The sequence below is a fragment of the Microbacterium sp. 1S1 genome (assembly GCF_008271365.1).
GTDB lineage: Bacteria > Actinomycetota > Actinomycetes > Actinomycetales > Microbacteriaceae > Microbacterium.
Genome location: NZ_CP043430.1, coordinates 280572 through 335255 on the forward strand (window position 1 = coordinate 280572; position 54684 = coordinate 335255).

62 protein-coding genes and 1 pseudogene (2 of these 63 running past the window's edge) are annotated in these 54684 nt (G+C 71.0%); 38 read left to right on the forward strand and 25 right to left on the reverse strand.

What is annotated here, in order from left to right; all coding sequences use genetic code 11:
- From FY549_RS01470 to FY549_RS01500, 7 genes are all read left to right on the forward strand, one after another.
- Positions 1-1179: the 3' portion of an ABC-F family ATP-binding cassette domain-containing protein gene (locus tag FY549_RS01470; RefSeq protein WP_149083507.1), read on the forward strand. It extends 504 nt beyond the left edge of the window; only the last 1179 of its 1683 coding nucleotides appear in the window; the start codon falls outside the window, past its left edge; the stop codon is at positions 1177-1179.
- A 162-nt stretch (positions 1180-1341) separates the two neighbouring features.
- On the forward strand, positions 1342-5925 hold the full coding sequence (locus FY549_RS01475) for an ATP-dependent helicase (protein WP_149083508.1): 4584 nt from the start codon (positions 1342-1344) through the stop codon (positions 5923-5925).
- Between the two features lie 47 nt (positions 5926-5972).
- A complete protein-coding gene (locus tag FY549_RS01480) occupies positions 5973-6221 on the forward strand; it encodes a type II toxin-antitoxin system Phd/YefM family antitoxin (RefSeq protein WP_149083509.1) in 249 nt (82 codons plus the stop codon).
- Positions 6218-6484 carry a Txe/YoeB family addiction module toxin gene (locus FY549_RS01485; protein ID WP_149083510.1) on the forward strand — a complete coding sequence of 89 codons (267 nt, stop codon included), beginning with the start codon at positions 6218-6220 and terminating at the stop codon, positions 6482-6484. The genes FY549_RS01480 and FY549_RS01485 overlap by 4 nt, the downstream gene beginning before the upstream one ends.
- A gap of 18 nt (positions 6485-6502) precedes the next feature.
- Positions 6503-7291, forward strand: coding sequence for an EI24 domain-containing protein (locus tag FY549_RS01490; protein WP_149083511.1), 789 nt, complete (start codon positions 6503-6505; stop codon positions 7289-7291).
- Positions 7291-8064 (forward strand): DNA-formamidopyrimidine glycosylase family protein, encoded by a 774-nt coding sequence (locus tag FY549_RS01495; protein WP_149083512.1) that lies wholly within the window; start codon positions 7291-7293, stop codon positions 8062-8064. The genes FY549_RS01490 and FY549_RS01495 overlap by 1 nt, the downstream gene beginning before the upstream one ends.
- 81 nt (positions 8065-8145) lie before the next feature.
- Complete coding sequence (locus FY549_RS01500) at positions 8146-8553, forward strand: DapH/DapD/GlmU-related protein (RefSeq protein ID WP_149083513.1); 408 nt, start codon at positions 8146-8148, stop codon at positions 8551-8553.
- Positions 8554-8559: 6 nt separating this feature from the next.
- Here the strand turns inward: FY549_RS01500 and FY549_RS01505 are convergent.
- The 3 genes and pseudogenes from FY549_RS01505 to FY549_RS16650 form a co-directional block, all read right to left on the reverse strand.
- A pseudogene (locus FY549_RS01505) lies at positions 8560-9220 on the reverse strand (LuxR C-terminal-related transcriptional regulator).
- Positions 9213-10439, reverse strand: a complete 1227-nt coding sequence (locus FY549_RS01510; protein ID WP_149083514.1) for an ATP-binding protein — start codon at positions 10437-10439, stop codon at positions 9213-9215. The pseudogene FY549_RS01505 and the gene FY549_RS01510 overlap by 8 nt, the downstream one beginning before the upstream one ends.
- A gap of 51 nt (positions 10440-10490) precedes the next feature.
- The gene (locus FY549_RS16650; RefSeq protein ID WP_262381080.1) at positions 10491-10844 is read right to left on the reverse strand and encodes a hypothetical protein; all 354 of its coding nucleotides are present in this window, start codon (positions 10842-10844) and stop codon (positions 10491-10493) included.
- On the opposite strand from FY549_RS16650, the gene FY549_RS16885 reads away from it, so the two are divergent.
- The 6 genes from FY549_RS16885 to FY549_RS01540 all read left to right on the forward strand — a co-directional run bounded on the left by FY549_RS16885 (position 10728) and on the right by FY549_RS01540 (position 14263).
- Positions 10728-11609, forward strand: coding sequence for a PspC domain-containing protein (locus FY549_RS16885; protein WP_410428258.1), 882 nt, complete (start codon positions 10728-10730; stop codon positions 11607-11609). The two genes, FY549_RS16650 and FY549_RS16885, sit on opposite strands and share 117 nt — an antisense overlap.
- A complete protein-coding gene (locus FY549_RS01520; RefSeq protein WP_149083516.1) occupies positions 11492-12121 on the forward strand; it encodes a hypothetical protein in 630 nt (209 codons plus the stop codon). Before FY549_RS16885 ends, FY549_RS01520 begins: the two co-directional genes overlap by 118 nt.
- Positions 12118-12450 carry a hypothetical protein gene (locus FY549_RS01525; RefSeq protein WP_187614898.1) on the forward strand — a complete coding sequence of 111 codons (333 nt, stop codon included), beginning with the start codon at positions 12118-12120 and terminating at the stop codon, positions 12448-12450. The genes FY549_RS01520 and FY549_RS01525 overlap by 4 nt, the downstream gene beginning before the upstream one ends.
- Positions 12451-12460: 10 nt before the next feature.
- On the forward strand, positions 12461-13210 hold the full coding sequence (locus FY549_RS01530) for a substrate-binding domain-containing protein (protein ID WP_149083517.1): 750 nt from the start codon (positions 12461-12463) through the stop codon (positions 13208-13210).
- 40 nt (positions 13211-13250) lie between these two features.
- On the forward strand, positions 13251-13967 hold the full coding sequence (locus FY549_RS01535) for a glutamine amidotransferase-related protein (protein ID WP_149083518.1): 717 nt from the start codon (positions 13251-13253) through the stop codon (positions 13965-13967).
- Positions 13968-14077: 110 nt separating this feature from the next.
- A complete protein-coding gene (locus FY549_RS01540; protein ID WP_149083519.1) occupies positions 14078-14263 on the forward strand; it encodes a hypothetical protein in 186 nt (61 codons plus the stop codon).
- Positions 14264-14279: 16 nt separating this feature from the next.
- Here FY549_RS01540 and FY549_RS01545 read toward each other — a convergent pair whose 3' ends face one another.
- Genes FY549_RS01545 through FY549_RS01555 form a run of 3 tightly spaced genes read right to left on the reverse strand, consistent with a single transcriptional unit; the run spans position 14280 to position 16609 of the window.
- Entirely contained in the window at positions 14280-14873 is a 594-nt protein-coding gene (locus FY549_RS01545) for a hypothetical protein (protein WP_149083520.1), read from the reverse strand.
- 54 nt (positions 14874-14927) lie between these two features.
- On the reverse strand, positions 14928-15398 hold the full coding sequence (locus FY549_RS01550; protein ID WP_149083521.1) for a glutaminase: 471 nt from the start codon (positions 15396-15398) through the stop codon (positions 14928-14930).
- Positions 15395-16609, reverse strand: a complete 1215-nt coding sequence (locus tag FY549_RS01555) for a cation:proton antiporter (protein WP_149083522.1) — start codon at positions 16607-16609, stop codon at positions 15395-15397. Before FY549_RS01555 ends, FY549_RS01550 begins: the two co-directional genes overlap by 4 nt.
- Before the next feature lie 83 nt (positions 16610-16692).
- On the opposite strand from FY549_RS01555, the gene purU reads away from it, so the two are divergent.
- The gene (gene purU / locus FY549_RS01560) at positions 16693-17544 is read left to right on the forward strand and encodes a formyltetrahydrofolate deformylase (protein ID WP_149083523.1); all 852 of its coding nucleotides are present in this window, start codon (positions 16693-16695) and stop codon (positions 17542-17544) included.
- Here the strand turns inward: purU and FY549_RS16890 are convergent.
- The gene (locus tag FY549_RS16890) at positions 17541-17864 is read right to left on the reverse strand and encodes a type II toxin-antitoxin system prevent-host-death family antitoxin (protein WP_149085939.1); all 324 of its coding nucleotides are present in this window, start codon (positions 17862-17864) and stop codon (positions 17541-17543) included. The genes purU and FY549_RS16890 overlap by 4 nt on opposite strands.
- Before the next feature lie 31 nt (positions 17865-17895).
- The gene (locus tag FY549_RS01570) at positions 17896-18933 is read right to left on the reverse strand and encodes an NAD(P)H-dependent flavin oxidoreductase (protein ID WP_149083524.1); all 1038 of its coding nucleotides are present in this window, start codon (positions 18931-18933) and stop codon (positions 17896-17898) included.
- Positions 18934-19025: 92 nt separating this feature from the next.
- Between FY549_RS01570 and FY549_RS01575 the strand changes: the two genes are divergently transcribed.
- Positions 19026-19298: a DUF6412 domain-containing protein gene (locus FY549_RS01575; RefSeq protein WP_149083525.1), complete on the forward strand. Its 273-nt coding sequence runs from the start codon at positions 19026-19028 to the stop codon at positions 19296-19298.
- A gap of 63 nt (positions 19299-19361) precedes the next feature.
- Positions 19362-20123, forward strand: a complete 762-nt coding sequence (locus FY549_RS01580; RefSeq protein WP_149083526.1) for a YidC/Oxa1 family membrane protein insertase — start codon at positions 19362-19364, stop codon at positions 20121-20123.
- Between the two features lie 22 nt (positions 20124-20145).
- On the opposite strand, the gene FY549_RS01585 is transcribed toward FY549_RS01580, so the two are convergent.
- The 3 genes from FY549_RS01585 to FY549_RS01595 form a co-directional block, all read right to left on the reverse strand.
- A complete protein-coding gene (locus FY549_RS01585) occupies positions 20146-21063 on the reverse strand; it encodes an EamA family transporter (RefSeq protein WP_149083527.1) in 918 nt (305 codons plus the stop codon).
- A gap of 59 nt (positions 21064-21122) precedes the next feature.
- Positions 21123-22022, reverse strand: a complete 900-nt coding sequence (locus FY549_RS01590) for an SDR family oxidoreductase (protein ID WP_149083528.1) — start codon at positions 22020-22022, stop codon at positions 21123-21125.
- A gap of 112 nt (positions 22023-22134) precedes the next feature.
- On the reverse strand, positions 22135-22476 hold the full coding sequence (locus tag FY549_RS01595; protein WP_149083529.1) for an ATP-dependent DNA ligase: 342 nt from the start codon (positions 22474-22476) through the stop codon (positions 22135-22137).
- A 177-nt stretch (positions 22477-22653) separates the two neighbouring features.
- Between FY549_RS01595 and FY549_RS01600 the strand changes: the two genes are divergently transcribed.
- On the forward strand, positions 22654-23187 hold the full coding sequence (locus FY549_RS01600) for an FHA domain-containing protein (protein ID WP_149083530.1): 534 nt from the start codon (positions 22654-22656) through the stop codon (positions 23185-23187).
- Here the strand turns inward: FY549_RS01600 and FY549_RS01605 are convergent.
- A complete protein-coding gene (locus FY549_RS01605; protein WP_187614899.1) occupies positions 23163-23846 on the reverse strand; it encodes a DUF6766 family protein in 684 nt (227 codons plus the stop codon). The two genes, FY549_RS01600 and FY549_RS01605, sit on opposite strands and share 25 nt — an antisense overlap.
- 262 nt (positions 23847-24108) lie before the next feature.
- On the opposite strand from FY549_RS01605, the gene FY549_RS01610 reads away from it, so the two are divergent.
- Entirely contained in the window at positions 24109-24618 is a 510-nt protein-coding gene (locus FY549_RS01610; RefSeq protein ID WP_149083531.1) for a CinA family protein, read from the forward strand.
- Between the two features lie 4 nt (positions 24619-24622).
- Here the strand turns inward: FY549_RS01610 and FY549_RS01615 are convergent, their stop codons facing one another.
- Genes FY549_RS01615 through FY549_RS01640 form a run of 6 tightly spaced genes read right to left on the reverse strand, consistent with a single transcriptional unit; the run spans position 24623 to position 31161 of the window.
- Positions 24623-25711, reverse strand: a complete 1089-nt coding sequence (locus FY549_RS01615) for an alcohol dehydrogenase catalytic domain-containing protein (RefSeq protein ID WP_187614900.1) — start codon at positions 25709-25711, stop codon at positions 24623-24625.
- A 10-nt stretch (positions 25712-25721) separates the two neighbouring features.
- Positions 25722-26429 carry an HAD family hydrolase gene (locus FY549_RS01620; RefSeq protein WP_149083533.1) on the reverse strand — a complete coding sequence of 236 codons (708 nt, stop codon included), beginning with the start codon at positions 26427-26429 and terminating at the stop codon, positions 25722-25724.
- Complete coding sequence (locus FY549_RS01625) at positions 26426-27565, reverse strand: TIGR03364 family FAD-dependent oxidoreductase (protein WP_149083534.1); 1140 nt, start codon at positions 27563-27565, stop codon at positions 26426-26428. Before FY549_RS01625 ends, FY549_RS01620 begins: the two co-directional genes overlap by 4 nt.
- Positions 27562-29352, reverse strand: a complete 1791-nt coding sequence (gene phnE / locus FY549_RS01630) for a phosphonate ABC transporter, permease protein PhnE (protein ID WP_149083535.1) — start codon at positions 29350-29352, stop codon at positions 27562-27564. Before phnE ends, FY549_RS01625 begins: the two co-directional genes overlap by 4 nt.
- Positions 29349-30176: a phosphonate ABC transporter ATP-binding protein gene (gene phnC, locus FY549_RS01635; RefSeq protein WP_149083536.1), complete on the reverse strand. Its 828-nt coding sequence runs from the start codon at positions 30174-30176 to the stop codon at positions 29349-29351. Before phnC ends, phnE begins: the two co-directional genes overlap by 4 nt.
- 28 nt (positions 30177-30204) lie before the next feature.
- Positions 30205-31161, reverse strand: coding sequence for a phosphate/phosphite/phosphonate ABC transporter substrate-binding protein (locus tag FY549_RS01640; protein WP_200838664.1), 957 nt, complete (start codon positions 31159-31161; stop codon positions 30205-30207).
- Between the two features lie 137 nt (positions 31162-31298).
- On the opposite strand from FY549_RS01640, the gene FY549_RS01645 reads away from it, so the two are divergent.
- Complete coding sequence (locus tag FY549_RS01645; protein WP_259614181.1) at positions 31299-32042, forward strand: GntR family transcriptional regulator; 744 nt, start codon at positions 31299-31301, stop codon at positions 32040-32042.
- A gap of 214 nt (positions 32043-32256) precedes the next feature.
- Here FY549_RS01645 and FY549_RS01650 read toward each other — a convergent pair whose 3' ends face one another.
- Complete coding sequence (locus FY549_RS01650; protein WP_149083537.1) at positions 32257-33399, reverse strand: sensor histidine kinase; 1143 nt, start codon at positions 33397-33399, stop codon at positions 32257-32259.
- A gap of 226 nt (positions 33400-33625) precedes the next feature.
- On the opposite strand from FY549_RS01650, the gene FY549_RS01655 reads away from it, so the two are divergent.
- The gene (locus tag FY549_RS01655; protein ID WP_200838663.1) at positions 33626-34279 is read left to right on the forward strand and encodes a response regulator; all 654 of its coding nucleotides are present in this window, start codon (positions 33626-33628) and stop codon (positions 34277-34279) included.
- Positions 34280-34288: 9 nt separating this feature from the next.
- On the opposite strand, the gene FY549_RS01660 is transcribed toward FY549_RS01655, so the two are convergent.
- Positions 34289-35152, reverse strand: a complete 864-nt coding sequence (locus tag FY549_RS01660) for an EamA family transporter (RefSeq protein ID WP_149083538.1) — start codon at positions 35150-35152, stop codon at positions 34289-34291.
- A 229-nt stretch (positions 35153-35381) separates the two neighbouring features.
- Here FY549_RS01660 and FY549_RS01665 point away from each other — a divergent pair, with 229 nt between their 5' ends.
- The 3 genes from FY549_RS01665 to FY549_RS01675 are packed head-to-tail and all read left to right on the forward strand — an operon-like array spanning position 35382 to position 38733.
- Complete coding sequence (locus tag FY549_RS01665) at positions 35382-36665, forward strand: M18 family aminopeptidase (protein WP_149083539.1); 1284 nt, start codon at positions 35382-35384, stop codon at positions 36663-36665.
- 44 nt (positions 36666-36709) lie between these two features.
- Entirely contained in the window at positions 36710-38149 is a 1440-nt protein-coding gene (locus FY549_RS01670) for a purine-cytosine permease family protein (RefSeq protein WP_149083540.1), read from the forward strand.
- Positions 38146-38733, forward strand: coding sequence for a cysteine hydrolase family protein (locus FY549_RS01675; protein ID WP_200838662.1), 588 nt, complete (start codon positions 38146-38148; stop codon positions 38731-38733). Before FY549_RS01670 ends, FY549_RS01675 begins: the two co-directional genes overlap by 4 nt.
- A 383-nt stretch (positions 38734-39116) precedes the next feature.
- Here FY549_RS01675 and FY549_RS01680 read toward each other — a convergent pair whose 3' ends face one another.
- A complete protein-coding gene (locus FY549_RS01680; RefSeq protein ID WP_149083541.1) occupies positions 39117-39827 on the reverse strand; it encodes an MBL fold metallo-hydrolase in 711 nt (236 codons plus the stop codon).
- Between the two features lie 79 nt (positions 39828-39906).
- On the opposite strand from FY549_RS01680, the gene FY549_RS01685 reads away from it, so the two are divergent.
- The 6 genes from FY549_RS01685 (at position 39907) to FY549_RS01710 (ending at position 45725) form a co-directional block, all read left to right on the forward strand.
- A complete protein-coding gene (locus tag FY549_RS01685) occupies positions 39907-40431 on the forward strand; it encodes a TetR/AcrR family transcriptional regulator (RefSeq protein WP_149083542.1) in 525 nt (174 codons plus the stop codon).
- 49 nt (positions 40432-40480) lie between these two features.
- Positions 40481-41533, forward strand: coding sequence for an alpha/beta hydrolase (locus FY549_RS01690; RefSeq protein ID WP_200838661.1), 1053 nt, complete (start codon positions 40481-40483; stop codon positions 41531-41533).
- 264 nt (positions 41534-41797) lie between these two features.
- On the forward strand, positions 41798-42649 hold the full coding sequence (locus FY549_RS01695) for a tryptophan 2,3-dioxygenase (RefSeq protein WP_149083543.1): 852 nt from the start codon (positions 41798-41800) through the stop codon (positions 42647-42649).
- The gene (locus FY549_RS01700; protein ID WP_149083544.1) at positions 42649-43668 is read left to right on the forward strand and encodes an amidohydrolase; all 1020 of its coding nucleotides are present in this window, start codon (positions 42649-42651) and stop codon (positions 43666-43668) included. Before FY549_RS01695 ends, FY549_RS01700 begins: the two co-directional genes overlap by 1 nt.
- 1 nt (position 43669) lies before the next feature.
- Positions 43670-44914: a kynureninase gene (locus FY549_RS01705; protein WP_149083545.1), complete on the forward strand. Its 1245-nt coding sequence runs from the start codon at positions 43670-43672 to the stop codon at positions 44912-44914.
- Complete coding sequence (locus tag FY549_RS01710; RefSeq protein ID WP_259614180.1) at positions 44904-45725, forward strand: PaaX family transcriptional regulator C-terminal domain-containing protein; 822 nt, start codon at positions 44904-44906, stop codon at positions 45723-45725. Before FY549_RS01705 ends, FY549_RS01710 begins: the two co-directional genes overlap by 11 nt.
- Here FY549_RS01710 and FY549_RS01715 read toward each other — a convergent pair.
- Entirely contained in the window at positions 45722-46216 is a 495-nt protein-coding gene (locus tag FY549_RS01715; RefSeq protein WP_149083547.1) for an FBP domain-containing protein, read from the reverse strand. The two genes, FY549_RS01710 and FY549_RS01715, sit on opposite strands and share 4 nt — an antisense overlap.
- A 349-nt stretch (positions 46217-46565) precedes the next feature.
- Between FY549_RS01715 and FY549_RS01720 the strand changes: the two genes are divergently transcribed.
- On the forward strand, positions 46566-46856 hold the full coding sequence (locus tag FY549_RS01720) for a hypothetical protein (protein WP_149083548.1): 291 nt from the start codon (positions 46566-46568) through the stop codon (positions 46854-46856).
- Positions 46857-46877: 21 nt separating this feature from the next.
- On the opposite strand, the gene FY549_RS01725 is transcribed toward FY549_RS01720, so the two are convergent.
- A complete protein-coding gene (locus tag FY549_RS01725; RefSeq protein ID WP_149083549.1) occupies positions 46878-47279 on the reverse strand; it encodes a hypothetical protein in 402 nt (133 codons plus the stop codon).
- Between the two features lie 191 nt (positions 47280-47470).
- Here FY549_RS01725 and FY549_RS01730 point away from each other — a divergent pair, with 191 nt between their 5' ends.
- A complete protein-coding gene (locus FY549_RS01730; protein ID WP_149083550.1) occupies positions 47471-47677 on the forward strand; it encodes a CsbD family protein in 207 nt (68 codons plus the stop codon).
- Between the two features lie 66 nt (positions 47678-47743).
- Here the strand turns inward: FY549_RS01730 and FY549_RS16400 are convergent, their stop codons facing one another.
- Complete coding sequence (locus FY549_RS16400; protein WP_187614902.1) at positions 47744-47908, reverse strand: hypothetical protein; 165 nt, start codon at positions 47906-47908, stop codon at positions 47744-47746.
- Between the two features lie 121 nt (positions 47909-48029).
- Between FY549_RS16400 and FY549_RS01735 the strand changes: the two genes are divergently transcribed.
- The 6 genes from FY549_RS01735 to FY549_RS01760 all read left to right on the forward strand — a co-directional run bounded on the left by FY549_RS01735 (position 48030) and on the right by FY549_RS01760 (position 53059).
- A complete protein-coding gene (locus FY549_RS01735) occupies positions 48030-48296 on the forward strand; it encodes a Rho termination factor N-terminal domain-containing protein (protein WP_149083551.1) in 267 nt (88 codons plus the stop codon).
- Between the two features lie 5 nt (positions 48297-48301).
- Positions 48302-49378, forward strand: a complete 1077-nt coding sequence (locus tag FY549_RS01740) for a YbdK family carboxylate-amine ligase (protein ID WP_149083552.1) — start codon at positions 48302-48304, stop codon at positions 49376-49378.
- 38 nt (positions 49379-49416) lie between these two features.
- Positions 49417-50823, forward strand: coding sequence for an MFS transporter (locus tag FY549_RS01745; RefSeq protein ID WP_149083553.1), 1407 nt, complete (start codon positions 49417-49419; stop codon positions 50821-50823).
- On the forward strand, positions 50820-51710 hold the full coding sequence (locus FY549_RS01750) for an endo alpha-1,4 polygalactosaminidase (RefSeq protein ID WP_149083554.1): 891 nt from the start codon (positions 50820-50822) through the stop codon (positions 51708-51710). Before FY549_RS01745 ends, FY549_RS01750 begins: the two co-directional genes overlap by 4 nt.
- A gap of 99 nt (positions 51711-51809) precedes the next feature.
- Positions 51810-52856, forward strand: coding sequence for an iron-containing redox enzyme family protein (locus FY549_RS01755; RefSeq protein ID WP_149083555.1), 1047 nt, complete (start codon positions 51810-51812; stop codon positions 52854-52856).
- Positions 52853-53059 carry a CDGSH iron-sulfur domain-containing protein gene (locus tag FY549_RS01760; RefSeq protein ID WP_149083556.1) on the forward strand — a complete coding sequence of 69 codons (207 nt, stop codon included), beginning with the start codon at positions 52853-52855 and terminating at the stop codon, positions 53057-53059. Before FY549_RS01755 ends, FY549_RS01760 begins: the two co-directional genes overlap by 4 nt.
- 6 nt (positions 53060-53065) lie before the next feature.
- Here FY549_RS01760 and FY549_RS16655 read toward each other — a convergent pair whose 3' ends face one another.
- Positions 53066-53476, reverse strand: a complete 411-nt coding sequence (locus FY549_RS16655; RefSeq protein WP_262381085.1) for a YggS family pyridoxal phosphate enzyme — start codon at positions 53474-53476, stop codon at positions 53066-53068.
- Positions 53477-53916: 440 nt separating this feature from the next.
- On the opposite strand from FY549_RS16655, the gene gabT reads away from it, so the two are divergent.
- Positions 53917-54684 carry the 5' portion of a 4-aminobutyrate--2-oxoglutarate transaminase gene (gene gabT, locus FY549_RS01770; protein ID WP_149083557.1) on the forward strand. 576 nt of this gene lie beyond the right edge of the window, so only the first 768 of its 1344 coding nucleotides appear in the window; its start codon is at positions 53917-53919; the stop codon falls past the right edge of the window.

A 54684-nucleotide genomic window follows, 5' to 3' on the forward strand; every position in this document is an offset into this window, starting at 1 on the left:
ACGCTTCTCGACGAACCGACCAACAACCTCGACCGCGACGCCAGGGCCGCCCTCGCGACGATGGTCCAGGCCTGGAAGGGAACGCTCATCGTCGTGAGCCACGACCTCGCTCTGCTCGAGCTCATGGATGACACCGCCGAGCTCTACGGGCAGAGCCTGTCCGTCTTCGGGGGCCCCTACTCCGAGTGGCGCGCCTGGCTGGACGCGGAACAGGACGCCGCGAAGCAGGCGGAGGTGGCCGCCGCACAGGTGCTCCGCAAGGAGAAACGCCAGCGGATCGAGGCCGAGGTCAAGCTCGCCCACCGCGCACGCACCGCCAAGAAGGCCGAGGTCGAGAAACGCGTGCCGAAGATCATCGCGCACGGAAGGAAGATGGCCGCAGAGGTGTCCGCGGGGAAGCTGCGCACGGAGGTCGGCGCAAAGGAGGACGCTGCTCGGGCGGCGCACGATGCGGCAGGACGACGAGTGCGGTCGGACGCTTCGATGAAGATCGAGCTGCCCGATCCCGAGGTGTCGCGGAGCCGCCGGATCGCCGAGCTCGGCGGACCGGAGAGGTCGTGGGTGATCCAGGGTCCGGAGCGGGTCGCCCTCATCGGCCGCAACGGAGCCGGCAAGACCACCCTCCTGGAGCGGCTCGTCTCCGGTTCCGTTCACAACTCAGGAGAACTCGGCGCAGAGCGGCCGGGTCCGCTGCCGCACGCCCAGATCGGCCCCGATCTCCTGAGTTGTGAACGGCCGGAGCTGCGGGCGGAGGCGATGACCGACCGGATCGGCTACCTGCCGCAGCGGGTCGACGGCCTCGACGAGGAGCGATCGGTCTTCGAGAACGTCGCTGCCGCCGCACCACAGGTTCCCGAGAAGGAGCTCCGCAACCGGCTCGCCCGCTTCCTCATCCGCGGGGCCACGGCCGACCGTCCGGTGGCCGCGCTCTCCGGTGGGGAGAGGTTCCGCGTCGCCCTCGCCCGGCTGCTCCTCACCGATCCGGCGCCGCACCTCGTCGTCCTCGACGAACCCACGAACAACCTGGACCTCGACACCGTCGACCAGCTCGTCGAGGCGCTGCGGGCCTACCGCGGAGCCGTGCTCGTGGTCAGTCACGACGACGCGTTCCTGAGCCGCCTCGACCTCGACCTCACCCTCGAGATCGATACGGACGGCGTGCTGCAGGAGGTGGTGTGACCTCCTCGCCACGTTCCGCCTGCACGACCGCGGCCCGCCTGCACGACCGGAACCACGGTTTGGTCGTGCGGGCGGAACCGGGTCGTGCGGGCGGAACGCGTACGGGGCCGCCGGGTGTCAAGGTCGGGGCCGGATGTCGGTGGGGTCGGGAATGATGGAGGCATGAGCGACGTGCTCGACCGCTTCACCCCGGCCACACAGGACTGGTTCCGGGGTGCCTTCACCGCACCCACGCCGGCGCAGGCCGGAGCGTGGGAAGCGATCTCCGCCGGCAAGCACGCCCTCGTCGTCGCGCCGACGGGTTCCGGCAAGACGCTGTCGGCGTTCCTCTGGGCGATCGACAGCGTGTTCCGCGAGCGCGCCGATGCGTCGGAGGAACCGAAGAAGGACGGCTCCCGCACGCGCATCCTCTACATCTCGCCGCTCAAGGCCCTCGGCGTGGACGTGGAGCGCAACCTGCGTTCCCCCCTCATCGGCATCGGACAGTCCGCACGCCGGCTCGGGCTCACCGCACCCGGCATCACGGTGGGCGTCCGCTCCGGCGACACCACCTCGAGCGATCGCCGCAAGCTGGTGTCCGATCCCCCCGACATCCTCATCACGACACCGGAGTCGCTGTACCTGATGCTCACGAGCCGGGCGGGCGACACCCTCCGCGACGTGCACACGGTCATCATCGACGAGGTCCACGCGGTCGCCGCCACCAAGCGCGGGGCGCATCTCGCGGTCAGCCTGGAGCGCCTCGACGCCCTGCGCCGCTTCCACGGGGCGGAGACCGCCGCACAGCGGATCGGGCTGTCGGCCACGGTGCGACCGATCGACGAGGTCGCGCGCTTCCTCGGCGGCGCGGACCCGGTCGAGATCGTCGCCCCACCCGCGTCGAAGACCTTCGAACTCGGCGTGGTCGTGCCGATGGACGACATGACCAACCCGCCGCCCCCACCGGGCGCCCCGCCGGAGGCCCCCGGCGTCGACGCGGAGTACACCGAGGTCACGGGCTCGGTGTGGCCGCATGTCGAGGAGGCGATCGTCGACCGCATCCTGCAGAACAACTCGACCATCGTCTTCGCGAACTCCCGCCGCCTCGCCGAACGACTCACCGGGCGACTGAACGAGATCTACGCGGAACGGATCGGCGTCGCGCTGCCGGAGCCGACCGTGCCCGCCGCGATGATGGCGCAGGCAGGCTCCACCGCGGGCGCCGATCCGGTGCTCGCCAAGGCCCACCACGGCTCGGTGTCGAAAGAGCAGCGCGCGCAGGTCGAGGAGGAGCTGAAGTCGGGCGTGCTGCGGTGCGTCGTCGCCACGAGCAGTCTGGAGCTCGGCATCGACATGGGTGCCGTGGACCTCGTGATCCAGGTGGAGGCGCCGCCGTCCGCGGCCTCCGGGCTGCAGCGCGTGGGTCGGGCGGGGCATCAGGTCGGCGAGATCAGCCGCGCGGCTCTGTTCCCGAAGCATCGCGGCGATGTGCTGCACACCGCGATCGTGACGGAACGGATGCTGGCGGGGAAGATCGAAGCCATCCAGGTGCCGCGGAACCCCCTGGACATCCTCGCCCAGCAGACGGTCGCGGCCAGCGCCCTCGGCGCCATCAGCGTCGAGGAGTGGTTCGAGACCGTCCGCCGCTCCGCCCCGTTCCAATCGCTCCCCCGCTCCGCCTACGAGGCGACGCTCGATCTGCTGGCCGGACGCTTCCCCTCCGACGAGTTCGCCGAGCTGCGCCCGCGGCTCGTGTGGGATCGCGACGCCGGTACGCTCACGGGCCGTCCTGGCGCGCAGCGGATCGCCGTCACCAGCGGCGGCACGATCCCCGACCGCGGCCTCTTCGGGGTCTTCGTGGCAGGCGAGTCCACGGGCGCCCGGGTGGGCGAGCTCGATGAGGAGATGGTCTACGAGTCCCGCGTCGGCGACGTGTTCACCCTGGGCACCACGAGCTGGCGCATCGCCGAGATCACCCACGACCGGGTCAACGTCATCCCCGCCTACGGCCAGCCCGGCAAGGTGCCGTTCTGGCACGGCGACGGCATCGGCCGCCCGTTCGAGCTGGGCGAAGCGCTCGGGGCGTTCTCCCGCGAGGTGTCCGCCGCGAAGCCGGAGAAGGCGGAGCAGCGCCTCATCGCGGCCGGGCTCGACGAGCAGGCGCGTGCGAACCTCCTCGCCCACCTCTCCGAGCAGCGGGAGGCGACGGGCACGCTGCCGACGGACCGCACGCTGACGGTCGAGCGCGGGCACGACGAGGTCGGCGACTGGCGCGTGATCCTGCATTCCCCGTACGGCATGAAGGTGCACGCACCGTGGGCACTCGCCATCAACGCCCGCGTGCGAGAGCGCCTGGGCGTCGAGGGCTCAGCGGTGGCCAGCGACGACGGCATCATCGTCCGCATCCCCGACGCCGAGTCCGAGCCGCCCGGTGCGGAGCTGTTCGTGTTCGACCCGGACGAGCTCGAACAGCTCGTCACGCAGGAGGTCGGCGGCTCGGCACTGTTCGCGTCGCGGTTCCGGGAGTGCGCCGCGCGGGCACTGCTCATGCCGCGGACGAACCCCAACCGCCGGACCCCGCTGTGGCAGCAGCGCCAGCGTTCGGCTCAGCTCCTCGAGGTCGCCCGTCGGCATCCCACCTTTCCCGTGATCCTGGAGACGCTGCGCGAGGTGCTGCAGGACGTCTACGACCTGCCGTCGCTGCGGAAGCTCGCGACGAGCATCGCCGACCGCCGCATCCGCCTCGTCGAGACCCAGCCCGGGCAGCCGTCGCCCTTCGCCCGCGACCTCCTCTTCGGCTACGTGGGCGCGTTCATGTATGAGGGTGACTCGCCGCTGGCCGAACGCCGCGCCGCCGCCCTCTCCGTCGATCCAGCGCTGCTGGGCGAGCTGCTCGGCACGGTCGAGTTGCGCGAGCTGCTCGATCCCGACGTCATCGCGCAGTTCGAGCGGGAGGCCCAGCGGCTCGATCCGGAGCGCCGGGCGCGCGGCCTGGAGGGCGTTGCCGACCTGCTCCGGCTCCTCGGACCGCTCGACGCGGGCGAGGTGGCGGCACGCCTTGATCCTGACTCCAGCGGCGGGGCGTCCGCCGCGACGCTCCTCGACGAGCTCGTGACCGCTCGTCGCGCCATCCCGGTCACGATCGCCGGCGTGACCAGAGTCGCCGCGATCGAGGACGCAGGGCGTCTGCGCGACGCGCTCGGGGCGGCGCTGCCCACCGGCATCCCGGTGGCCTTCCTGGAACCCCTGGCGGACCCCCTCAGCGACCTCGTCGCCCGTCACGCCCGCACCCACGGCCCCTTCACGACCACGGCTGTCGCGGAGCGGTTCGGACTCGGCACCGCCGTCGCCCGGCACACCCTGCAGCGGCTGGAGACGAGCGGCCGCCTCACGAGCGGCTACTTCCTCCCCACCGCGGCGGGCAGCGGCGATGACATCGAGTGGTGCGACACCGAGGTGCTGCGGCGTCTGCGCATGCGGTCGCTTGCGGCGATCCGCGGATCCGTCGAGCCGGTGTCGCCCGAGGCCTATGCGCGGTTCCTGCCGGACTGGCAGCACCTCGGACGCCCCTTGGAGGGCATCGACGGCGTGCTCACGGTGATCGAGCAGTTCGCCGGTGTCCCCATCCCCGCGAGCGCATGGGAGTCCCTGGTGCTGCCGTCCCGTGTGCGCGACTACGCCCCGGCGATGCTGGACGAGCTCACCGCCGCCGGCGAGGTGATCTGGTCCGGCCATGGGACGCTTCCCGGTCGTGACGGCTGGGTCTCGCTGCATCCCGCCGACCTCGCCCCGTTCACCCTTCCCGATCCGGATGCGGAGGTCGCCGCGGAGTCGCTGGAGGCACGTCTCCTCTCCGCCCTCGCCGCGGGCGGCGCGTACTTCGCCGCGCAGCTCAAGGAGATGACAGGCGCCGAGAACGAGCAGTCCGTACTCGAGGCGCTCTGGTCGCTGACCTGGTCGGGCCACGTGACGAACGACACGTTCGCGCCGATCCGGTCGCTCCTGACCGGCGGTTCCCAGGCCCACAAGGTGAAGCGCCGCGCCCCGCGTGCCCGGACCTACCGCGGGATGTCGCTCACGCGCGCCGCTCCTCGACCCACCTCGATCGGCGGCCGGTGGTCGCTGCTCCCGGAGGTCGAGACCGATCCGGCGCGTCGCGCGACGGTCACTGCGGGCCTGCTCCTCGACCGCTACGGCGTGGTGACCCGAGGCGCCGTGCAGTCCGAGGGCGTTCCGGGAGGCTTCGCGCAGGCGTACCGCGTGCTGGCCGGCTTCGAGGAGGCGGGACACTGCCGCCGCGGCTACGTGATCGAGAAGCTCGGCGCGGCGCAGTTCGCGGCTTCGGCCACGGTCGACCGTCTCCGCACGTACGCCGGTCTCGCCGATCCGCCACCACGGAAGGCCGTCACCCTGGCGGCCACCGACCCCGCGAACCCGTACGGCGCGGCGCTCGGGTGGCCGAAGCTCGAGGGTGTCTCGCATCGCCCCGGGCGGAAGGCGGGCGGGCTCGTGGTGCTCGTCGACGGCGCCCTCGTCCTGTCGCTCGAGCGCGGCGGCCGCACGGTCCTGTGCTTCACGGACGACGAGGAGGTGCTGCAGGCCGCCGCCGCCGACCTCGCGACCACGGCCAGGGAGCGTCGACTCGACACCCTCACCGTCGAGAAGGTGAACGGCGAGGGCGTGTACGGCACGATCCTCGGACGGGCATTGCAGGAGGCGGGTTTCGTCCAGACGCCGCGCGGCTTCACCCTCCGCAAGGCGGTCTGACCCGACATCAAGAGTGGTACCATATTCCGTACCAGAAGGGGAACGACATGGCCATCACGACGAGTGAAGCACGGCGCGATCTGTTCGGCCTGATCGAGCGGGTGAACCTCGATCACAGCGAAGTGGAGATCACCTCGCGCCGAGGAAGCGCCGTCCTCATGTCCAAGGCGGAGTACGACTCGCTGGTGGAGACGAGCTACCTGCTGCGCTCGCCCGCGAACGCTCAGCGACTCCTCAGCGCCCTGGCCGCTGGCCGCGACGGGGACGTCTCGGAGCACGACCTCGACGAGGCATGACGACCCGGCTCCTCGTCTGGACACCCGAAGGGTGGGAGGACTACGTGTACTGGCAGACGGAAGACCGTCGCACTCTCAAGCGAATCGACCTCCTGATCGCCGACACCCTTCGCGACGACCCCTTCCAGGGGATCGGCAAGCCCGAGCCCCTCAAGCACGCGCTCGCCGGCGCCTGGTCTCGGCGCATCGATGAGGCTCATCGCCTCGTCTACACGGCGACCGATCGCCACGTGACCATCCTGCAGGCCCGCTATCACTACTGACCCCCCTAGCCTGGAGCCATGATCCGAGAGTTCGCCGCCGGCGTCCGCACCCTGTTCCGCGGATTCGGGGTGTGGCGTACCCGGCCCGGGCTCATGGCTCTCGGGCTCGTCCCCGCCGTCATCGCCCTCGTGCTGCTCGCGGCCGTCCTCGTGCCGCTGATCCTGTCGATGCCGTCGCTGTCCGCGTGGCTCACACCGTTCGCGGACGGCTGGATCGAGCCGTGGCGGGGCTTCCTGCGCACCGCCGTGGGCCTCGTCGTGGTCGCCGCCGCGCTCGCGCTGGCCAGTTCGGTGTTCAGCGCCCTCACCCTGACGATCGGCGACCCGTTCTACCAGCGCATCTGGCTCGCCGTGGAGAGGGACCTCGGCGACCCTCCTCCCGCGGACGGAGGGAGCTTCTGGACCACGGTCGGTGAGGGGCTCCGACTGATCGTGCTGGGCATCCTGATCGCGCTCCTCGTGCTCCTCATCGGACTCGTGCCGGGTATCGGCGGCTTCCTCGGCGCGGTCTCCGGCGTGATCCTCACGGGCCGGCTGCTCGCGCGGGAACTCACCGGCCGCGCCTTCGATGCACGCGACCTCAGCCCGGCCGCACGCGCCGCCCTGTTCCAGAGCAGTCGCGCCCGCGTGCTCGGCTTCGGCGTGGCGACCCAGTTGTGCTTTCTCATCCCGGGCGGTGCCGTCGCCGTGATGCCGGCCGCCGTCGCCGGGAGCACGATGCTGGCGCGCGACATGCAGGCGCGCACCGCGCTCACCGCCGCCTCGCCCGCCTCCGCGCCGCACGAACCCACCCCCGGGACCGCCTGATGCCCGAGGGCGACACCGTCTTCCGCACCGCGCGCCGCCTGGACGAGGCGCTCGCGGGTGGCGAGGTCACGCGCTTCGACCTCCGGGTGCCCCGCTTCGCGACCCTCGACCTGACGGGGCAGCGCGTGCAGGGTGCAGTCCCCCGCGGCAAGCACCTGCTGCTGCGGATCGGCGAGAGCACGCTGCATTCGCATCTGCGCATGGACGGCGCCTGGTTCGTGTACCGGCCGGGCGAGAAATGGCGGCATCCGGCGTTCAAAGTGCGGGCGATCGTCGGGACGGCGGAACGCGAGGCCGTGGGCGTGGACATCGCCGAGGTCGAGGTCGTCCCGACTCGTGACGAGGACGAGCTCGTCGGCTACCTCGGCCCCGATCCGCTCGCTGCCGACTGGGACCCCGTGGAGGCCGTGCGGCGGCTCGGCGGAGACACCCGGCCGATTCATGTCGCCCTCCTCGACCAGCGCAACGTCGCCGGATTCGGCAATGAGTACGCCGCGGAACTCCTGTTCCTCCGCGGAATCCTGCCGACCACGCCGACGCCCGAGGTCGACGTGACCGCCCTGGTCGACCTGGGCGTGCGGACCATCCGCGCGAACCGCGACCGCCGCAATCGCACCTTCACCGGGATCGACCGGCCGGGCCAGTCGACGTGGGTGTACGGCCGGGCCGGGCGCCCGTGCCGACGGTGCGGAACCCTCATCCGCCGCGGGGAGCTGGGGGCGGATCCGACCCGCGAGAGGATCACGTTCTGGTGCCCCCGGTGCCAGCGCTGAGCCGTATCCATCCGCGGGAATGAATCTCCCCCTCTCGTGGTTGTTGATATATCCGGAGAACTCCGGAGCACGGGAGGAATCGTGGGCAAGAACTACGTCGACATCGAGAACGACCACGGAGCGACGCTGCGGTATCGCAAGCACGCCAACGGTCGCGGTCTCGTCGCGCATGGCGCCAAGGTGCATCCGAAGGCGCACATCGAGGCGGGGGCCTACATCGAACCGGGAGCACGCGTCGGAGCGGGGGCCATCATCGCCCGCGGTGCGTGGATCGACGAGGACGCCGTGATCGGCGAAGGGGCGTACATCGACGCGCACGCGCACGTCGGGCAGGGCGCCGCGGTCGGCGATCACGCGCACGTCGGTGTCCGCACCGACATCGGTGCCGGGGCCCGCATCGTGCGGGGTGCCCGCATCGGAGATGACGAGACCGTCGCGGCGGGACTCACCGTCGCCACCGACCAGAAGGGCCTCTGGCTGGCGGCCTGACCGCGCTCAGAGCAGGCGTCGCTCGGACGCCCAAGCCGTGAGCTCGTGACGCGAGGAGAGCTGCAGCTTGCGCAGCACCGACGAGACGTGGGTCTCCACCGTCTTGATCGAGATGAACAGCGCGGCGGCCACCTCCTTGTAGGCGTAGCCCCGGGCGATGAGTCGCATGACCTCCTGCTCGCGGGAGGACAGCCGGTCGAGCTCGTCCGTCGCCGTGGCGGTCTCCCCGGCGACCGCGCCGAAGGCGTCGAGCACGAAGCCGGCGAGCCGCGGCGAGAAGACGGCGTCTCCCTCGGCGACGGCGTGCACGGCATCGCTGACCTCGCGTCCCGACGAGCCCTTCGTGATGTAGCCGCGCGCGCCCGCCCGGATGACCCGCACGACGTCGGCGGCTGCGTCGGACACGCTCAGGGCGAGGAAGCGCGGAGCCGTCGCCCCCCGCCCCTCGGATCACCGCCTCCCCGCCCGTCGCGTCGTCGCCCGCCCCGCCGGGAAGGTGTACGTCGAGGAGCACTACGTCCGGCGCTGTCTCCCCGATCACGGCGATCGCCGATGGCACGTCTGCCGCCTCGCCCACGACCTCCACGCTCGCGTCGAGGTCGGCACGAAGCCCCGAGCGGAAGATGGAATGGTCGTCGACGATCACGACGCGGAGACGGTCAGCCACGGAACTCCTGTCGGACGGCGCCCCGCTCCGGGGACGAGATGGCGGGGATGCGCAGATGCACCTCGGTGCCCGCGTCGTCGCTGCGCACGGATCCCGTGCCGCCCGCGCGGCGCATGCGTCCGATGATCGATTCGCGCACCCCGAGGCGGTCGCCGGGCACCTCGTCGAGCTGGAATCCGGGTCCGCGGTCACGGACGAACACCTCGACCCCGTCGACACGACCTTCGATGTAGACGGAGATCTCGCCGCCCGCGTGCCGGGCGGCGTTCAGCATCGCCTCTCGCGCCGCGGCGGCCAGCTCGCCGCTCGCCCGCTCCGCCGAGAGACCGGCCGACACCACGTCGATGCGCACCGGGTGGTCGATCTCGAGGGCCGCCCCGTAGTCGCGCAGATCCGTCGGCAGGTCGCTGTCGGCGGGAGCGTCTCCGTCATACAGCCAGGCACGCAGCTCCCGCTCCTGGGCGCGGGCGAGTCGTGCCGCCTCGCTCGACGCCCCGGCCCGGTTCTGGATGAGGGCGAGCGTCTGCAGCACGGAATCGTGCAAGTGGGCGGCCATGACGCTCCGCTGCTCCTCCCGGATGCGGCGCACGCGCTCACCGGCGAGCTCCCGCCACCGTGGGATGAGCGTCGATGCGACGACCGCGACCAGTCCGGTCAGCGGGAGCAGCACGAGCACGAGTCCGGAACTCGCGATCCGCCAGGACAGCAACAGCAGGACGACCAACCCGAGGATCAGCACCGCGAGGATGCGGACGGTGGTGGTGTGCCGGGGGCCGCGCGCCGTGTCGGTGCGATCGACGAGCGTCGCCCACAGCCCGGAAGCGGTCGCGCACAGGGTGGTACCGCCGACGACCACGGCCGCCGTCCCCGGAGGGATCGATCCGTTCAGCCAGTCGCTGCCCCCGCGCCACCCCACGACGACGAGCGCGCCGACGGCCGCGGGGACCAGCAGGAGCCAGGCGACCGGGAGGCGTCGCGTCGGCGCCGTCGTCCCGTCCGCCCACGGCATGAACGTCCAGCACCAGACGTACAGGAGGATGCCCGCGCCGCCACAGAGCGTGAGGGCGAGGAACAGCGCCCGCACCAGCCCCACGCGCACACCGAGGTGGCGTGCGAGCCCGGCGCTCACCCCGGTCACGAGAGCGTCGCGGTCGCGGACCAGCGCCGGACGCGCGGTCACCGCCACCGAAGAGGCGGGCGCGGACACGGCGGAAGTCATACCGTCATCCAATCATCCGCATCGTCCTCCGGGGACCTCCCCGGTCCGGAATCAGGGTGTGCTCAGGGGTTCCCCCCATGGCACCGCAGCGCCCGCGACCGCGAGGATCGACATATGACGATTCCGACCGCCCCGCCGCCGCCCGCCGACCACGATGTGCCGGCGACGGACGCCCCTCGCGCATCCCGTGGCGCCGATCGCTTCCTCCTGTGGGTCTCCGGGCTCGGCGTCGTCCGCACCGACGGGTGGCTCGGCGGTGTCGCCGCCGGCATCGCGATCCGGCTGCGCATCGACCCGCTGATCGTGCGCGGGATCCTCGTCGTCGCCGCCCTCTTCGGTCTTCCCGCGCTGTTCCTGTACGCCCTCGCCTGGGCCGTGCTGCCGGACGTCGACGGCCGCATGCATCTGCGTGATCTGCTGCAGCGCCGGTACGACCCCGTGCAGCTCGGCATCCTGGCGGTGGCGGTGATCGGCCTCTTCCCGACGGCTCCGCTCACCGGGCGTCTGTTCGGCCTCGGCTACGACGGCTGGTCAGCGCTGTCGACCGTGACCTGGGTGGTCGGCCTCGTACTCGCCGCCGCTCTGCTCTTCCTCATCGTGCGTGCCGCGCGCCGCACCCCGGGCGCTTCCGCGCCGGATCTGCCGGGGGCTTCCGCAGATCCGGCGGCCCCGGCCGCGTCCGCCCCCTCGCGGGTTCGGGTCCCGCCACGGGGGCGGACGCCATTCCACCGACGGCTCCGACGCCTCCGGCGGCTCCCGTCGCGCCGCTCGCCGGAGACGTCGCCGTCGACGTGCTCGCCATCCCCGCCCCGCCCGCGCCGCTGCCTCCGGGCACCCAGGACCCGGCCGCGCTGGAAGCCTGGCGCGCACAGCATGCCGCGTGGAAGGAGCAGGATCAGGCCTGGCGCCGCCAGCAGCAGGACGCGGAGCGCGCCGCGCGCGACCAGCTCCGTAGGGAGCGTCAGGCCGAAGCCGCCGCGTTCGCCGCTGAGGCCGCGGAACGCCGACGCGTCCGCCGCGCGTCGAACCCGCGTGCCGGCTTCGCGTTCGTCATGGCCGCGCTCGGACTCGCGATCATGGTGGGCGCCGCCGTGGGGCTCATCGTCGGTGAGACCCTCGGCGGGGCGCTGGGGCTGCTCGCGGGAGCCCTCGTCCTCGCCCTGGCGATGATCCTGGCCGGCGCTCTCCGTCGCCGCAGCGGTGCCCTGGCCTTCCTCAGCGCGCTGACCCTCGCCGCGGGGCTTCTGACAGGCTTCCTCTCGACCATGCCGGGCCTCACACTCGGGTACGCCTCGCTCACGAACAACCAGGAGGCGCACGTCCGGCAGCCGTTCGGCGACCTGTACCTGCAGCTCCACCCGCACGACGGCGGCCCCCGCCCCATCGAGATCGAGAAGGGATCGGGGCGGACCGAGATCTTCGTGGACGCGGGCGTGCAACTGCAGCTCCGCGGGACCGTCGGCGATGCCGTGGAGGTGAGCTGGCTCCGCATCGATCCCGACGACCCGACGGTCATGGACACCGGCGTCATCCCCGCGACGCCCCGGGGCGGCGAGAACGTCGTCAACGCGAACATCTCCGCCGGGGAGGGCAGCCCCTCCACGATCCAGCCCGTGACCATCGACCAGTCGAGCGGCACCATCGTCGTGACCCTGCAGGAGCCCGAGGAGGGCCAGGAATGAGCACCGAGACCATCACCGCACCGCGGGTGCGCTGGGCATCCATCATCTGGGGCACGACCTTCGCTGCGATCGCCGCAGGGGCGCTGTGGTTCCTCACCGACGCGGATCGCCGCGCCGCGCTGGCCGACGGCGTGGGGACGATGACTCCCGCCACCCTGCTCACGATCGTGCTCCTCACCGCCGGGGCGCTGCTCCTCGTGGGCGGTGTCGCCGGACTGGTCCGGCGGACCCAAAGGCGCTCGGCCACCGACGACGGCTCGGCCGCGGACCTCTCCCCCGCCCCCGAGCCGCCGACGACGCCGCTCCGCGCGGACGGAGCCCCCGAGTAGCCTGGATCCCATGGCGCACCAGGGACGACGACCCGCGAAGGGCTCCGGCAAGGGCTCACCCGCCCACCGGAGCCGTGCCGCGGGCGGCGGCTCACGCCAGGGGAAGCCGGCTCCGCGCCGCCCACCCCGCGCCGAGAAGGTCGTGTTCGACGCTCCGACCGCAGCACTCGAGGAGCCTCGGACGTTCCGCCTCGGCGCCGTGCCCGGAGCGACGCCGGGCAAGTGGATCGACACGTGGAAGCGGCGCCTGCCCGATGTGGCCATCGAACTCGTCCCGATCCAGGCCGCCGGGCAGCGAGAGGCGCTCGACGATCTCGACGCCGCCCTCGTACGCCTCCCGCTGGACGACGACACCCTGCACGTCATTTCGCTGTACGACGAGGTCCCGGTCGTCGTGGCCTCGACCGATTCGCACCTGCTGGCGGCGGACGAGCTGACGACCGCCGACCTCGCCGGCGAGGTGCTCCTCTCCCTGTCGGACGACGTGCTCGGGCCGCTGAACCTGCCGGACACCGCCCCCGCTCGCGTCGGCGCCCTGTCGACGGCCGACGCGATCGCCACGGCGGCGTCGGGAGTCGGCATCGTCATCGTGCCGATGTCGCTGGCCCGGCTGCACCACCGGAAGGACGTGGATCACCGCATCCTGGCCGACGGCCCGGTCTCGACGGTCGCCCTCGCCTGGCCGCGCGACCGGACCACGCCCGACGTCGAGACCTTCGTGGGGATCGTCCGCGGACGCACGGCGAACTCCTCGCGTTGAGCCGTCGGGACCGGACTCTCCCCCTCGTTAGAATCGCCTGATGGCCTCGCTTCTCTACGTCTGCGTGCGACCCGAGACCGGGGCGGCGGATGCCGAGCACGCCTCGTTCCGGCGGGCGCTCGGAGTCGACGTGGTCGATCGTCTCGATCTGCTGCACGAGCCGCTGACCGAGGCCCACCTCGACCGGTACCGCGGCGTCGTCGTCGGCGGTTCGCCGTTCAACGTCACGGACGCCGAGAAGACTGCGGTGCAGCGACGCGTGGAGGCCGACCTGGAGACGCTCGCCCGCGCGGCGTGGGAGCAGCGGATCGCCGCCTTCTTCACGTGCTTCAGCATCGGGGTGCTCACCCGGCTCCTCGGCGGCGAGGTCGTGACGACCATGCCGGAGCCGGCGAGCGCGACGGTCATCGACACGACGCCCGACGGCGCGGTCGATCCCGTGTTCGGCCCGTCCGGTCCGGCACTCACCGTCTTCACCGCGCACAAGGAGAGTGCCGCGGCGACCCCGCCCGGGGCCGTGCTGCTCGCCACCAACGCGGCCTGCCCCGTGCAGGCCTACCGCGTGGGGACGCACCTGTACGCCGCGCAGTTCCATCCCGAGCCGACGCCGCGCGACTTCGCCGATCGGATGACGTTCTACCGCACGACGGGGTACTTCGACCCGGCGCAGTTCGACGCGGTGCAGCAGGAGGTCCTCGCGGCCTCGGTCACCGAGGGCGCCGCCCTGCTCCGCCGCTTCGCCGAGCTGTTCGGCTGAGCCATACCCACGTTCAAGACCGCCGTTGGCGCTCAGCGGCTCGTCCGCGCGTAGCTGGCGGACCGCGGGCTGTGGTGTCTCAGAGGTGGCGTCGACGGCAGAATGCAGGGATGAAGTCTGTATGGATTGTGTTCGACGACGAGGATGACGCTGGCATCTACGGCGTCTTCGACAACCGCGAAGATGCGGATACCTATGCCGATGAGGTCAGTCACATGTCCTCGAATGGAATGAAGTTTGCGGAGTTCTCGGTGCCGTGGCGCCTGACTGACAGGGCCACTCGCGTGGAGATCTGACACCTTTGGGCTCAGATCACTGGCACGTCAGTGAGTAGGGGCCGGTGGAATCAGTTCCCACGGCACTCTGTCCACGAGAGTTCGTCCCCGTCCCCACGCTGATCACCTGGAACGTGTTCGTCCCCTGGCCCTTACAGACGTATTGCACAGACTTCTGCTCCATGTTGCCCGTGCCATAGCTCACAAACGGTTTCGTCACCTTTGTCCATCCCGCCGCTGTCCGCTTGTACACGTAACTTTCCAGCTTCGTCTTGACAACACCGCCTGTGCAGTTACCCAAGCGCCGCTTCGATCCCACCGTGCCGTACTTGTAGATGTTGCCGGATTTCCTGTTCCACGTGTTCCCCGGGAAGATCAGGCAGTAGTCACCTCCCGCACGCGCGGATACCCCCGTCGTCGAGGTGAAGTTCACGGTGTCGTCGTTCGCATCTAGGAGTGATTGGAGCTCCGCATCCGTCATGTCTGCCGGCAGCTCGAGCGTCGCCGTCGCGTCCGCGTCGGCGGAGGGTTCGGATGACGTAGCGTATGCCACTCCGCTGCCGGATAGCAGCATCGCAGCGAGGTGTCCGCGCGATCTCCTTTCGGGGAACCCATCACCGGCGCCAGCCATGAACCGTGCTGAGATTGATCAGGCGACGGTCGACGCCGAGCTGTTCGGCTGAATTCAGGTCGGGGCATCACCGCGGAGCAGCGGGATGCGCTCGCGCAGGTAAGCCTCCAGCGGCATGAACCCGCCCGCCTGACTCCAGCGCACCGACGGCACGCCGTCGAGGAGCGCGAGCGGACCGGACGAGCCTCCCGCGTCCACCGCGTCGACGTCGATCACGCTCCAGCCGACGTGCACGACATCCCCCTCGTGGAAGCCGCCGCGGAGGGCCAGCGCGCGACGCTCGGCCCGTGCCCGCGCGGACTCGGCGGTGTATCCCCGACGCCCCGGGTCCGCCGCGCGGAGCACCTCCGCCGTCGCCAGGGCATGCGTGTCGGTGAGCAGGAGGACGCCGAGGTGCCAGGCCTCGCCGACACGGACGATCCGCCGCCCGCGCCAGCGCGAGTCCTTCTCCTCGCCGAGGCCCTCGCGGGGTGCGCCGGCGAGCTCCTGCACGGCCTGGGTCAGCAGGGCGGAGGCGGTGGTCACAGCTCCCCCAGCGTGGTCTGGTCGGCGAGGCGCGGGCCGGCGACCTGGGCACGATCGCCCCGCAGTGTCATCCCGATCAGCGGGTACAGGAGCACCGACAGCATGCCCGCCCCGACGAGCGCGGCCGCGGTCCCCGAGTCGAGCATGTCCTGGTCCACGCCGATCGCGGTGACCGCGACGATGATCGGCAGCCCGGTGGCCGCGAGCAGGCCGAGGGCGGCGCGGTCACGTCCGCTCACTCCCGCCGGGGCGGAGAGCTGGGCCGTCGCGCCGCGGATCACCAGGAGCGCCAGCAGGAACACCGGCACCAGGGACATCGCCGAAGGAGACGTCAGCAGCGCCTGCAGGTCGAAGGTCACCCCCGTGTAGAGGAAGAACACCGGGACGAGGAAGCCGAACGCGAGGCCCTCGATCTTGCTCTCGACCTCCTCCGCATCCTTCTCCGGGGCACGCGCCATGATGATGCGCCAGATCGCGCCGGCGACGAACGCTCCGAGGAGCATGTCGAGGTCGAGCATCACGCTGAGGCCGACCAGCGCCGCGATCAGGAGGATGACGAACCTCACGCCGAACTGATCGGAGGTGTGCAGGGTGGCGCGCACGATGCCGTGCAGACGGCCGTGCGGCACGCGGTGCGCGACGAGGACGGCGAGTCCCGCCAGCACGACGAACGTCAGCAGCACCGCCGTGGCCAGGGGCGTCGTCCGGGTGCTGAGGAAGATCGAGATCGCGATCAGCGGCAAGAACTCCCCCACGGCGCCGATCGTGCTGATGGCGCGGCCGAACGGAGTGTCCAGCTCCTTCGCGTCGCGCAGGATCGGCATGAGCGTGCCCAGAGCGGTCGAACTCAGCGCGATCCCGATCACGACCATGCCCTCGCCCGGGGCGAAGAAGAAGCCGAGGCCGATGCCCAGCAGCACACTGAGCAGCCAGCCCAGCGACGCCCGCGCGAGCGGCTTGCCGGCCACCTGCCGGAAGTCGATCTCGGAGCCGGCGACGAAGAACAGCACGGCCAGGCCGAAGTCGCTGAGTTTCTCCAGCAGGGGTCCTGGTTCGACCCAGCCGAGCACGGCGGGCCCGACGAGGATGCCGAGGACGAGCTCGAACACGACGATCGGCACCCGGACGAGCGGACGGATGCCGCGGGCGAGCAACGGCGCGGCCACCGCCAGCAGCGGGACCAGCACCAGCCCGACGTCGCTCGCATCCACGGTCTCAGGGTAGCGACGCCGCGGGCGATTCGCTCCCCACCCGCGCGGCACGGCAGAATCGATGCACACCCCGAGGAGCAGCCATGACCCAGCCCGATACCGCCCGCCTGCTGATCGCCTGCGACGACCAGCCCGGCATCGTCGCCGCGGTCGCCGGCGTGCTCGCCCAGCACGGGGCGAACATCATCTCGCTCGACCAGCATTCGACCGATTCCGAGGGCGGCCGGTTCTTCCAGCGGACCGTGATCCACCTCGACGGGCTGGCCGCCGCGCGCCCCGCGCTGGAGGCCGACATCGCCACGGTCGCGGAGCGCTTCGGCATGGACTGGTCGCTGCACGACGTCGCCCGCCGCAAGCGCGTGGCGATCTTCGTGTCGAAGTACGACCACTGCCTCATGGAGCTGCTGTGGCGCACGCAGCGCGGGCAGCTCGACATCGACATCACCATGGTCGTCTCGAACCACCCCGACCTCGCCGAGGCCGTCCGCTCCTTCGGCGTGCCGTTCGTGCACATCCCCTCGACCGACAAGCAGGCGATGGAGGAACGACAGCTCGACCTGCTGCGCGGCAACGTCGACCTCGTCGTGCTCGCCCGGTACATGCAGATCCTCAGCGACGACTTCATCACGCGGCTCGAGGCTCCGGTCATCAACATCCACCACTCATTCCTGCCCGCCTTCATCGGCGCGAACCCCTATGCCAGGGCGAAGGAGCGCGGCGTGAAGCTGATCGGGGCCACGGCGCACTACGCAACGGCCGACCTCGACGAGGGGCCGATCATCGAGCAGGACGTCACGCGGGTCACGCACTCCGAGTCCGCGGCGGAGCTGCAGAGCCGCGGCGCAGACGTCGAGCGTCTGGTGCTCGCCCGGGCCGTGCAGTGGCATGCCGAGGACCGGGTGATCGTGCACGGCCGCTCGACCGTCATCCTCTAGCGCCCTGCCGCTCCGCCGCGGTCGAGGATATCCACGGCGAGACCGGGTGATGCGGCGGCGAGACGCTCGTCGTTCGTCCACGGCTCCGTGCACCCGGACAGCTGGGCAGCGGCGAGGTGCAGCGCGTCGGGGGTCTTCAGCCCGGAGTCGGCCCACTCGACGAGGAGGCGTCCGCTCCGCAGCGTGACGACGGACCCGATGGGGACCAGGCGGGCGACCGGAGTGCCCCGCTTCGTGATGACGACGTCCTCTCCCGCCTGGGACGCGGCGATCAGGCGCGAGAGGTTGTTGCGCGCCTCCAGAACGTTCTGGAGGGAGATGACGCCATTCCCGCCAGGAACATGTCGTTCTTCACCTGGCGGTCACCCCGGCCGCGAGCTCGGCGAAGACCTCCGCGGCGGTCGTCCCGCGGGCGAGCGGGGCGGCCTGCCCCATCCACAGCGACTGCAGCTCGCCGAGATCCTGCTCCCCCGCAGCCGCGCGGAACCGTCCCGTGAGCCAGTTCTGCATCGGGAACGGCGCGATGGTGCCGCTCGCCTCGATCGCGCGGACGGCGCGGTTGCGGGCGCCGCGGGCGAGGCGTCCGCTCATCGCCGTGGTCAGCACGGTCTCGTCGGCAGCGGTGCTCCGGATGGCGTCGCGGTGCGCGGCCGTCGCGGCGGACTCGGCGGTCGCGAGGAACGCCGTCCCCGCCTGCACGCCGGAGGCACCGAGGGCGAAGGCCGCCGCGACCCCGCGGCGGTCCGCGATGCCGCCGGCGGCGATGACCGGCACGTCGACCGCGTCCACGACCTGCGGTACGAGCGCGACGGTGCCGACCAGCGAGTCGCTCGCGGGGCGCAGGAAGGACACGCGGTGCCCCGCGGCCTCGGCTCCCGAGGCGACGACCGCATCGACTCCGGCCTCGGCGAGCGCGACCGCTTCGGCGACCGTAGTGGCGGTGCCGACGACCCGGATGCCGCGGTCGTGCGCCTCGGCGACGAGAGCGGCGGACGGCACACCGAACACGACGCTCAGCACGGCCGGGGCGACCTCCCACACCGCGTCCAGCTGCTCGTCGAGATCGGGCAGGTAGCGCTCAGGGCGGGCGGGCACCGGAACGCCGACGGCCTCGTAGAACGGCTCCAGCGCCTGCGCGAAGATCGCGTGCTGCGGGTTCGGCACGGCCTCGTCGCCGAGGGGCAGCCAGATGTTCAGGGCGAAGGGCCGATCGGTGGCGCGGTGCAGCTCGGCCCCGACCGATCGGATCCGGTCGCCGTCGTAGCCGTACAGCCCGTACGAGCCCAGCCCGCCGGCTTCGCTCACCGCCGCCGTCAGCGTCACCGACGAGCTGCCGCCGAACGGTCCCAGTACGATCGGATGCTCGACTCCCAGAAGTTCTGTCGCCATACCCCGACGGTACGCCCTCGATTCGTCCCGGTGGCTCGTGAGGCAGCCCCGATACCGTGATCGGGGCGACTCGAACGGGGTAAGCTCGCGGCATGAGCGAGTGGTTCGGGCGGATGCTCGGCTTCGTCGCGACCGCTCTCGGTCTCGTGACGATGCCGGATGCCGCCGCGCTCGGCCTCGCCATCGCGCTGCTCGCCGTCACCGTCCTCACGCTCGCGGTCGTGCTGAGCGTGCGCCACCAGGCCTCCGCCGACGCCCCGCACCCGTTGCGGGCGATCGATGTCGGAACGCTCCTCCCGCAGAGCGATCCGGATGCCGCCGGACACCCGCGTCCGCGAGCGCCGGGAGTCGCGACCGCCGCGTAGTCCGTTCACCCGGGACCGCGCGGCCTTCGCCGACCCTTCCCGACCTCTTCGAACGGATATCCCGTGGACATCTTCGCCTTCCCTCCCCTCGCCGCGCTCCTGGACGCCGCCTATGGCGCCCTGAACGGCCTCTCCACCCTTCTCGAACCCCTCGCCGGCTCCTCCGCCGCCGCCCTCGCCGTGGTCCTCGTCACCCTCCTCGTGCGCGCCCTCCTCATCCCCGTCGGCATCTCCCAGGCCCGGGCCGAACAGACCAGGGCCCGCCTCGCGCCGAAGCTGCGCGCGCTGCAGCAGCGCCACCGGAAGAACCCGGAGCGCCTGCAGCAGGAGATGATGGCGCTCTACCGGGCCGAGAACACCTCGCCCTTCGCGGGGATGCTGCCCGTGCTGGCGCAGGCACCCGTCGTGGGACTGCTGTACACCCTGTTCCTGCGACCGGAGATCGCCGGACACCCGAACGAGCTCCTCACCCACGACCTCTTCGGCGCTCCGCTCGGCACGAGTCTCGTGTCGGCGCTGTTCGGCGGCACGGCGACCCCCGCGACCTTCGCGGTCTTCGGCGCGCTGCTGGCCGTGATGATCGTCACCGCCGAGGTCACCCGCCGGGTGTTCCGTCCGGTCCCCGTCGAGGGCGACGACTCCCCGCTCAGCTCCCCCGGCATGCTCCGGACGATGTCGGCGCTGCACTACCTCACCGCGGTCTTCGCGGCCTTCGTGCCCCTGGCCGCCGCGCTCTACCTCACGGTCACGGTGGTGTGGACCCTCGTGCAGCGGGTGATCCTGCGCCGCCGTTACCCGCTGCCGCAGGTGGCCGCCCGGGCGTGAGAGTCGCCCGACCGGAGGAGCGTCAGTCGGGAAGCGGGATCGGAGCGGTGAACGGGCCCGCGGCACCGCCGTCCCTCCGGTCGCGGCGCACGCCGAGCGTCGTCCCCACGCTCGCCGCGATCACGAGCGCCACCGCGAGCAGCCGCAACGGCGTGGCGTCCTGTCCGAGGATGAGCCACCCGGCGAGGGTCGCGAACGCCGGCTCGAGGCTCAGCAGCACCCCGAACACCCGCTGCGGGAGTCGTCGGAGCGCCGCGAGCTCGAAGCTGTACGGGATGACGGACGACAGCACCGCTGTGACCGCCGCAAGCAGGAGGAGCTGCGGGTCCAGCGCCACCGTCGCCGCCGCGGGCACACCCACGGGGATGAGGAGCACCGCCGCGACGACCAGTCCCATCGCGAGGCCGCTGCTGCCGGGGATGAGGGCGCCGACCCGAGCGCTCATCCGGATGTACATGACCCAGAATCCTGCCGCGATGAGGATGAAGACCACTCCGAGAGGGTCGAGGGGGTCGGCGCCGACGAGGCCGTCCACGCCCAGCAGCGTCATCCCGACCAGGGCGACGCCCACCCAGACCGCATCGGCGAGACGACGGGTCAGCACGGCGGCGAGCACGAGCGGACCGAGGAACTCGATGGCCACGGCGGGCCCCAGGGGGATGCGGTCGATGGCGGCGTAGAAGAACCCGTTCATCGCAGCCAACGAGACCCCGAACAGCACGGCGGCGAGCCATTGGGACCGGGTCCACGCCCGGGGCCGGGGCCGCACGATGACGAGGAGCAACAGCGCGGCGATCGCGACGCGGAGCGACGTCACACCCCACGGGCCGAGGACGGGGAAGAGCTGCGCGGCCACCGCGGCGCCGAAGGGCAGCGAGAGGCAGGATCCGATGACGAGCGCGACGCCCGCGAGGGGTCCGGTTGCCGCGGGTCTCTGCACCAGACAAGCTTAGGCGGCGGGGCCCCGCCTCCCCGCCGCCTTCGCCGTCCTTCCGCGGATCAGAGCGGCTTGCCGCCCGTCACCGCGAGCACCGCGCCGGACACGTACGACGACTCCGCCGAGGCGAGGTAGACGTAGGCTCCGGCGAGTTCTGCGGGCTGCCCGGCGCGACCGAGCGGGGTGTCCTGCCCGAACGTCTCCAGGCGCTCCGGGCCCCAGCCCGTCGCGGGGATCAACGGCGTCCAGATCGGTCCGGGGGCGACGGCGTTGACGCGCACCCCGCGCGGCCCTGCCTCCTCCGCGAGCGCCTTGACGAACGCGACCTGGGCGGCCTTCGTCATGGCGTAGTCGATGAGCCCCGGCGAGGGCTGTGCGGACTGCACGGACGAGGTCACGATGATGCTGGATCCGGGCTCGAGATCCGGGAACGCGGCCCGGGCCGAGAACACGAGGCCGGCGAGGTTCGTGTCGAACACCCGACGCATCTTCTCGGTGTCGAGGTTCTCGAAGCCGTCGATGTCGTGCTGATAGGCCGCGTTGAGGACCAGCACGTCGAGGCCGCCGAGCTCGGTACGCGCGCGATGCACGGCATCCGTCGCGAACGCCTCCTCGCGGACGTCGCCGGGGATGCTGACACCTGTCCGTCCGGCCTCGCGGACGATCGCGAGCGTCTCCTCCGCGTCCTCCTGCTCCTCCGGCATGTGCACGATGGCCACGTCGGCGCCTTCGCGGGCGAAGGCGATGGCGACGGCCCGCCCGATACCCGAGTCACCGCCGGTGATGAGCGCACGCCGCCCCTCCAGTCGGCCGTGGCCGACGTACGACTGTTCGCCGTGGTCCGGCTCCGGGGTGGTCTTCTCGGTGAGCCCCGGCTGGTCCTGGCTCTGCGCCGGGAACCCGTCCTCGTGGTGGGCGTGCCGGGGGTCGGTGAGGCCGCCGTCGCGAGTGGTGTCGGTCATATCCGCTCCTCCTGGGTCGTGGGGCTGTCGATCAGGTCATGATCGAGCCTCGCGGGTGGGAGGGACGGACGGCAGGGGGTTGACAGCCCGACGTCCTGCGCGGACCCTCTGCTCAGCCGGCTCCGGGGTGATCTCCGTGCCCGGGCGGCTCCGCCCCCTCGGCAGGCTCGGGCACCAGGTACAGGCCGGCGGGGGCGTTCGCCGTGAACGCGAGGGCCTCGACCCAGGCACGATTGACGGCCGGCTGCCGGCTGCCGAAGTACTTGAAGACGAGGGAGCTCCCCGGCTGGATCCACACGGTGGTCCTGCCGCCGCCGACGCTGGCGTCCTCACGCCAGCTGAACGGGAACGGCTCGCCGCGACGCAGCTTCGCCGTGATGACGAGTTGCAGGTGCGTGAGCGCCCGATCCTCGATCTCGGTCTTCACGCTGCCTTCGTAGATGAACTTGCCCATCGGGTGATGCTCCTCGGTCGGATGCGCGTCAGCCCGGCGCACAGCGCCGGCATCGGCCTCTATGGGAAGAGCGTATTCCCTTCGCCGGGGCGGACGACAAATCGCGAAGTCAAGCCCCTGCGCACGATCCGCACGCGAGCTAGCCTCGAATCATCGACACCCGAGGAGGGCACCGCCATGACTGAACGCCACATCGACGACCGTCCCGAGGAGGGCTACACGCCCGGCACCACCCACGCCGAGCGCGGTGCGGGCAACCCGCGACTGCGCGTGCGGCGCGACGACGAGCGCACGGAGTTCGCGCTCGACATGGAGGAGGTCCGCATCGGATCGGCCGCCGGGAACGAGCTGCGCCTCGCCGACACCGAGCCCGTCCACGCGACGGTGGTGCACGACGACCGCGACGAGTACGTGGTGACCCTGCACGCCGACGGCGAGATGAACTCCAACCCCGACGCCGACGCGACCCACCCCGGCGAGCGCACGGAGACGCTGCGTACCGGATCGCGTTTCACGGTCGGCCCGTGGGAGCTGGTCTTCGCCCGCGAGGAGTTCGCCGACCACGGCCGTCCCTTCGGTGGACGCCAGGGCGGCGAGTACTCCGACCAGCCGCTGCAGGAGGCGCGTCCGGGCTACGACGCCGACGACGAGCGGCTGTCGCAGGCCGACGTCAACGACGAGCGGTCTCAGTCGGATTCCAAGGCCGACTGATGGTGCGGGGTGCCGACGGGCTTCGACTCCGCTGAACCCCGCTGGCGGAGGTAGATCGCGAACGCGACCATCGTCCCGACCGCGAGGAACTCGGACTGCCAGTTCTGCAGCGTGCGGTCCCAGAAATCGGAGCTGGTCACGTAGTCGCCCCAGGTGATCGCGGCGAGGCCGTGCATCGCGTTCTCCTCGTTCATGACGACCGTCCCGGCGAGCGACTGCGCGAACCAGGACAGCACGAACACCGCCCCCATCACGATCAGAAGCGAATTGCCGAACACGGCGGTCCGCCAGCCGCCCGCCCGGGCCCACCGCGGGGAGTCCGGGCGGGCGTGCGTGCCGACGAGCTGATCGGCGTCATCGCCCGGCCCTTCGTCGCCGGGTTTTTTCGACTCCGGCGACCCCTTCTGCACGAACCAGATCGTCGCCGCGATGAAGAGGAAGAACTGCAGGAACTCCGACTGCCAGTTCTCCGCGACGTCGACCGCGAAGTCCGACGACCAGACGAAGTCGAGGAAGCCGATGGCCGGCTGTCCGTGGTCGAGGAGTTCGTCGTTGTTTCGCAGGAAGCCGGCGATGGATTGACCGACCAGCGCCAGGAGGAAGAGCGCGAGGAAGAAGAGACTGAGGGCGTGATCCTTGATGCGCGCGTTCACGGTCATCGACCTCCCAGCGGCAGTCCGATCATGACGGCCAGGCCGACGGCGATGATCCCCGCCCAGATCCAGAAGATCGTCCGCATTCCCGCGGTGTCCCGTGCATCCTCCGACATTTCCCTGTCCTCCTCCATGGTCCGACTCCCTCGACGTTGGCGTCGGCGACCGCGGTGATCCAGGGGCTTGACGCGGGTGCCTTTGTCAATCCCCTGCGCCTGTCTCGAAGCGGGACCGTAGCGTGGGACGGACCCGATGAGAGGAGCGCCCGATGACCGCACCGAACGACACCCCCGACCTGGACCGCCTCGGCGAGCTCGCCCGCACCAGAGGCCTGCGCGTGAGCGTGGCGGAGTCGCTGACGTCCGGGCGGCTCGCCAACACGATCGGCGCGGGCGAGGGGGCATCGGGGTGGTTCGCCGGGGGCATCGTGGCCTACTTCACCGAGGTGAAGGAGCGTGTGCTGGGCCTGACGCCGGGGACCGACCCCACATCGGCGGCCTGCGCCGAGCAGCTTGCCGTGGGGGCACGCGCGCTCTTCGACGCGGACATCTGCGTCTCGACGACGGGCGTGGGCGGGCCGGGGCCCGAGGGCGGTCACCCGGCGGGAACGGTGTACCTCGGCTGGGCGACCGCTGACGACGCGGGGCACCGCCGACTCGCGCTGACCGGCGATCCGGACGAGATCCTGTCCGCGAGCGTCGATGCCGCGGTGCGGCTGCTCGCCTTCCACGCCGAGGGGCTGCACCCCGCGGGCCCTCGGCGCAGCGGCTCCGACTGAGCGGTCAGCGCCCCGGCACGAGACCGACGCGGAGGGGCGCTCCCGGGGCGGCGGCCTCGACGAAGGCGGCGTCGATGTCGGCGAGCGCCCGCACGGAGCCGACCGCCTCGCTGAACGGGTAGGCACGACCACGTCCCGCGAGAAACGCGACGGCCGCGGCGAGATCATCCGCGCCGTAGTTGTGGACGCCTGCGACGGTGATGAGCCGGCGGACGAGGTCTTCCGCGTCCAGAGGCAGCGGGGGCGCGGGGAAGACGCTCCCGACGAGCACGACCGTACCGCCGACGGCGACGCCACCGAGCGCCTCCTCCACAGCGTGCCCTGACGCCTCGATCACGACATCGGGTTCTCGCTCGATCACCGTGGCGCCGAAGCGGGATGCGAAGGCACGGCGATCTGCGTCGGGATCGAGCACCTCGACGACGGCGCCACGCTCCGCGGCGATCGCGGCGGCACAGATGCCCACCAGTCCGGCACCGTGGATGCGCACCGCAGCACCGTCGAGGTCGATGTCGCGCGCGGCCCGCTCGACGGCGGCCCAGGCGGTCGCGGTGGCACAGGATGCCGGCGCCAGTACCGCGGCGGGCAGTGCCTCCGGTACCCGCGCGATGGTCGTCCCCGCGCGCAGCTGCACATGACTGGCGAAAGCTCCCGTGAGGTCGCCGTGCGCGCCGACGCGATCGTGACCGTACTTGCCGAGGTCGCGGCACTTCTGACCGAGACCGCGACGACAGCGGTCGCAGGTGCCGCACGAGACCGTGACGGACCACACCACGCGGTCACCGATCCGCAGCGGCGTGCCGTCCGCGGCCTCGGCGCCGTCGTCGCCCATCGCGATCACCCGACCGACGCTCTCGTGTCCGAGGACGAGCGGCACCGGAGCCGCCCGACGACCCTGCACGGTGTGCACGTCCGAGCCGCAGACGGTCGACATCTCGACCGCGACCAGCACGTCCCGGTCGGCGAGCGCGACACCGGGCACGGCGATCGTCTCGTACGGATGGCCCTCGCCGATCCACACCATCGCGGTCGCGGCCGGGCGCAGGGCGACGTCCCTCCGGTGACCGGGCGGGCGGACCAGCAGCGTTCCCACGGCCGGGCCCTCAGCGGACGCTGACGGCGGAGAGGAGGTCGCGCTGGGCGAGAGCCGCCCGCAGCGCCGTGACGTCCGAGAGCACCGCATGGGCGCCCGCTCCGCTCAGCGCGGCACGGTCGTGGGCTCCGGTGAGCACCCCTGCGACGAAGCCCGCCCCGGCGCGCCGACCGGACTCGACGTCGCTCACGGTGTCGCCCACGACGGCCACGGCCCGCACTGCCGACGTCTGCGTGCGCAGCAGAGCGGTGAGGACGAGGTCGGGCGCCGGGCGCCCGCGGCCGGCGTCCACCGGCGAGAGCGCGAGGTCGATCAGCCCTCCCCACCCGAGGCCGTCGAGGATCGCCTGCCTGGTGACGGGAGCGAATCCGGTCGTCAGCACCACGGCGAGGCCCGCATCCTTCACGCCCTGGATCGCGTCCGCTGCACCGGGGATCTCCGCGACCCCTTCCTCCGCGACGATCTCGGCGTAGGCGTCCTCGAATGCCACGGTGGCCGCCTGCGCCGCGGTCGCGTCGCCGCCGGCGAGGTGGAGGAAGACGTCGAACTTGGACTGCCCCATCGTGTCACGCACGTGGCGGAGGGCCTCATCCCAGGGCATGCGGTCGGTGACGCCGGTGCGCTCGGCGGCTCGCCGGAACGCCTGCTCCACCACCCCGTCGTCGACGACGGTGGTGCCGGCCATGTCGAGGACGACGAGTTCGATCGGAGTGGTCATGGTGTTCCTTCCAGAGCGGGGGTGCCGCCGAGGGCGGCGGTGAGGTGCAGGTCGGCGAGCCCGAGGCCGCAGGTCATGCCGATGCCGGTCGTGGCGGCGAGCACGAGGGCCCCGTCGTCGCCATGGTCGACGAGGAACTCGCCGGGAGCCTTCGCGTACACGCCCTGCCAGCGCTCGATCACGCGCGGCACCGGCATGTCGAAGAGGATCTCGGCTTCGCTCAGGAACGCCGTGAAGGCGGCCTCGGGCTGGAACGGCGCGGGGGCGGCGTCGGTGGCGTGGGAATCGCCGAGGATGAGCGTGCCGTCCGGAAGCTGTGTGTACATCTGGTTGAGGTCGAGGGCCGCGAGGTCGGGGCGTTCGGCGTGCAGGCGCTGGCGGAGCGCGCGGGCCTCGGGTGCGTCGGCGAACCTGCCGTACCGGATGAGGGACCAGCCGGTCAGCAGCGGAGCGGTCAGCGGCCGGGGGAACGAGACCGCCGCCCGCATCATGTCCAGGGCACAGCGCACGACGCCGTGTCGCTCGGCGACCTCAGGCAGGAGCTGGTCGATGTCGTGGTTGACCGCCACGACGATCAGCCCGGCGTCGATCCTGCCGCGCGTCGTCTCCACCCGGCCCGTGCCGAGTCCGGTCACCGCGGTCCGGAAGCGGAACTCGACGCCCCGCGACCGGAGGTGACGCACGATGGCCGTCGCCGCGGTCCGCGGGTCGGTCTGCAGGTCGGCCTCGACGAGCGCACCGCCGACGAGGCTGTCCCGACGCAGCGGGGCACGGCGGAGGAGCTCGTCGGGCTCCAGCATCCGGATGCCCCCGTCGCGTGCCGCCGCGGTGAGCACGGCGAGTTCGTCCTCGTTTCGCGCCGCGACCAGCGTGCCGGACTCGCGGAGCCAGAACCCGGCGTCGCGGGCGAGCCGGAGCCAGAGCTCACGGGAGGCGTCCGCGTATCGGCGCGCCTCGCCGCCCTGCGCACCGATGCAGAGGTGCCCGAAGTTCCGGATCGTGGCCCCGGTCGGAGCCGCGCTGCGGTCGACGACGACGACACGGAGCCCCCGGCGCACGGCCGCGTCGGCGGCACCGAGTCCGACGATGCCCGCCCCCACCACGACGACGTCCGCCGCCTGATTCGTCGTGTTCATCGGAACACCTTCCTCATCCACATCGCCACTCCCTCGACCGCGAGCACGGTCACGAGGATCATCAGCACGATCGCGGTCACGGTCTCGTAGCGCGATCCCTGGCTGGCGTTCAACAGGTAGTAGCCCACCCCGCCGCCGCCGACGATGCCGAGGATCGTGGCCGCGCGGATGTTGGTGTCGAGCATGTAGAAGCTGTGTCCGATGAGTGCGCGGGTGCCCTGGGTGAGCGTGGCCGACGTGTAGGTCTGCAGGCGCGTGGCACCCACCGCCTTCAGCGCGCGCTCTGGTCCGCGATCGACCTCCTCGAAGGAGTCGGCGATGAGCTTCCCGAGCAGCCCGATCCCGCCGATCGCGAGCGCGATGACCCCCGCCTGCGCGCCGAGACCCGTGATGACGACGAGGACGATGGCGAGGATGAGCTCGGGAATGCCGCGGATTCCCACGAGAAGCAGGCGGGCCGTGCCGCGCCCTGCCGGACTCGGGGCGACGTTCCGGGCGGCGAACGACCCGAGCAGCAGCGACGGCAGGAGGGTGAGGACGGTGGCCGCGAGCGCGATGGCGACGGTCTCCCGCATGGCCTCGAGCATCGCGACGGTGTCGTAGCTCCCGAACGACGGAGGCCAGAACCGGGCGGCGACATCGGGCAGCTTGGCCCAGAAAGTGAAGAGATCCGACCAGGTGATCTGACTCACGACGACGCTGCCGATCACGATGAGCACCGCAGCGATCCCCGCGGCGGTGTGCCGCGCCCGCTGCGCCGTCCACGGGCGTCGCACCGCGGTCTGCGGGCTCGCGGCCCACGCGGGTCGATCGGGCGCTGGCGTGACGGGGCGCCGCCGTAGGCGCGGATGCACGATCCGGTCCATCCAGGACCGCGTCTGCTTCTGCTCCCCGAGCATCGCACCGCGCACCATGCTGGAGATGATCTCCATCACGATGCAGAGGACGAAGATCACGAGTGCGATCCCGAGCCCTTTGCCGTAGTTCAGGGATTTGAACGCGTAGGACATCTCGAGCCCGAGGCCCGCGACGCCGACGTAGCCGAGCACCACACTGCCGCGCAGGTTGATGTCGTTGCGGTGCAGCACCGTGGCCACCCAGCTGGGCAGCACCTGCGGAAGGATCCCGGCGGTGAACTCCTGGAGCTTCGAGCCGCCCGCCGCCCGGATCGCCAGGCGCGGCCCTTCGTCGATCTGCTCGATGGCATCGGCGAACATCTTGGAGATCATGCCGATCGAATGGATGCCGATGGCGAGGATCCCGGGGAGCGTGCCGAGCGAGAACATCAGCACGAACGCCATGGCCAGCACGACGTCCGGCAGCGCACGGGTGAGGACGCCGAGGAACCGGGCGACTGCTCGCCAGCCCGCGCCCGGGGTGGTGTTCGCGGCGGCGAGGTAGGCGATGGGCACCGAGAGCACGGCGGCGAGCAGCGTTCCGACGAGCACGAGGCCGACGGTCAAGGCGATGAGCCACGCGAGGTCGGCCGGCTCGGGGAAGGAGAGCCCGCCGACGCGCGCCAGGAAGTTCTCGGCGTTGCCCCAGCTCTGCGCCATCGCGGGGATCGAGATCCCGACATCGCGCACCGCGAGGATGCCCAGCACGACGAGCAGGACGAGCGTGAGGCCGGCGGCGATCCGCTCCGGCGAGATCGGCTGCTTCGGCGCCCGGTCCGCGACGCTCCCGCCACCCCCGTGGGCCGCTGACCCGCCCTGCGTCGCTGAGCCGCCCCCGTGGGTCGCTGAGCCTGTCGAAGCGCCCCGCGTCGAGGCTTCCACCGCCGTCATGACGCCTCCACCGTGGTCACGGCGTCGACGAGCTCCACCTGCACAGCGCGGATCTCGGCCGTGGTCGTCGCGACGCGTCCGTAGATCTCCATCACCTCGGCTTTGGAGAGTCCGTCCGTCGGGGTGTCCAGGACGACCTCGCCGTGCCGGAGACCGACGATCCGGTCGGCCCATCGGATCGCGAGGTCGACCTGGTGCAGGCTGCACACGACGGTGAGCCCTTCGTCCGCGGCGATCTCGCGGATGAGCGCCATCACCTGCTCGCTCGACTCCGGGTCGAGGGAGGCAACGGGCTCATCCGCGAGCAGGATCGCCGGCTTCTGCATGAGCGCCCTGGCGATCGCGACGCGCTGCTGCTGTCCGCCGGACAGCGTGTCGCTGCGCTGGTAGGCGCGGTCGAGCAGGCCGACGCGGTCGAGGTGCTCCAAGGCGGTGAGCTTCGCGGCCCGCGGATAGCTCCACAGCCCGAGCCGCGGCCCGCGCATCCGGGAGAGCGATCCGGTCAGCACGTTCTCCAGCACGGTCAGTGAGGGGACGAGCTCGAACTGCTGGAAGATGAAGCCCACGCGGCTGCGGAGCCGACGCAGCCCGCGGCCGTTCATCGCGGGGACGGCCGCGCCGAGCACCTCGACAGCGCCGGAGCTGGGCAGCTCCAGGCCGTCGAGGTGCCGCAGCAGGGTGGACTTACCGGAACCGGAGAGGCCGAGCAGCACGACGATCTCGCCGCGCGCCACCTGGAGTGAGACATCCTTCAGGGCGGTGGTGCTGCCGAAGGTCTTGGTGACGCCGTCGAGGCGGATGAGGGTATCGGGTGCCGCGGTCATGGCTTCTCCTGTCGTCAGGCGCGGGGCGTCAGCCCTGGCACTGCTCGGCGTCGGTCTCGGCGCAGATGTCGCGGATGAGGTCGTAGTACGCGTCGTCCACCGGCTTGGTGGCGAAGAACACACTGCGGAACGCGTCAGAGTCGGCGCTGTCGATGCCGGCCGCGATGATGTCGTCGATCGTGACCTCACCGAGACCGTCGACGAGCTGCTGCGCGACGTCATCCGGAAGGGACGAGGAGTACACGAGCGGGGCACCGGGAACCATGGTCTCGGCGATGACCTTCACCTTGTCGGACTTCTCGACCTCGGAGTCCTCGGCGAAGCCGGCCTCGCACTCGACGCCCTCGCCGACCTTCTGCACGCTGACGTCGTGCTTGCCCGCGAACACCGGGGTGATGTCGGTCTTCGGGTCGACACCGGCCTCGATGAGGTTGTACGACGGGAAGAGGTAGCCGGACGTCGAGGACGGGTCCACGAAGCAGATCTTCTTGCCCGCGAAGTCCTCGAGGCGGGTGATGTCGCTGTCCGCCGGGACGATCGCCTGCGAGTAGTAGCCCGGCTCCTGACCCTCCTCGGTGACGATGGAGGAGATCGGGGTGAGCTTCGCGCCGTTGTTGGTCGCGGTGACGTAGGTGAAGCCCGAGAACGAGGCGACGTCGACCTTCCCGGCCACGGCCGCCTCGATGAGCGCGGCGTAGTCGGTGGACTCGTGGTACTCGACGGTCTTGCCGGTGACCTCGGCGATGTAGTCCATCAGCGGCTGGTAGTTCGTCTCGGTGTCCACCGAGTCCGGTACGACGCCGAAGACGAGCGTGTTCTCGTCGACGGCGTAGCCGTCGGCCGACGGTGCATCGCCCGGGGCGTCGGTGGCGTCGGCCGATCCGGAGCAGGCGGCGAGACCGAGCGCGAGGATCGCAGCGCCGGCGAGGGCGGGGAGAGCGCGGAGCTTCATGAGGACCTTTCGGAGGTGGGAGGGGTGATCCACGGATGACTCTCTCAGTCCGCTCGGCGAGATGTATACCTATCTCGGAAGAGTTCAGGCGGCGTTCACCCGCCATTCGCTTGGGTGAATACGGTCGGAACACCGTGCCGAGACGGCGCGTGACGAAGTAATGTACCTATGTGGCCGAAGCTGTGTACACCCAGATCGCCGACGACCTGCGCACGCGGATCGTCGGCGGCGTCCTCCGTCCGGGAGATGCGGTCCCCACCGAGGCGGAGTTGGCGCACTTCTGGCGGACGTCCCGCGGCCCGATCCGCAACGCGCTGGCCGCGCTGCGTGCCGAAGGCCTGATCGAGACGAGCCGCGGGCGACCCGCTCGGGTGGTGGCGCGCAAAGCGAACCAGGCCGTGGACGTCTCGGTGCCGTTCACCCGCTGGGCGAGGGAACTCGGTGTCACGCCGGGCGCGCAGACGCAGGAACTGAGCTTGCGGCGGGCGGGCGATCTCGGCCCGGCTCTCGGCGTGGCGCCGGACGACACGATCGTGAGCGTGGTGCGGTTGCGGCTCCTCGACGGGCGACCCACCATGTTGGAGCGCCTGTTCTACACCGAGGACGTCGGTCGGCGGCTGTTCGAGGTCGACCTCGACGCGGTATCGATCACGGAGCACCTCGCGTCCGTCGGTCACCCGATCGTCACGCTGCAGCACGTGATCGACGCGGTGGCCGCCGATGAGCAGGACTCCGCGCTCCTTCGCGTCCCGCGAGGGACGCCGATCCTGCGCCTGACGCGGACATCGAGGGACGCCGATGGGCGCATCTTCGAGGCGTCGGAGGACCGCTACCTCAGCGAGGTGGTCCGGTTCACGGTGGCCGCTTCCGGGATCTCGACGGACGGGCACTACATGCGTGCGGTCGGCGGCTGAGGCCGGAGACAGATTCGCGACCGCGGGCGCGGGAGTTCAAGAAGCCAGAAAGATCGCGCCCGCGATCGCAGCGCTGGGGACGCTTTATCTGGGGAGCCTTCAGGATATGTCGGCGCGGCGGAGGCGCTGAAGTGCCGAATGTCGAGACGCTCGTAGACTTTCGTCTACGGTCCGGCGTCGATATCGACGGGCGTCGTCTCAGGATACGCGGCGGTCACACCACCGGCAACACCGCGGAGACGAGCCAGGAGCCCTCCACCTCTCCGGCGCTGAACTCGCCGCTGGCTCCCATGACGCGCTCCGCCATGCGCCCCAGTCCGGTCCGGCTGGACGACAGCTCACGACGGGGCGTCGTCGGCAGCGGGCTGCGGAGGGACAGGTGGGCTTTGTCGTCGTCGACCGTGAGACGGATCTCGACGGTGCCGGGGCCGGCGTACTTCAACACATTCGTTGCCGACTCCCGCACGATGCGCGCGAGGACGATCTCGACCGCTCGTGGGATCCGCTCGTCGCCGGGGTCACCGTCGACGATCACGGTGTGCCCGGCGGCCTCGAACTCGGTCTGCGCTTCCTCGACCGCAGCGATGAGGTCGCCGGTCGGCATACCCGCAGCGCGCGGTCCGTCGTCGGCGAGGTCGATCACGAAGCGGAGGTCGGTCATGGCCTTGCGGGCGGCGACGCGGATCGCCTCCCGGGAGCCATCGCTGGTTTCGGGGTCTTCGAGCATCTGCACGTGCAACGACACCACCGTGAGGTGGTGCGCGATGCTGTCGTGCAACTCGCCGGCGATCCATCGTCGCTCGGCGAGGACGGCTTCCTTCTCCTGCTCAGCCGCAGCCTCCAGCTGACGTTCGAGCCTGCTGCCGCGGGCGAACGCCACTCGAAGGGCGAAGCCCACGGCACCGGACACGGCAGCGAAGACCAGGAAGAGCGCCACGTTGACGCCGGAGCCACCGTCACCGAAAGCGACGAGGGCGGCGGCGACGAGAAAGGCACCGGTGTACGACAGGATCAACGCGGTCCACCCGAGTCGCATGACCAGCCCGGCCGCGACAGCGGCGGCGGTCAGGACCTGGGATTCGGTTCCTGCCAAGAAAGAGAGTGCGAACACGACGCCGAGGGCGCATGTCGCGATAAGGGGTTTCCAGAGGTAGAGGGCGAAGACGGCCGATGACGCGATGCTCACCAGCACGGCCGCCGGGTTCGCACCCGGGGCGACGATGAGTCCGATCACGTCGACGGCGACGGGGATGGAGATGATCACCAGAACGACGATGCGTTCGACGGCGGTGAGCTTCTCGCCTCGACCGAGCCGGAGCGAATCCGCGGAACCGCGGATCGAATGGTCGAAGGCCATGGTTCACTATCTCCTATTCGCCAGGTACTCTAGCGGACGAGACCAAAGAACTTGCCAACCTGCTGCCAGAAAGTCATTACATTCACCTCCGATTTAGTGCCGTTTGTCGATGTCTGTATTCATCTTCTCGGCGGCGCGCGGAGCGCACATCTGGCCTTCGTCCAGACCTCGATAGCCAAAGGTCTACATCCTCAGAGCGCCTGCTTCACGCGGTTAGGCTTCCTCCATGCAGGAAATCCGCGTCGTGATCGTCGATGACGATCCTCTGGTCCGCTCCGCGTTGTCGCACTTCGTGTCGCGCGCGCCCGAGATCACCGTCGTGGCGCAGGCGGAGGACGGCGCGGAGGCCCTCACGACTGTCGAGCGCGAGAAGCCGGACGTCGTCATGATGGACGTTCAGATGCCCGAGATGGACGGCATCGCGGCCACCGCAGCGATCGCCGAGCGCTGGCCCGACGTCCGGGTGCTCGCCGTGACGACGCTGGACGGCAGCGACACCGTGCTCCCCATGCTGAGCGCGGGCGCATCCGGTTATCTGCTCAAGGACTCCAGTGCGGAGGAGATCGTCACCGGCGTGCGCGAGGTGTTCGCCGGCGCCAGTTCCCTGTCGCCGCGCATCGCCTCGATGCTGATCCGCCACGTGCGCGACTCGACTCCTGCCGCCGCCACCGAACCCCTCGAACCGCTCACCGAGCGAGAGGAAGAAGTGCTTCAGTGCCTCGCGAAGGGCATGTCGAATGCCGAGATCGCCAAGGCGCTCATCGTGTCGGAGGGCACCGTGAAGGCCCACCTCGGCCGCATGATGTCGAAGTGGCACCTGCGGGACCGCGTCCAGATCCTCGTCACGGCGGCGCACGCGGGTCTCGTCACCTTCCGTTGAGGCGCGCCCTCAGAGGGCGAGCAGCACGATGCCGGTGAGAACCACCAGTGACGCGGCGATCCGCCACCCGGGCCGCGACTCCCGCAGCACGAAGGCACCGAACAGACTCACGAGCACAACGCTGACCTCGCGCAGGGGCGCCACGAGAGCCACCGGCGCGAGCTGGATGGCCGTCAGCACGAGGATGTAGGACAACGGCGACAGGATGCCGAACGCCAGGATGCGCCGCCATTGTGTGCGCCCCAACGCCAGGACCGCACCCCATCGGCCGCGCACCGCCACCGAGTAGAACGGAACCTGCAAGAGGGTCGTGCCGACCATGAACGCGACCGGCGAGAGCCCCCACTCCCGCACCGCGTGCGCGTCCCAGATCGTGTAGACGGCGATCGCCACGCCGGTGAGGGCGCCGAACAGCAGCCCGGGGTCGATGCGACGCCCGCTCCCCGCGGGCCGACGGTCGACGAACCCGATCGCGACCACGCCGACGATCACCGCGGCGACACCGAGCAGCGCGAGAGCGGACGGCCGCTCCCCCAGCAGCAGCACGGCGACGATGACCGAGAGGAACGGGCCGGTGCCCCGCGCCGTCGCATAGACGGTCGACAGGCTGCCCTCCCGATAGCCGCGTTGCAGCACGGCCATGTAGCCGACGTGCAGGACGGCGGACACCGAGACCCCGAGCGCGAACGAGGGCAGGTCGGCGGCACCGATCCCTCCGGTGAACGGTACGACCCCGACCCACACCACGGTGCTGGCGACGGCACCCCACCACAGGAACGGGGAACCGGCGCGGCTGATGCCGTGCGCGATGACGTTCCACGAGGCGTGGGCGACGGCGGCAGCCAGGACGAGTGCGAGAGCGACAGCGGACACGGCAGACCCTTTCCTCCGCCGCGGGCGCGACGAATGGGGTCCTCCGGGCTTTTGTCCTGTCAGATGACGGTCCTCCTCTGGAGGGGGACCGTGGCGCCGCTCGGACCAGACGGGTGCGGACCCCGGAACCCTAGGCGCTATCGTCACCACCCTATCCCCGACCGAGGTCCGGGACCGGCCTCGGAGCGCGACTACGCTCGAAGGACATCCCGCGCAGGAAGGTCATGCCATGCCCGTCACCCCGGACGCCCTCGCCCACGCCGAAGACCTCGCCGACTTCGTCGCCGCCTCCCCGTCGAGCTACCACGCCGCCGCGGAGGTCGCCCGTCGCCTGGAGGAGGTCGGGTTCACGCGGCTGCAGGAGGAGGACGCCTGGCCCGCGCAGCCCGGGGGCCGGTACCTCGTGGTCCGCGATGGCGCGGCGATCGCGTGGGTGGTGCCGCCGGACGCGACCGCCACGACGCCCGTGCAGGTGTTCGGCGCGCACACGGACTCCCCCGGCTTCAAGCTCAAGCCCCAGCCCACCACCGGAGCCCGCGGCTGGCTGCAGGCCGCGGTCGAGGTGTACGGCGGTCCGCTGCTGAACTCCTGGCTCGACCGGGAGCTGCGGCTCGCCGGCCGACTGGCGCTCGCCGACGGGAGGGTCGTCCTCGCCGACACCGGAGCGCTCCTGCGCCTGCCCCAGCTCGCCATCCACCTCGACCGAGGGGTGAACAACGGCCTCGCGCTCGACAAGCAGACGGAGACTCAGCCGGTCTGGGGTCTCGGCGACCCGACCGAGGCCGACCTACTGGCGGAGCTCGCGACCTCCGCAGGAGTGGACGCCGCCGAGATCCGCGGGTACGACGTCGTCGTCGCCGATGCCGCGCGGGGCGCCGTGTTCGGCAAGGATGACGCGTTCTTCGCCTCCGGGCGGCTCGACGATCTCGCTTCCGTGCACGCGGGCGTCGTCGCCCTCGCGGCGCACGAGGCGGCGTCGGGTGCTCCGATCGCGGTCCTCGCCGCGTTCGACCACGAAGAGCTCGGCTCCGAGTCGCGCTCCGGCGCTGCGGGCCCCTTCCTCGAGGACGTGCTGGAGCGGCTGTACGCCGGCCTGGGTGCCGACGGCTCCGCCCGCCGCCAGGCCTACGCGTCGTCGTGGTGCCTCTCCAGCGATGTCGGCCACTCCGTGCACCCGAACTATGTCGGCCGGCACGACCCGGTCGTCCAGCCGGTCCTCGGCTCCGGCCCCATCCTCAAGCTCAACGCCAACCAGCGCTACGCGACCGATGCGGTCGGCGCCGCGTCCTGGCGGGATTGGTGCGACCGGGCCGGGGTGGTGACGCAGGAGTTCGTCTCGAACAACAGCGTGCCGTGCGGCTCGACCATCGGCCCGATCACGGCGACGCGGCTCGGCATCCGTACGGTCGACGTCGGCATCCCGATCCTCTCGATGCACTCCGCCAGGGAACTCGCCGGGGTCTCGGACCTGCACGACCTGACCCGCGTGACCGGGGCGTTCTTCGCGGGCTGAGACCCGCGGCGCGGAGTGCGGTCGCGGAGTGCCAGGATGTGAGGATGACCGACATCAGGCCGGCTCTCATCGAGCGTGCAGGCATCGAGATCATCCCCGAGTCCGAGCGGATCGCCCAGCCCCGTGACCTGTTCTGGCCGTGGTTCGCGGCGAACGTCTCCGTCTTCGGGATGTCGTACGGCTCGTTCGTGCTCGGCTTCGGCATCTCCTTCTGGCAGGCGACCCTGGTCTCGGTCATCGGCATCGTCGTGTCGTTCCTGCTCTGCGGGCTCATCGCGATCGCGGGCAAGCGGGGGTCTGCGCCGACGATGGTGCTCTCCCGGGCCGCATTCGGCGTGCAGGGGCAGAAGGTCCCCGGCATCGTGTCCTGGCTGACGTCGATCGGCTGGGAGACGTTCCTCGCGATCATGGCCGTGCTCGCAACGGCGACCGTCATCACGCAGCTCGGGGGCGACGGCGACAGCCTCTGGCTGAAGATCCTCGCGACCGTGATCGTCGCCGGTCTCATCGTCGCCGCGTCCGTTCTCGGCTACCACACGATCATGCGGCTGCAGTCGGTGCTCACCTGGATCACCGGTGTCGTCACGATCCTCTACATCATCCTCGCGACACCCGCCATCGACCTCGCCACGGTGCTGGCCCGTCCCGACGGCGGCATCGGCCAGGTCGTCGGCGCGCTCGTGATGGTCATGACCGGGTTCGGGCTGGGGTGGATCAACATCGCCGCCGACTGGTCGCGCTACCAGAAGCGCACCGCGTCCGACGGCGCGATCGTCGCCTGGAACACGATCGGCGGCTCGGTGGCGCCGGTCATCCTCGTCGTGTTCGGTCTGCTGCTCGCGGGCTCGGACGACGACCTCATGGCCGCGATCGCCGCCGATCCGATCGGCGCACTCGCGAGCATCCTGCCGCTGTGGGTGCTCGTGCCGTTCCTGCTCACCGCGGTGCTCGCCCTCGTCTCCGGCGCCGTGCTCGGAATCTACTCCTCGGGCCTGACACTGCTCAGCCTCGGCATCCGCATCCCGCGGCCGTCCGCGGCGGCGATCGACGGCGCGATCCTCACCGCCGGCACCATCTTCGTGGTGTTCTTCGCGACCGACTTCCTCGGCCCGTTCCAGAGCTTCCTCATCACCCTCGGTGTGCCGCTCGCCTCGTGGGCCGGCATCCTCATCGCCGACATCCTCCGTCGCCGCAAGGACTATGACGAGGAGGCCCTGTTCGACAGCCGCGGGCGGTACGGCGCCTGGGACTGGACGTCGATCGGCACCATGGTCGTCGCGAGCGTGATCGGCTGGGGTCTCGTGCTCAACGGCTTCGCCGACGCGGCGCCGTGGAACAACTGGCAGGGATACCTGCTGTTCCTCGTCGGCGGGGCGGACGGGGACTGGGCGTACGCGAACCTCGGGGTGTTCGTGGCGCTGGTGCTGTCGTTCCTCGTGACCTGGTTCGCGCGGGCCGGGAAGATCCGGCGGCAGGAGTCGTGAGCCCGTCGGCAGGCTCCGCTGCACCTCGGCCTGCGGGGCCGGGCGACGCCTGGCTCGTGGTCGTCGATCCGCAGGTGATCTTCGCGTCACCGGACTCGGCCTGGGGCTCGCCCTTCTTCGCCGACGCCATGGTGAACATCCGGCGGCTCGCGGACGCCTTCGGCGAGCGCGTGATCGTGACCCGGTGGCTCCCGACGGCCGACCGTTCCACCTCCTGGGGCGAGTACTTCGCCGCATGGCCGTTCGCCGACCGCCCCGCCGACGACCCGCTGTACGCGCTGGTTCCGGAGGCGGATGGCCTGTCTCCGGAACCTCCCGTGGACCTCCCGACGTTCGGCAAGTGGGGCCCGGAGCTGGAGACGATCGTGGGTCGCGGTGGCCGGATCGTGCTGGCGGGGGTGTCGACCGATTGCTGCGTCGTGTCCACCGCCCTCGCCGCAGCGGATGCCGGAGCACGGGTGACGCTCGCCGCCGACGCCTGCGCCGGCTCGACGGCCGAGAACCACGCCGCCGCCGTGCAGGTCATGAGCCTCTATCCCCCGCAGATCACCGTGACCGACACGGCCACGCTCCTCTCCCCCTGACCCCTCCGCGGCAGCGCTCGCACGGGGCGGGATGGATCCCGCCCCTCGCAAGCGCCCGTCAGGCAAGGTTTCGATCCCCCACGGGACCTCCCCTCGGTCGCGGGACGCGAAACGCGCCTCGCGAGCCCCACGCAGGCGCGATTCTGATCCCGCACCGGGATCGTGCCACCGACACTCGCGCCGCGGGCGGGCGGTGTCGGGCACACTCGCGGGACGGACATCGAACCTCCGCCGCGCGTCTACGGTGCGTTCTCGGTCCGGCACCGCGGGATGACCTTCGGGCAGGGCGGAAAAGACACCTCGGGGGCCGCGGGGAGGCGCGTTCTTGAACTCGGCCGGTGCGAACGAGCACTCGGGCGAGGGGAAGGACGGACGGAGAACGGTCAGGAGTGGGCGCGGACGGCTGCCGCGATGTCACCGGGAGTACCGCGCCACGGAGCGCCGTGGCCGGGGAGGACCCACGCGGCGTCGAGCGCTGCGAGACGGTCGAGCGAGGCCAGGGCCTGCGCCGGGTCGTCGGTGAACGGGGCAGACTGCGCCCCCGTCTCCCCGGTGAGCACGTGCCGCGTGGTCAGGGCGTCGCCGACGAACACCGCGTCCACCGCAGGGACGTGCACCGCGATGCTCCCCGGCGAGTGCCCAGGGAGAGCCACGACGACCGGGGCCCCCGGAAGATCGAGCACGTCGCCGTCCGCGATCTCCGACACCTCGGCGACATGACGCGTGCGCAGCGCGCTCTTGCGGAGGCCGTAAGCGAGGAAGCCGAGCGTGGGGCCGAGCCGGGCAGCACCCATCGGAGTCTTCGGCTTCTCCCCCGTCCGCACGCGGTGGGCGTCAGCATGGTGGATGAAAACCGGGACCCCGGCCTCGCCGCGCAGTCGTTCCGCGAACCCGATGTGGTCGCTGTCTCCGTGGGTCAGCACGAGTCCGCGAACGTCGGACAGCGGGCGGCCGATGCCGTCGAGCTCCCGCAGCAGGTCATGCCAGTGTCCGGGCAGCCCCGCGTCGACGAGGGTGACGCCCTCCGGGAGGTCGATGAGGTACGAGGCGACGATGTCGTTGCCGAGGCGGTGGAGATGCGGGGCGAGCTTCATGGCGATTCCTCTCGGGCGATTGCGATGGCTACGTTACATAGCTATCATGGCTATTGTCAATAGCCATCGAGGAGGTCCGATGCCCACCCCTGAACGCACCTCGACCGACGCCATCGTCGCGGCAGGTCGGGAGATCCTCGAGGCGAACGGCCTGGCAGGGCTCACGATGCAGGCGGTCGCCCAGCGGGTTGGAGTTCGCGCCCCCTCCCTGTACAAGCGCGTGCGCGACCGTGAGGCCCTGCACGTCGCCGTCGCCACGGCGTCCGTCGACGACCTCACCACCCGTCTCGAGGGTGCGGGCGACGACCTCTCCGCCCTCGCCAGGACCTACCGCGCCTTCGCCCACGCGCACCCGGAAGGGTTCCGCCTCCTGTTTCTCACCGCGGTTCCCCAGGAGGCTCTCGAACGCTCCGCCGCGCCCGTCATCCGGGCCTGCGCCGCCGCCGTCGGCGAGAAGGACGCGCTCGATGCCGCCCGCCTCTTCACCGCCTGGGCCACCGGCTTCCTGCAGATGGAACTGTCCGGGGCGTTCCGACTCGGTGGCGAGGTGGACCGCGCCTTCGACTACGGCCTTCGGCACCTCATCGCGAGCCTGACGACCTGACATTCCGTCACACCCTGCTCGGCCCGACGGATGGTGGCACACTGAGGCCGTGGAAGACTCCAGGAGCATCGACGCCCCCGCCCTCGCGACGAGCGGTCGGAGGCCCTGGCGCCGCACGAAGATTGCCCTGGGCATTCTCGCCGCCGCCGCCGCAGCGGTCGCGATCGTCGGAGCGCTCACCCCGTGGCCGTCGGCGATGATCATCCGGTCGGTGTTCACGAAGGGCGGTGACGAGACCGCGGCCGAGATGATGAAGCACGTCCCGGACACCGTGCTCGACGAGCGGAAGGACGTCGCGTACGCAGGCGCCGGTGCGGACACGACCATGGACGTCTTCCGCCCCGCCACCGCGGATGGCCCATTGCCGACCGTGGTGTGGATCCACGGCGGCGCGTGGATCTCCGGTTCCAAGGAGGACGTCGACCCGTACCTGCGCATCCTCGCCGCCGAGGGGTACACGACCATCGGCGTGAACTACACCCGCGGGCCGGAAGGCGTGTACCCGCTCGCGGTGCATCAGCTCGACGAGGCGCTCGCGTACATCGACGCCCACGCGGAGGAGCTGGGCGTCGACCCGCAGCGGATCGTGCTCGCGGGAGACTCCGCCGGAGCCCAGCTCGCCAGCCAGATGGCCACTCTCATCACGAGCCCGGAATACGCCGGGATCCTCGGCATCGAGCCCTCCCTCCGGGCGGACCAGCTCGTCGCGACGGTGCTGCACTGCGGCGTCTACGACCTCGCCGCCCTCGCGGAACTCGACGGCGTCGCCGGCTGGGGTTTCAAGTCCGCGATGTGGGCCTATTCCGGAACCAAGACGTGGGCGGAGGACTCCACGGGGGCCACGATGTCGACGGTGGACTGGGTCACGGCCGACTTCCCCGCGACCTACATCTCCGGCGGCAACGGCGACGGGCTGACCTGGCTCCAGTCGATCCCGATGGCGAAGCGGTTGGAGGAGCTCGGGGTCGATGTGACCCCGGTGTTCTGGCCGGTCCCCCACGAGCCCGCCCTCCCGCACGAGTATCAGTTCCACCTCGATATGCCGGAGGCCCGGAAAGCCCTCGCCGACACCCTGGACTTCCTCGACACCCACACCCGTTGACCCACCAGCACGATCTCGGCACGCATGCACGACTCATTCCCGCGGGTGCCCGTCCGTCCGTTCTCCGATCGTGCAGGTGGGTCCCAGGGAAGGATGCACGACCCGGGCACGGAGGCACGACCCGGGCACGGAGGCACGACCCGGGCACGGAGGCACGAGCGAATCGGGCGGAGGACTGTGCGAGGGTCGCCGGATCGTGCAGGTGCGCGGAGAGCCGACATGACATTACTGTGACGACCGGCACGGAAGTGATATGTTCACGGGATGCACCCCGCGAACGAACGCGCCCTCGAGTCCGGCATCGTCACGGACCTCTCCGGCCGCATGACCTACGGCTCGTATCTCGCGCTCGACCAGCTCCTCACGGCGCAGCACCCGGTGAGCGTCCCGGAGCACCACGACGAGATGTTGTTCATCGTCCAGCATCAGACCACGGAGCTCTGGCTCAAGCAGTTGCTGCACGAACTCAGCTCCGCACGGGAACTCCTCGCGGCCGACGATCTGCGTGAGGCCCTCAAGCGCATCGCCAGAGTCAAGCGCATCCAGGACGTGATGACGCAGCAGTGGTCGGTGCTCGCGACCCTGACCCCGACGGAGTACGCCCAGTTCCGCGGCGCCCTCGGCAACTCGTCCGGCTTCCAGTCCGTGCAGTACCGCGCCGTCGAGTTCGCACTGGGCAACAAGAACGAGAAGATGCTGAGCGTCTTCCGCGACCACCCCGCGAACCTCGCGCTCCTCACCGCCGAGTGGGAGAAGCCCACACTGTACGACGAGTTCCTCCGGTACGCCGCCCGCCGCGGGCTCCCCGTCCCGCGCGAGATCCTCGACCGCGACGTGCGGGAGCCCTACCGCGAGACGCCGGCCCTCGTGCCCGCGATCCGCGCGATCTACCAGGACCCGCGCACGCACTGGGACCTCTACGAGGCCTGCGAGGACCTCGTCGACCTCGAGGACAATTTCCAGTTCTGGCGCTTCCGTCACCTCAAGACCGTGTCGCGCACCATCGGGATGAAGGTCGGCACGGGCGGCTCGAGCGGCGTCGGCTTCCTGCAGCGCGCCCTCGACCTCACGTTCTTCCCCGAGCTGTACACCGTCCGCACCGAGATCGGCGCCTGATGTTCCGGGCGACGTTCTACGACCGGGACCGCTGGCGCGAGGGCGTCGTCGGACTCGGCACGGACGGCCGTCCGCAGCTCCGCGATGAGACGCCGTCGCCCGGCGCCCGTCGCCTCTCCGGCCGCGTCGTCGGGGGCTTCACCGACCATCACGTGCACCTCCAGCTCGTCGATCACACGCTCCTGGCCTCATCGCGACTCGGGCAGGTGGTCGACCTCGGCGGCGACCCGACGACGGTCGCACGGATCGCCGTGCACAACTCAGGAGAAACCGCCGCCGGAGTCGCCGCCCGGGCGGTCTCGGGAGCGGGGGAGCCGGATTCTCCTGAGTTGCGGACAGTGAGCTACGCCGGCGCCTTCCTCACCCCTCCCGGCGGCTACCCTTCGGACCGCGCCTGGGCTCCGGCGGGCTCGGTACGAGAGATCCCCGACTCCGGCGCGGCGGAGGCCGCGGTGGCGGAGATGGCGTCGGCGGGCGCATCCTGCATCAAGGTCGCGAGCAACAGCACCGCAGGCCCGGTGTTCTCCGACGCCCTGTTCCGCACGATCGTCGAGCGCGCCACGGCGCACGGCCTGCCCGTGGTCGCCCATGCCGAAGGCCCCGGCGAGGCGCAGCGCGTCGGAGTCCTCGGGGCGGCCCGGCTCGCCCACGCCCCGTTCACCGAGCACCTGGACGACGAGGAGATCGCCTACCAGGCCGCTCACGTGTCCTGGATCTCCACGCTCGCCATCCACGATGCAGCCGCCCGAGCGGTCGCGGTCGACAACGTCGCCCGTTTCCACGCGGCCGGCGGCACCGTCCTCTACGGCACGGACATGGGCAACGGACACACCCCGGTGGACCTGAACCCCGCCGAGGTCACCGCCCTCCGCACCGCCGGGCTCGATGACGACACCCTGCTGCGCGCCCTCGCACCCACTGACCCGCTCGACCACCGCTCCCTCCTCCTGCTGCTGCCGGAGGGATCCGTGGACCCCCTCTCCGCCCGTCCCCTCTCCCCCGCCGACCTGAAGGTGTGACATGACCGACCGCTCCGCCGACACCGCCCTCCTCGACGCCGCTCGCGCCCTGGACGCCGCCGATCCGCTCGCCTCCCACCTCGACGCCTTCGCCGAGGCTCCCGGCGTCACCGCGTACCTCGACGGGAACTCGCTCGGCCGCCCGTTGCGCGACGTGCCCGAGAAGCTCGCCGCGTTCGTGCGGGAGGACTGGGGTACGCGGCTGATCCGGTCTTGGGACGAGCAGTGGATGACCCTTCCGCTGGAGCTCGGCGACCGCATCGGTGCCGTCGCCCTCGGGGCGGCCGCCGGGCAGACGGTCGTGTCGGACTCCACCAGCGTCCTCCTCTACAAGCTCATGCGAGCAGCCCTTCGACAGGCTCAGGGACCCAGGACGGAACTGGTGATCGAGGAGGGGAACTTCCCCACGGACCGCTTCCTCGCGGAGGGCGTCGCGGCGGAGATGGGGGCCACGCTGCGGTGGATCACGCCCGACCCCGTGCACGGGGTCACGGTCGACGACGTCGCCGCTGCGGTCTCCGAACGGACCGCGTTGGTGTCGCTGAGCCACGTCGACTACCGCTCCGGCGCCCTCGCGGACATGGCAGGCATCACCGCCGTCGTCCACGACGCCGGCGCCCTGATGATGTGGGACCTGTGCCACTCGGCGGGCGTCGTGCCGATGCAGCTCGACGCCTGGGGCGTCGACATGGCGGTCGGCTGCACCTACAAGTACCTCAACGGCGGCCCCGGTTCGCCCGCGTTCGCCTACCTCCGGCGCGACCTGCAGGGCGTGCTCCGTCAGCCGATCCAGGGCTGGTGGAGCGCCGCCGACATCTTCGCCATGGCTCCGGAGTACGTCCCGGCCGACGGCATCCGTCAGCTCCTGAGCGGCACGCCGCCGGTGACGTCGATGCTGGCGATGCAGGGCATGATCGACCTCATCGAGCAGTCGACGATCGCGGGGGTGCGGGCGAAGTCGGAGTCGCTCACGGCCCTTGCCGTCCGCGCCTACGACGAGGTGCTCGCCTCGCTCGGCGTCCGGCTGCTCAGCCCACGCGACCCCGCCCGGCGCGGTGGTCACATCACGATCGGACACCCGGACTTCCGCGAGGTGACCCGACGGCTCTGGGCCGACGGAGTCATCCCCGACTTCCGCTTCCCCGACGGGATCCGGCTCGGGCTGTCCCCGCTGAGCACCTCGCATGTCGAGACGGTCACCGGCGTACTGGCGGTCCGGGACGCGGTGGAGTCCGGTGTCTCCTGAGCCCGTGGCGCCGGTCGTGCTCGATGACATCGATGCCCGGCCCGGCAGCACCGCCTCGCTCCTGCGCACGCTGATCGGTCTCTACCTGCGCCCCGTCGGCGGCTGGATCTCGACGGCCGCCCTGGTGACGCTCGCGGGCGACCTCGGCATCGCGCCCGCACCCGCCCGGACCGGCATCGCCCGGCTCAAGCAGAAGGGCCTGATCGTCCCCGAGCGCCGTGACGCGATCGGCTATCGGCTGAGTCCCGCTGCGGTGCCGATGCTGGAGCGCGGCGACCGGCGGATCTTCCGGATGCGCGAGATGACCGACGACGATCCGTGGTGCCTCGTGTCGTTCTCCATCCCGGAGAGTGCGCGCAGCGTGCGGCACCAGCTACGCCGACGGCTGCACTGGATCGGCGCGGGAGTGGTGTCGCCTGCGCTGTGGATCTGCCCCGGTCACCTCCGCGACGAGGCCGTGCAGATCCTCGTCGATCTCGATGCCCGCCGGTGGGCGACCCTGTTCGAGGCCTCGGCGCCCGCACCGGCCGGCACGCTGCCGGAGGCCGCCGCCGAGTGGTGGGACCTCGCTGCGCTGCGCGCCGACCATGAGGCGTTCCAGGAGTCGCTCGACGCACTGCCCGCTGCACCGTTCCCGGCGTACGTCCACCTCATCGACCGGTGGCGGGTGCTGCCTTACACCGATCCGGGGCTGCCCCCGGCGATGCTCCCGCCTGACTGGCCGGGGCGACGCAGTTTCGAGGCGTTCGCCCGGCTGTCGGCGGAATGGGCGGCACCCGCCCTCGCGCACGTGCGCGCCGTGACGGCCTAGCGGTTCCGACCGGCGACCTCGCGGACGAATCCCGTCACGTGCTCCTGCAAGCGCACGATGCGCATCTCTCGTGCGAGTTCCCGGTCGTACCCCGGGTAGGCCAGCGGTGGCAGCTTCCGCACCGCCTCGTTGCAGCCGAACTCCGCACACGCGAGCACGCCGACCGTGTCGCCCTTGCGGCCGGCGGCCCCGGCACGTCGGGCGACGTACAGCTGGACGTCGTTGCGGAGCGTCACGTCCTCGCACCAGGAGCACTGTGCGCGGGCGAGCACGCGCTGTTCGGCGCGCTGGAGCACGACGCCGACCGGCTCGTCGTCGATCCAGGCGACGACGTAGGAGCGGCGGGGCAGCTTGGGGTCGACCCAGCCGAGGTAGTCGAGCCGGTCGAAGTCCGTCTCGGCGAAGCCGGGCGGCAGGGTGAGGTCGGAGACCTCCTTGCGGGAGGCGTTGCAGAAGGAGGCGCGCAGCGCGCGCTCGTCGATGGGACGCATGAGGGATGAGCTTTCGGTGTGATCGCCGGACGGCGAGACGGATCGGAGGATCGCCCGGACGGACGCCGGGGTACGACGCGGTGCCGGGGACGGGTGTTCCGCCTCCGGCCGGTCCTCAGCCTCTGTCTGCGGCGCTGAACGCGCCTGCAGCTCCGCTCCGCGCCCCGAGGGCGCTCATCGACGACAGCACCCGGCGAGCCTACACCCGTTTGTTTCGTCGCGTGTCGGGGCGGCTGCGGGATCGTGCCGCGGTCGACGTACGCTGGCCGGACGCCGATCCGAAGGAGACCCCGTGTCCACGCCGCTGCACCGCCGTCCGCCCCTCGAGGTGCGTGAGCGTGCGGCGTGCATGTGTGTACGCGGCGGCCGCTGCTCCTCGTCGGCGCCGGGCCACGCGCTGCATCTGATCCAGGAGCGCCTCGCCGCGACGACGCCGTCCGGGTGGGCGGACGGGTTCGTGACGGCGGCGGATCCGGTGTCCGGCGACCTTGTCGTCCGCACGCTCGACGGTACGACGCATGCGCTGTGGAACGGCTCGGGAGCGGCTCTGGAGGCCGGGATCGGCAGTCCCGTGGCTCTCCACCGAGACTACGGCGTGCTCGCCATCGGCCGTACGCGCTTCAACGTCGCGTCCGTGTGACGGCGTCCTGATCACACCGGGTCAGGCACTCGCCATCATCATGTCGCGGACGGCCATGCAGGCGTTCATGCAGGCCTGGCACGCCTGAGCACACAGCCGGCAGACGTCACTGTGCTCGGCGTGCTGCATGCACTCGTCCATGCACATCTGGCACATCGCGATGCAGGCGTCCAGCATCGCCATCAGGGTCGCCGGCGTCATGCCCTGCATGCGGAGCATCGACCGCATCATCGTGTGACACATGTCCGCGCAGTTCATGCACGCCGGAGCGCAGTCCATCTCCTGCGTCGCGCACACGGTACACGCCTGCTCGCAGGCGGCGCATGCGTCCATGCAGGCCTGGAGCACCGACATGTCCATCATCGCCATGTCCGGCATCGACTCCATGTTCTTCGACATGGCCCCCATCATCATCGCGTCCATCGTGCTCGGCTCCCTTCGTCGCGGACGACGGGCCGACCGCCCGTCTGGCGCCAGGCTAGCCCCTGGCGGGGCAGGAGTCGATGGGGGCGGAACGCTGACACGCCCTTCGGCGAATGTCAATCCCGTGGACGGGCCTCTGGCCCGGTGCGATGCTCGAAGAGCAATCGATCCGTCAAGGAGAGGAGCCTCATATGAGTGGCGCAGATGACATGAAGAACTCCGCCGAGAAGCTGGGTGGCAAGGCCAAGGAAGGCTTCGGGAAGCTCACCGACAACGAGAAGCTCGAGGCCGAAGGCCAGGCGGATCAGGTGAAGGCCGACGCCAAGCAGGCCGGAGAGAACGTGAAGGACGCCGCCGGCAAGGCCGGCGACAGCATCAAGGACGCGTTCAACCGCTGATCGCCCACCCGCTGATCCCACGAAGGGGAGGCTCGCCGGTGGCGAGCCTCCCCTCCGCACTCCGGGTCAGACCTTGCGGTTGCCCGAGATCGATCGGATCAGCCACGCGATCACGGCGATGGCCAGGAGCACCAGACCGACCCACAGCAGGAACTGGAGCGACTGCACCAGTCCTCCGGTGATCGCGAGGATCACGGCGATGACGATGACGATGATCAGGAGGATGTTCATCGGTCTTTCCCTTCTCTGGGGGCGCGGGCGCCCGACTGCGGTGAGCCCACGCTAGCCCCGGACGGCCCCCTCGTCGGAGGGGGTTGACTTCCACCCTCCCGATGCGCGAAGGAGCAGGACAATGCCAGGACGACGCAACAATTCCCTGAAGGACCCGGAGCTGTACGAAGAGCTCCGGGAGGACGGCGCCTCAAAGGAGAAGGCCGCCCGTATCTCGAACGCCGCAGCGCGTGACGGCCGGAGCAACGTCGGCCGACGAGGCGGGAAGCACGGGGACTACGAGGACTGGACCGTCCCCGAGCTGAGGAAGCGCGCCAAGGAGCTCGGCCTCACCGGATACAGCGGCAAGCGCAAGGCCGAGCTCATCTCCGACCTGCGAAACCACTGAACCGGATGACGTGCTTCGGGATCGAGGAGGAGTTCCTCCTGCTCGATGAGGATTCGCTCGTTCCCGTCGCCCTGAGCGGTGACGTCCTGGAGCGCATCGGCGGCGCGGTCGTCGCCGGGCGCCTGACCACGGAGTACCTGGCCTCGCAGATCGAGGCACTCACCGACCCGGTGCGGTCCGGAGCCGAGGCCGCGGGACAGCTCACCGCCCTGCGTGCGCTCGTCGGCGCGGCCGCCCGCGCCCGGGGAGCGATCGCGGCACCGACCGGTTCCCCGTACACGACCCTCCGCTCGCCCCGGCTGTCCCCGTCCGCGCACTACGACGACGTGGCGCGGCGCCTAGCTCACCTCACCCGCGAGCACGAGGTGAACGGGCTGCACGTCCACGTGGAGGTGGTGGACGAGGAGGACCGCGTCAAGGCCCTGAACCGCCTCCGGGCGTGGCTCCCGCTCCTGCTCGCCCTCAGCTCGAACAGTCCCTTCGGCAACGGCATCGACACCGGGTTCGCGAGCTGGCGCAGCATGCTCATCCGACGGCTTCCCTCTTCCTGGTGCCCGCCCCGTTTCGCCGACGTCGACGACTACCGCACACGCGTCGATCAGCTCCTCGACCTCGGGACCATCGGCGAGGCCACCTCCCTCTCGTGGGCGGTCCGCCTCTCGGAGCGCTACCCGACCGTCGAGGCACGGGTCGCGGACACGCAGCTCACTGCCGAGGACGCCGTGTTCTCCGCGCTGCTGACCCGCGGGATCGCGCTCGCCTCCGAGCAACAGATCGTCGCCGATGAGACGGACGCGATCGACGCCTCCCTCTGGATGGCGTCGAGGGCGGGGGTAGAGGCGCGGATCGTCGACCCGCTCACGGGCGAGGTCGCGCCCGCCCGGAGCGTGGCGATGCATCTGTTCGACGACATCGCCCCGGTGCTGAGCGAGCTCGGCGATGAGGAGACGGTGCGGGCGGGACTCGAGCGCATCGGAGCGGACGGTCCGGGCGCCACGCGGCAACGCGCCGCGTACGCGAACGGCGGGATCGCAGGCCTCGGCGCGTTGCTGCACGACGGCACCCGCGCGACCGGAGACTGACCCGCCCCGACGTCGCCGCCCGGGAGTAGGGTCGGCCTGTGTCATCCTTCGCCCCACTCCAGCGACTCGTCATCGCGATCGCTGTGCTCGCGTCGTTCGTCACCTTCCTCGACGGCACCGTGGTCAACGTCGCCCTGCCCGCCATCAGCGAGGAGCTCGGCGGCGGCATCACGACGCAGCAGTGGGTCGTCGACGCCTACCTCATCACGCTCAGCGCGCTGATCCTCCTCGCCGGATCGCTCTCGGACGCCTACGGCCGGGTCGTGGTGATGCGGATCGGCCTCATCGCCTTCGGCATCTCGTCGATCGCCGTGGCCGCCGCCGTCGATCCCCTGATGCTGATCGTCGCCAGGGCGGCGCAGGGCGCCGCCGGCGCGCTGCTGGTCCCGAGCTCCCTCGCCCTCATCACCGCCACCATGCGCGGCGATGTGCAGGCCAGGGCCATCGGGGTCTGGACGGCCTTCACGACGGCAGCTCAGCTCGTCGGCCCGCTGCTCGGCGGAGTCTTCGTCGACTTCCTCTCGTGGCGGTTCGTCTTCCTCATCAACGTGGTCCCGATCGGCATCACGCTGCTGCTGTTGGCCCGCCTTCGCCTCCCCGAGCACCCGCGGGGCATCCGGGTGGACTGGTGGAGCGGTGCCCTGTGCGCGCTCGGCCTCGGCGCGGTCGTCTTCGCGCTCATCGAGCAACCGAACCTCGGTTGGGCCTCCCCCGCCATCTGGATCCCCGCGATCGTCGGAGCCGCCCTCTTCATCGCCTTCCTGCTGCGCCAGCGCCGCTCCGCCGCTCCCCTCATGCCGCTCCGGCTGTTCCGGGTGCGGGACTTCGGCTGGGGAAACCTCGCGACGCTCTTCGTCTACGCCGCGCTCTCCCTCAACGGCTTCGTCGTCGGCGTGTACCTCCAGCAAGGGGCCGGATTGAGCGCGACGGCGGCGGGCCTGGCGAGCCTGCCGATGACCATCCTCATGATCCTGCTGAGTTCCCGTGCCGGAGGATGGGCGGGACGGTGGGGTCCTCGCATCTTCATGACGATCGGCCCGCTCGTCATGGCGGTCGGCGCGCTGATGCTGCTCACCGTGTCCGCAGACTTCGACTACTGGTGGCAGGTGCTCCCGGCCATGATCGTGATGGGCCTCGGCCTCTCACTCACGGTCGCTCCGCTGACAGCCGCGATCCTCGGTGCCATCGACGAGAACCACTCGGGTATCGCCTCCGCCGTGAACAACGCCGTCTCCCGCGTCGCCGGACTGCTCGTGGTCGCGATGCTGTCGACCATCGTCGGCGGCACCCTCGACCTCGACGGCTTCCACAGCGCCGCCTGGGTCACGGCCGCTCTCCTCATCCTCGGCGGAGTCGTGTCGTGGATCGGCATCCGCCGGAACCCCGCGGAGGACACCTCCGCCCCCGCCGACGCTCCGGCAGGCCCGACGTCGGAGCCGCGGTGACGCGGTCACCGCGGACGAGTCTCCCGCACCCTCGGCCGCCGCGACCCGCACGCACGTCCGCGGTCGTCGCACTGCTCCTCGGTGCCGCCCTCGCCGTCGCCGGCTGTGCGGCTGCGCCGCCCGCTCCCGGCCTCCCCGCCGCGGGATCGGGGCCGAGCGCCGACGTGGCACTGCCCCCGGCGGGTGCCGTTCCGGACTACCAGCTCGGCGGTGCCTACGGCCCGCCCGGGGGCGTGGAGATCGTCGCGCGCGACCGGGGCGCGCCCCCGGCCCGAGGCCTCTACTCCCTCTGCTACGTCAACGGTTTCCAGACGCAGCCGGGCGAGCTCGCCGACTGGCCGGACGACCTGCTCCTGCGAGCGGACGGTGCTGTGGTGTTCGACCCCGACTGGCCCGACGAAGCCCTTCTCGACACCGGGAGCGCGGCGCAGCGATCCCGAATCGCCGAGATCGTCATCCCGTGGATCGATGGCTGTGCGGAGTCGGGTTTCCAGGCCGTCGAGTTCGACAACCTCGATTCCTTCTCGCGCTCGGGCGGCGCGCTCACGCTCGACGACAACCTCGCCCTCGCCGAGCTCCTGGTCGCCGCGGCGCACGGCGCGGGTCTCGCCGCCGGTCAGAAGAACGCCGCGGAGCATGCCCCCGCCCTGCGGGAACGCGCGGGGTTCGACCTCGCCGTCGCCGAGGAGTGCGCCGCCTACGGCGAGTGCGGCGCCTACGAGGCGATGTACGGGGAGCACGTGATCGACATCGAGTACACGGACCACCTGCCCCGATCCTTCGCAGAGCTGTGCGACGACCCGGAAGCGCCGGGATCGATGGTGCTCCGCGACCGTGAGCTCGTCACACCGGACGACGAGGGATACGTGTTCGCCGCGTGTCCGTGACGGGGCGCTTGCCTGCCGGGCGCCTCGGCGTCAAGTCCCTGGCGGCCCCCGCGCGCGCGGGTGAGGATGACGGTGATCGATCCGATGGGAGCCCTCCTCATGACCGTTTCCACCCTCGACGCCGACACCGCCGTCGCCTTCTCACCCCGCGGTCCCGTGTCGAGCGCCGTCCTCTCCGTGCTGACCGGGCGCGGCGAGGATGCCGCCGCCCTTCCTGACCTCGCCACCGCGGCCGTCGCCGCGACCAGTGACGCGGTCCGTGACGACGACATCCAGCTCGCCCTGTTCGTCCTCTACGCCTCGTCGTACGGGTCGCTGCCGCAGCTCGATGCGGCGCGGGAATGGGATGCCGGCGTGGTGACCGCGCGTCGCATCCTCGAAGACGCCTTCGAGGCGGCGCTCAGGGAGACCGTGCCGGTGCCCGACCTTCCGGAGCCGACCGTCGACGCCGTGGGCCGCGCCCTGTTCGCCCTCGCCGCCGCGGACACGGGTCCCAGCCTGTCGCGGCACATCGCCAGGAAGGCGACGCGGGACCAGGCCGAGGAGTCTCTCATCCTCCGCTCGGTGTACACGCTGCGCGAGGCCGACCCGCATTCCTGGGCCATCCCGCGGCTGACCGGACGACCCAAGGCCGCACTCGTCGAGATCCAGTCCGACGAGTACGGTGGCGGTCGCCCGCAGCGTGTGCACGCGGAGCTCTATGCCTGCGCCCTCCGCGCCGCCGGTCTCGACGACACGTACGGCGCCTATGTCGACGATGCGCCCGCGATCACCCTCGCCTCGCACAACATGATGAGCCTGTTCGGCCTGAACCGTCGCCTCGTCGGAGCGATCGTCGGTCACCTCGCCGCGTATGAGATGACCTCATCGATCCCCTGCCGCTTCTACGCCGATGGCCTGCACCGCCTCGGGTTCGCCGACGAGGTCGCCGCGTACTTCGAGGAGCACGTCGAGGCCGACGCGGTGCACGAGCAGATCGCCGCCCGGGACCTCGCCGGAAGCCTGGCCGAAGATCGCCCTGAGCTGCTGGCCGACATCCTGTTCGGCGCGGCCGCGTGCCTCACGGTCGACGGCTGGGCGGGTGCTCACACCCTCGACGCGTGGGCGGCGGGCGGCTCCGCGCTGCGGGGAAGGGCGTCAGCGTGAGCCGGCGGGACGAGCCCGTCACCGTCACGGCCTATCCGGACGGGCCGCTGCTCGTGCGCGGGGAGGTCGAGCTGCACGCGAGCGACGGCACCGTCATCGATCCGCGGCGACGGACCGTGGCGTTGTGCCGTTGCGGGCTCTCGGCACTCAAGCCCTTCTGCGACGGCACGCACAAGGCTGCCGGCTTCCGCACGGAGGACTGAGCGAAGTCAGCCCTCCGGCCAATAGTGGCTGTCCGGGACCGCGCGTGCGCCGAAGATCGCCTGCCCGACGCGCACGCACGTCGCGCCCTCCTCGACGGCGATCTCATAGTCGCCGGACATGCCCATCGACAGCTCACCGTCGCCGATGAGGTCGGGCGTCTCCTGGCGCGCCTCGTCGCGGAGGGCGCGCAGCAGCGCGAAACACTCGCGTACCCGCGCGGTGTCCGGGGTGAGCAGCGCGAGCGTCATCAGCCCGCGCACGCGGAGAGAGGCATACGCGGGCAGCGCCTTCAGGAAGGCCGGCACCTCCTGCGGAGGCATACCGAACTTCGAGTCCTCGGCAGAGGTGTTCACCTGCACGTACACGTCGAGGCTGCGCCCGGCGGCTTGCAGCCGCCGGTCCAGGGCCTCCGCCACCCGCAGCCCTGTCGAGCGCCTGGAACTCGGTGGCGAACGCGGCCACGTCCCTGGCCTTGTTGGTCTGCAGGTGCCCGATGATCACCCAGTCCACGTCGAGGTCGGCCGTCTCCCGGTTCTTGCGCACCGCTTCCTGCACCTTGTTCTCACCGAGACGGCGCAGCCCGGCACCGATGGCCGCCCGCACCCGGTCGGTCGGAACCGTCTTGCTCACGGGGAGCAGCCTCACCTCGCGCGGATCGCGACCCGCGCGCTCCGCGGCCGCATCGATGCGCGTCCGCACGGCCGTGACGTTGGCCCGGAAGTCCTCCGCGCTGAACGCCGTCGGATAGCGATCGGAACGGCCTCCGGCAAACCCAAGTTTTGACATAGGCCAAAATCTAACATAGCTTCAGGGCACGTCGCTCAACCAGCGACGCCCCTGACGAAGGAGCCCGCCCATGTCCGCTTCCGGTCTGTTCTCCGGCGCCGTCCTATCGAGCCCCCTCCTGCGCACCGAGGTCCCCGGGCCGCGGAGCCGGGCGCTGCACGAGCGTCGGCAGCGGGTCGTCCCGCGCGGTGTCGGCAGCGTCCTCCCCGTCTACATCGCGCACGCCGACGGCCCCTGGATCACCGACGTGGACGGCAACCGCTTCCTCGACCTGGGCAGCGGCATCGGCGTGACGACGATCGGCCACACCAACCGCGCGGCCGTGACCGCGGCGGCGGAGCAACTCGACCGGGTCACGCACACCCTGTTCACCGTCACCCCGTACGAGGGCTACGTGCGCCTCGCCGAGCTGCTCGCGGAGAAGGTCCCCGGCACCCACGAGACCCGGACGGCGTTCGCGAACTCGGGCGCCGAAGCCGTCGAGAACGCGGTCAAGATCGCGCGGAGGCACACAGGGCGACGGGCGGTCGCGGCCCTGGACCACGCGTTTCACGGGCGCACGAATCTCGCGCTGGCGATGAACCACAGGGCCGCGCCGTACGGCTCCGGCTTCGGCCCGTTCGCGCCCGATGTCCATCGCGTCCCCAACTCGTACCCCTACCGCGACGGGCTGGACGGCGCGGAGGCGGCAGCACGCACGATCGCGTATCTCGAGCAGCGGATCGGCGTGCGCGATCTCGCTGCCGTCATCGCCGAGCCGATTCAGGGCGAGGGCGGTTTCGTGGTCCCGGCAGACGGCTTCCTGCCGGCCCTGCAGGAGTGGTGCACGCGAAACGGC

Coding starts and splice junctions, on each gene's coding strand:
- FY549_RS01475 (WP_149083508.1), top strand. CDS start 1,342: ATGAGCGACGTGCTCGACCGCTTCACCCCGGCCACACAGGACTGGTTC.
- FY549_RS01480 (WP_149083509.1), top strand. CDS start 5,973: ATGGCCATCACGACGAGTGAAGCACGGCGCGATCTGTTCGGCCTGATC.
- FY549_RS01485 (WP_149083510.1), top strand. CDS start 6,218: ATGACGACCCGGCTCCTCGTCTGGACACCCGAAGGGTGGGAGGACTAC.
- FY549_RS01490 (WP_149083511.1), top strand. CDS start 6,503: ATGATCCGAGAGTTCGCCGCCGGCGTCCGCACCCTGTTCCGCGGATTC.
- FY549_RS01495 (WP_149083512.1), top strand. CDS start 7,291: ATGCCCGAGGGCGACACCGTCTTCCGCACCGCGCGCCGCCTGGACGAG.
- FY549_RS01510 (WP_149083514.1), bottom strand. CDS start 10,439: ATGACTTCCGCCGTGTCCGCGCCCGCCTCTTCGGTGGCGGTGACCGCG.
- FY549_RS16650 (WP_262381080.1), bottom strand. CDS start 10,844: ATGCATGCGGCCGTCGACGTCCGGCAGCACGGCCCAGGCGAGGGCGTA.
- FY549_RS01520 (WP_149083516.1), top strand. CDS start 11,492: ATGGCCGCGCTCGGACTCGCGATCATGGTGGGCGCCGCCGTGGGGCTC.
- FY549_RS01525 (WP_187614898.1), top strand. CDS start 12,118: ATGAGCACCGAGACCATCACCGCACCGCGGGTGCGCTGGGCATCCATC.
- FY549_RS01530 (WP_149083517.1), top strand. CDS start 12,461: ATGGCGCACCAGGGACGACGACCCGCGAAGGGCTCCGGCAAGGGCTCA.
- FY549_RS01535 (WP_149083518.1), top strand. CDS start 13,251: ATGGCCTCGCTTCTCTACGTCTGCGTGCGACCCGAGACCGGGGCGGCG.
- FY549_RS01540 (WP_149083519.1), top strand. CDS start 14,078: ATGAAGTCTGTATGGATTGTGTTCGACGACGAGGATGACGCTGGCATC.
- FY549_RS01545 (WP_149083520.1), bottom strand. CDS start 14,873: ATGGCTGGCGCCGGTGATGGGTTCCCCGAAAGGAGATCGCGCGGACAC.
- purU (WP_149083523.1), top strand. CDS start 16,693: ATGACCCAGCCCGATACCGCCCGCCTGCTGATCGCCTGCGACGACCAG.
- FY549_RS01570 (WP_149083524.1), bottom strand. CDS start 18,933: ATGGCGACAGAACTTCTGGGAGTCGAGCATCCGATCGTACTGGGACCG.
- FY549_RS01575 (WP_149083525.1), top strand. CDS start 19,026: ATGAGCGAGTGGTTCGGGCGGATGCTCGGCTTCGTCGCGACCGCTCTC.
- FY549_RS01590 (WP_149083528.1), bottom strand. CDS start 22,022: ATGACCGACACCACTCGCGACGGCGGCCTCACCGACCCCCGGCACGCC.
- FY549_RS01595 (WP_149083529.1), bottom strand. CDS start 22,476: ATGGGCAAGTTCATCTACGAAGGCAGCGTGAAGACCGAGATCGAGGAT.
- FY549_RS01600 (WP_149083530.1), top strand. CDS start 22,654: ATGACTGAACGCCACATCGACGACCGTCCCGAGGAGGGCTACACGCCC.
- FY549_RS01605 (WP_187614899.1), bottom strand. CDS start 23,846: ATGACCGTGAACGCGCGCATCAAGGATCACGCCCTCAGTCTCTTCTTC.
- FY549_RS01610 (WP_149083531.1), top strand. CDS start 24,109: ATGACCGCACCGAACGACACCCCCGACCTGGACCGCCTCGGCGAGCTC.
- FY549_RS01620 (WP_149083533.1), bottom strand. CDS start 26,429: ATGACCACTCCGATCGAACTCGTCGTCCTCGACATGGCCGGCACCACC.
- FY549_RS01625 (WP_149083534.1), bottom strand. CDS start 27,565: ATGAACACGACGAATCAGGCGGCGGACGTCGTCGTGGTGGGGGCGGGC.
- phnE (WP_149083535.1), bottom strand. CDS start 29,352: ATGACGGCGGTGGAAGCCTCGACGCGGGGCGCTTCGACAGGCTCAGCG.
- phnC (WP_149083536.1), bottom strand. CDS start 30,176: ATGACCGCGGCACCCGATACCCTCATCCGCCTCGACGGCGTCACCAAG.
- FY549_RS01650 (WP_149083537.1), bottom strand. CDS start 33,399: ATGGCCTTCGACCATTCGATCCGCGGTTCCGCGGATTCGCTCCGGCTC.
- FY549_RS01655 (WP_200838663.1), top strand. CDS start 33,626: ATGCAGGAAATCCGCGTCGTGATCGTCGATGACGATCCTCTGGTCCGC.
- FY549_RS01665 (WP_149083539.1), top strand. CDS start 35,382: ATGCCCGTCACCCCGGACGCCCTCGCCCACGCCGAAGACCTCGCCGAC.
- FY549_RS01670 (WP_149083540.1), top strand. CDS start 36,710: ATGACCGACATCAGGCCGGCTCTCATCGAGCGTGCAGGCATCGAGATC.
- FY549_RS01680 (WP_149083541.1), bottom strand. CDS start 39,827: ATGAAGCTCGCCCCGCATCTCCACCGCCTCGGCAACGACATCGTCGCC.
- FY549_RS01685 (WP_149083542.1), top strand. CDS start 39,907: ATGCCCACCCCTGAACGCACCTCGACCGACGCCATCGTCGCGGCAGGT.
- FY549_RS01695 (WP_149083543.1), top strand. CDS start 41,798: ATGCACCCCGCGAACGAACGCGCCCTCGAGTCCGGCATCGTCACGGAC.
- FY549_RS01700 (WP_149083544.1), top strand. CDS start 42,649: ATGTTCCGGGCGACGTTCTACGACCGGGACCGCTGGCGCGAGGGCGTC.
- FY549_RS01705 (WP_149083545.1), top strand. CDS start 43,670: ATGACCGACCGCTCCGCCGACACCGCCCTCCTCGACGCCGCTCGCGCC.
- FY549_RS01715 (WP_149083547.1), bottom strand. CDS start 46,216: ATGCGTCCCATCGACGAGCGCGCGCTGCGCGCCTCCTTCTGCAACGCC.
- FY549_RS01720 (WP_149083548.1), top strand. CDS start 46,566: ATGTGTGTACGCGGCGGCCGCTGCTCCTCGTCGGCGCCGGGCCACGCG.
- FY549_RS01725 (WP_149083549.1), bottom strand. CDS start 47,279: ATGGACGCGATGATGATGGGGGCCATGTCGAAGAACATGGAGTCGATG.
- FY549_RS01730 (WP_149083550.1), top strand. CDS start 47,471: ATGAGTGGCGCAGATGACATGAAGAACTCCGCCGAGAAGCTGGGTGGC.
- FY549_RS16400 (WP_187614902.1), bottom strand. CDS start 47,908: ATGAACATCCTCCTGATCATCGTCATCGTCATCGCCGTGATCCTCGCG.
- FY549_RS01735 (WP_149083551.1), top strand. CDS start 48,030: ATGCCAGGACGACGCAACAATTCCCTGAAGGACCCGGAGCTGTACGAA.
- FY549_RS01740 (WP_149083552.1), top strand. CDS start 48,302: ATGACGTGCTTCGGGATCGAGGAGGAGTTCCTCCTGCTCGATGAGGAT.
- FY549_RS01755 (WP_149083555.1), top strand. CDS start 51,810: ATGACCGTTTCCACCCTCGACGCCGACACCGCCGTCGCCTTCTCACCC.